The sequence below is a fragment of the Pseudomonas fluorescens genome (assembly GCF_902497895.1).
In the GTDB taxonomy this organism is placed as follows: Bacteria; Pseudomonadota; Gammaproteobacteria; order Pseudomonadales; family Pseudomonadaceae; genus Aquipseudomonas; species Aquipseudomonas fluorescens_BP.
The window spans coordinates 1-44145 of record NZ_CABVHQ010000049.1 but is presented as its reverse complement, the minus strand read 5'-3'; the positions used below and the strand labels follow the sequence as shown (position 1 = coordinate 44145).

At 57.4% G+C, this 44145-nt stretch carries 42 protein-coding genes and 2 pseudogenes; 34 read left to right on the top strand and 10 right to left on the bottom strand.

The genetic code is table 11. The features are described 5' to 3' along the window. Positions 1-518 (bottom strand): annotated as a pseudogene (locus F8N21_RS21795) (NAD(P)(+) transhydrogenase (Re/Si-specific) subunit alpha); the annotation flags it as partial. A 244-nt stretch (positions 519-762) separates the two neighbouring features. Between F8N21_RS21795 and F8N21_RS21790 the strand changes: the two are divergent. Then, positions 763-1656, top strand: a complete 894-nt coding sequence (locus F8N21_RS21790; protein WP_150644075.1) for a LysR family transcriptional regulator — start codon at positions 763-765, stop codon at positions 1654-1656. 51 nt (positions 1657-1707) lie between these two features. Here the strand turns inward: F8N21_RS21790 and F8N21_RS21785 are convergent. Beyond that, positions 1708-1835 (bottom strand): annotated as a pseudogene (locus F8N21_RS21785) (enoyl-CoA hydratase/isomerase family protein); the annotation flags it as partial. Between the two features lie 64 nt (positions 1836-1899). Beyond that, positions 1900-2673 (bottom strand): enoyl-CoA hydratase, encoded by a 774-nt coding sequence (locus F8N21_RS21780; protein WP_150644074.1) that lies wholly within the window; start codon positions 2671-2673, stop codon positions 1900-1902. Between the two features lie 613 nt (positions 2674-3286). Here F8N21_RS21780 and F8N21_RS21775 point away from each other — a divergent pair. From F8N21_RS21775 to F8N21_RS21615, 33 genes are all read left to right on the top strand, one after another. Beyond that, positions 3287-4936 carry a DUF1302 domain-containing protein gene (locus F8N21_RS21775; protein WP_224788267.1) on the top strand — a complete coding sequence of 550 codons (1650 nt, stop codon included), beginning with the start codon at positions 3287-3289 and terminating at the stop codon, positions 4934-4936. Between the two features lie 26 nt (positions 4937-4962). After that, positions 4963-6333, top strand: a complete 1371-nt coding sequence (locus F8N21_RS21770) for a DUF1329 domain-containing protein (RefSeq protein WP_150644073.1) — start codon at positions 4963-4965, stop codon at positions 6331-6333. A gap of 149 nt (positions 6334-6482) precedes the next feature. After that, positions 6483-7646, top strand: coding sequence for a YCF48-related protein (locus F8N21_RS21765; protein WP_150644072.1), 1164 nt, complete (start codon positions 6483-6485; stop codon positions 7644-7646). Continuing rightward, complete coding sequence (locus F8N21_RS21760) at positions 7630-10092, top strand: efflux RND transporter permease subunit (protein ID WP_150644071.1); 2463 nt, start codon at positions 7630-7632, stop codon at positions 10090-10092. The genes F8N21_RS21765 and F8N21_RS21760 overlap by 17 nt, the downstream gene beginning before the upstream one ends. After that, positions 10092-10892 (top strand): SDR family NAD(P)-dependent oxidoreductase, encoded by an 801-nt coding sequence (locus tag F8N21_RS21755; protein WP_150644070.1) that lies wholly within the window; start codon positions 10092-10094, stop codon positions 10890-10892. Before F8N21_RS21760 ends, F8N21_RS21755 begins: the two co-directional genes overlap by 1 nt. Before the next feature lie 9 nt (positions 10893-10901). Next, positions 10902-11684 (top strand): ThuA domain-containing protein, encoded by a 783-nt coding sequence (locus F8N21_RS21750; RefSeq protein ID WP_150644069.1) that lies wholly within the window; start codon positions 10902-10904, stop codon positions 11682-11684. Between the two features lie 63 nt (positions 11685-11747). Beyond that, positions 11748-12506, top strand: coding sequence for an SDR family NAD(P)-dependent oxidoreductase (locus F8N21_RS21745; RefSeq protein ID WP_150644068.1), 759 nt, complete (start codon positions 11748-11750; stop codon positions 12504-12506). A 25-nt stretch (positions 12507-12531) separates the two neighbouring features. After that, the gene (locus F8N21_RS21740) at positions 12532-13146 is read left to right on the top strand and encodes a glutathione S-transferase family protein (protein ID WP_150644067.1); all 615 of its coding nucleotides are present in this window, start codon (positions 12532-12534) and stop codon (positions 13144-13146) included. Positions 13147-13157: 11 nt separating this feature from the next. After that, on the top strand, positions 13158-13391 hold the full coding sequence (locus F8N21_RS21735; RefSeq protein WP_150644066.1) for an SDR family NAD(P)-dependent oxidoreductase: 234 nt from the start codon (positions 13158-13160) through the stop codon (positions 13389-13391). A gap of 49 nt (positions 13392-13440) precedes the next feature. Continuing rightward, positions 13441-14514 carry an NADP-dependent oxidoreductase gene (locus F8N21_RS21730; RefSeq protein ID WP_224788266.1) on the top strand — a complete coding sequence of 358 codons (1074 nt, stop codon included), beginning with the start codon at positions 13441-13443 and terminating at the stop codon, positions 14512-14514. Between the two features lie 4 nt (positions 14515-14518). Then, entirely contained in the window at positions 14519-15286 is a 768-nt protein-coding gene (locus F8N21_RS21725; RefSeq protein WP_150644064.1) for an SDR family NAD(P)-dependent oxidoreductase, read from the top strand. A gap of 82 nt (positions 15287-15368) precedes the next feature. After that, positions 15369-16955 carry an SRPBCC family protein gene (locus F8N21_RS21720; protein ID WP_150644063.1) on the top strand — a complete coding sequence of 529 codons (1587 nt, stop codon included), beginning with the start codon at positions 15369-15371 and terminating at the stop codon, positions 16953-16955. 13 nt (positions 16956-16968) lie between these two features. Beyond that, positions 16969-17976: an NADP-dependent oxidoreductase gene (locus tag F8N21_RS21715; protein WP_150644062.1), complete on the top strand. Its 1008-nt coding sequence runs from the start codon at positions 16969-16971 to the stop codon at positions 17974-17976. Positions 17977-18007: 31 nt separating this feature from the next. Continuing rightward, on the top strand, positions 18008-19459 hold the full coding sequence (locus F8N21_RS21710) for an FAD-dependent oxidoreductase (RefSeq protein ID WP_150644061.1): 1452 nt from the start codon (positions 18008-18010) through the stop codon (positions 19457-19459). Between the two features lie 142 nt (positions 19460-19601). Then, a complete protein-coding gene (locus F8N21_RS21705) occupies positions 19602-20129 on the top strand; it encodes a nuclear transport factor 2 family protein (protein ID WP_150644060.1) in 528 nt (175 codons plus the stop codon). Between the two features lie 2 nt (positions 20130-20131). Next, positions 20132-20659, top strand: coding sequence for a nuclear transport factor 2 family protein (locus tag F8N21_RS21700; RefSeq protein ID WP_150644059.1), 528 nt, complete (start codon positions 20132-20134; stop codon positions 20657-20659). A gap of 85 nt (positions 20660-20744) precedes the next feature. Further along, the gene (locus F8N21_RS21695) at positions 20745-22058 is read left to right on the top strand and encodes an aromatic ring-hydroxylating oxygenase subunit alpha (RefSeq protein WP_150644058.1); all 1314 of its coding nucleotides are present in this window, start codon (positions 20745-20747) and stop codon (positions 22056-22058) included. Between the two features lie 72 nt (positions 22059-22130). After that, the gene (locus F8N21_RS21690; RefSeq protein ID WP_150644057.1) at positions 22131-22457 is read left to right on the top strand and encodes a putative quinol monooxygenase; all 327 of its coding nucleotides are present in this window, start codon (positions 22131-22133) and stop codon (positions 22455-22457) included. A 73-nt stretch (positions 22458-22530) separates the two neighbouring features. After that, positions 22531-23277 carry an SDR family oxidoreductase gene (locus tag F8N21_RS21685; RefSeq protein ID WP_150644056.1) on the top strand — a complete coding sequence of 249 codons (747 nt, stop codon included), beginning with the start codon at positions 22531-22533 and terminating at the stop codon, positions 23275-23277. 51 nt (positions 23278-23328) lie between these two features. Continuing rightward, positions 23329-23766: a VOC family protein gene (locus tag F8N21_RS21680; RefSeq protein ID WP_150644055.1), complete on the top strand. Its 438-nt coding sequence runs from the start codon at positions 23329-23331 to the stop codon at positions 23764-23766. 184 nt (positions 23767-23950) lie between these two features. Further along, a complete protein-coding gene (locus tag F8N21_RS21675) occupies positions 23951-24937 on the top strand; it encodes a thiamine pyrophosphate-dependent dehydrogenase E1 component subunit alpha (protein ID WP_150644054.1) in 987 nt (328 codons plus the stop codon). Beyond that, complete coding sequence (locus F8N21_RS21670) at positions 24934-25929, top strand: alpha-ketoacid dehydrogenase subunit beta (RefSeq protein WP_224788265.1); 996 nt, start codon at positions 24934-24936, stop codon at positions 25927-25929. Before F8N21_RS21675 ends, F8N21_RS21670 begins: the two co-directional genes overlap by 4 nt. Before the next feature lie 19 nt (positions 25930-25948). Then, entirely contained in the window at positions 25949-26179 is a 231-nt protein-coding gene (locus F8N21_RS21665) for a biotin/lipoyl-containing protein (RefSeq protein ID WP_150644053.1), read from the top strand. Continuing rightward, entirely contained in the window at positions 26179-26943 is a 765-nt protein-coding gene (locus F8N21_RS21660; protein WP_150644052.1) for a 2-oxo acid dehydrogenase subunit E2, read from the top strand. The genes F8N21_RS21665 and F8N21_RS21660 overlap by 1 nt, the downstream gene beginning before the upstream one ends. Positions 26944-26964: 21 nt before the next feature. Continuing rightward, positions 26965-27762 carry an SDR family NAD(P)-dependent oxidoreductase gene (locus tag F8N21_RS21655; RefSeq protein ID WP_150644051.1) on the top strand — a complete coding sequence of 266 codons (798 nt, stop codon included), beginning with the start codon at positions 26965-26967 and terminating at the stop codon, positions 27760-27762. 125 nt (positions 27763-27887) lie between these two features. After that, a complete protein-coding gene (locus tag F8N21_RS21650) occupies positions 27888-28598 on the top strand; it encodes a TetR/AcrR family transcriptional regulator (RefSeq protein ID WP_150644050.1) in 711 nt (236 codons plus the stop codon). Between the two features lie 100 nt (positions 28599-28698). After that, entirely contained in the window at positions 28699-29151 is a 453-nt protein-coding gene (locus F8N21_RS21645; RefSeq protein WP_150644049.1) for a Zn-ribbon domain-containing OB-fold protein, read from the top strand. Further along, on the top strand, positions 29151-30299 hold the full coding sequence (locus tag F8N21_RS21640) for a thiolase family protein (RefSeq protein WP_191624372.1): 1149 nt from the start codon (positions 29151-29153) through the stop codon (positions 30297-30299). The genes F8N21_RS21645 and F8N21_RS21640 overlap by 1 nt, the downstream gene beginning before the upstream one ends. 44 nt (positions 30300-30343) lie before the next feature. Next, positions 30344-31738, top strand: a complete 1395-nt coding sequence (locus F8N21_RS21635) for an aromatic ring-hydroxylating oxygenase subunit alpha (RefSeq protein WP_150644047.1) — start codon at positions 30344-30346, stop codon at positions 31736-31738. Positions 31739-31797: 59 nt separating this feature from the next. After that, entirely contained in the window at positions 31798-32991 is a 1194-nt protein-coding gene (locus F8N21_RS21630) for an acyl-CoA dehydrogenase family protein (RefSeq protein ID WP_150644046.1), read from the top strand. After that, positions 32988-34079 (top strand): acyl-CoA dehydrogenase family protein, encoded by a 1092-nt coding sequence (locus F8N21_RS21625; RefSeq protein WP_150644045.1) that lies wholly within the window; start codon positions 32988-32990, stop codon positions 34077-34079. Before F8N21_RS21630 ends, F8N21_RS21625 begins: the two co-directional genes overlap by 4 nt. 13 nt (positions 34080-34092) lie before the next feature. Then, positions 34093-35727, top strand: a complete 1635-nt coding sequence (locus F8N21_RS21620) for an AMP-binding protein (RefSeq protein ID WP_150644044.1) — start codon at positions 34093-34095, stop codon at positions 35725-35727. A 23-nt stretch (positions 35728-35750) separates the two neighbouring features. Next, positions 35751-36713, top strand: coding sequence for a PDR/VanB family oxidoreductase (locus F8N21_RS21615; RefSeq protein ID WP_150644043.1), 963 nt, complete (start codon positions 35751-35753; stop codon positions 36711-36713). Positions 36714-36862: 149 nt separating this feature from the next. Here F8N21_RS21615 and F8N21_RS21610 read toward each other — a convergent pair whose 3' ends face one another. From F8N21_RS21610 to F8N21_RS21580, 7 genes are read right to left on the bottom strand one after another with little or no spacing between them, the layout of a single operon-like run. Next, the gene (locus tag F8N21_RS21610; protein WP_150644042.1) at positions 36863-37642 is read right to left on the bottom strand and encodes an enoyl-CoA hydratase/isomerase family protein; all 780 of its coding nucleotides are present in this window, start codon (positions 37640-37642) and stop codon (positions 36863-36865) included. A 5-nt stretch (positions 37643-37647) separates the two neighbouring features. Continuing rightward, positions 37648-38379 (bottom strand): histidine phosphatase family protein, encoded by a 732-nt coding sequence (locus tag F8N21_RS21605; protein WP_150644041.1) that lies wholly within the window; start codon positions 38377-38379, stop codon positions 37648-37650. Next, on the bottom strand, positions 38379-38780 hold the full coding sequence (locus tag F8N21_RS21600; protein ID WP_150644040.1) for a DUF6285 domain-containing protein: 402 nt from the start codon (positions 38778-38780) through the stop codon (positions 38379-38381). Before F8N21_RS21600 ends, F8N21_RS21605 begins: the two co-directional genes overlap by 1 nt. Further along, the gene (locus tag F8N21_RS21595) at positions 38780-39793 is read right to left on the bottom strand and encodes a phosphotransferase family protein (RefSeq protein WP_150644039.1); all 1014 of its coding nucleotides are present in this window, start codon (positions 39791-39793) and stop codon (positions 38780-38782) included. Before F8N21_RS21595 ends, F8N21_RS21600 begins: the two co-directional genes overlap by 1 nt. After that, complete coding sequence (locus tag F8N21_RS21590; RefSeq protein ID WP_150644038.1) at positions 39790-40956, bottom strand: acyl-CoA dehydrogenase family protein; 1167 nt, start codon at positions 40954-40956, stop codon at positions 39790-39792. Before F8N21_RS21590 ends, F8N21_RS21595 begins: the two co-directional genes overlap by 4 nt. Positions 40957-40986: 30 nt before the next feature. Then, complete coding sequence (locus F8N21_RS21585; RefSeq protein ID WP_150644037.1) at positions 40987-41838, bottom strand: 3-hydroxybutyryl-CoA dehydrogenase; 852 nt, start codon at positions 41836-41838, stop codon at positions 40987-40989. A 40-nt stretch (positions 41839-41878) separates the two neighbouring features. After that, a complete protein-coding gene (locus F8N21_RS21580; protein WP_150644036.1) occupies positions 41879-43066 on the bottom strand; it encodes an acetyl-CoA C-acyltransferase family protein in 1188 nt (395 codons plus the stop codon). Between the last annotated feature and the right edge of the window lie 1079 nt (positions 43067-44145).

The following is a 44145-nucleotide window of genomic DNA, read 5'->3' as shown; positions in this document are numbered from 1 at the left end:
CCGGCGCCGAGAATCAGCACCCGTGCAGCTTTCACGGTACCCGCAGCGGTCATCAGCATCGGCATGAAGCGCGGATAGTGGAAAGCGGCTACCAACACGGCTTTATAGCCGGCAATGTTGGCCTGGGACGACAGCACATCAAGGCTCTGTGCACGGGAGGTGCGCGGCGCGGCTTCGAGGGCGAAGGCGGTGATGCCACACTCAGCCAGTTTGGCAATGGTTTCATTGCTGAACGGATTGAGCATGCCCACCACGACAGTGCCGCCTTTGATCAGAGCCCGCTCGCTGTCGCTGGGAGCGACGACCTTGAGAATCAGCTCTGCGCCGAACGCATCGATGGCGCTGCCAATGGTCGCACCTACTGCCTCATAGGCACTGTCGACAACGCTGGCGCTAATGCCGGCGCCGCTTTGCACAGTGACTTTATGACCCTGGCCGATCAGCTTCTTGATGGTTTCAGGGGTTGCAGCAACCCGCGTTTCACCCGTCTGGGTTTCGAGAGGAACACCAATGCGCACTTGAAATCTCCTGTGTGGCCGCGTGGTTGACGCTGTAGGCAGTAAGCCGAAAAGATAGCGGTACTGGTTTAAGTTATTGGCAGATACCTGATGCTGAATGCCAACGGATTTCGGGCATATTGAGCTGTTTTTTGTTTATTAGAAACAAATAAATTTGTTTGTTTTTTGGTTTTGTCTGTGGAAAGCTTATTGCAATGCAATAGCGCACATAACGTGTGTATTTTTGCACTGGGAGAGATCAGGAATGGACTGGGACAATCTTCGCTACTTCCTCGATTTGTCGCGTGCGGGCAAGTTGACTGTGGCGGCTCGTCGGCTGGGCGTCGATCACACCACTGTCGCGCGACGGGTGCATGCGCTTGAGAAAAGTCTGGGCCAACCACTGTTTATCCGCAGTGGTGCCGGTTATGGCCTGACGGAGGCCGGACGCAGATTGCTATCGCAGGTAGAAGCGATGGAAAGTTCTTACCTGTCGATCGAGCGGGATGAGGGCGAGGGAGGTGCGGAAGGTGTCTGCGGTTTGGTGCGCATCGGCGCCACTGAGGGGTATGGGGTTGCGCTCTTGGCCGGACAGCTGGCGGCTTTATCGAAGCGCCATCCCAACCTGAATATCGATCTGCTGGCTGTGCCACGAATGGTGCGCCTGGCGCGTAACGAAGCCGACATAGTGATCACGTTGGAGAGGCCCGAACGCGGCCCCTATATCATCACCAAACTGACCGATTACACCCTGCGGCTCTACGCCTCAACGGATTATCTTGATACGCATCCGCTGATACACGGCCGTGATGACCTGCGCGACCATACGTTTGTCAGCTATATCGAGGATCTGCTGTACAGCAAGGAATTGCATTACCTCGACGAGATCGGCAAACCCGGGAAAATAGCGCTGCGTAGCACCAGTATTATGGCTCAGCAGAACGCTGCGATTGCGGGGCTCGGCATTGCCATCCTCCCCAGTTTCAGTGCGCGCAAGGAGCCACAACTCAAGGAGATCCTTGCCGAACAGATAGAGTTTGTTCGTACCTTCTGGATGCTCATGCCGACAGAGGGCAAAGACCTCGCGCGCATCCGGGTAACATGGGACTTTCTGCGTGAAATGGCTCAGCTCAACCAGGATCTGATGATGGGGCGCTAGCAGCAGGGTGCACGCAACGTATTAAGTCGTGCGCACCATTTGCTGGTCGGCCATCCTTGTTCGCTTGGTAATTACACGCAACGCAGCACCTTGAACCACCCCATACCGCCACCCAGGACAAAACCGTCCATCAGTGCCAGGGTCGGCTTCGGATACCCGTGCATGTACTGATCGAGCGCCTATTCTTTCCCAAAGAAAATTCGCTGCAGGTGGTTACCCGCTAGATAGCCAAGTTGGCTGGGGTCAGCAGTGTTTGAACCGAGCAGCACGTTTCTCGACGAAGGCAGCCATACCTTCCTTTTGATCGGCTGTGGCAAATGTCGAATGAAATATCCTGCGTTCGAAGCGCACGCCTTCGCTGAGGCTGCTCTCGAATGCGCGGTTGATGCTTTCTTTTATGAACATGGCGGTTGGCAGGGATTTCTCGGCGATGCTGTGGGCTGTCTTGAGTGTTTCCAACAGCAGCGTATCGGTCGGAAAAATGCGTGCAACCAAGCCCGCGCGTTCAGCTTCCTCGGCATCCATCTGACGGCCCGTCAGGCACATTTCCATGGCCTTGGCCTTGCCTATCGCGCGGGGCAAGCGCTGGGTGCCGCCGATCCCGGGCAGTACGCCCAAGGTGATTTCCGGCAGACCAAAACGTGCATTGTCGCCAGCGTAGATGAAGTCGCACATCAATGCCAGTTCGCAACCACCGCCCAAGGCATAACCAGCCACTGCTGCAATCAGGGGTTTGCGTCGGCTGGCGATGCGGTCTGCGATGGAGAAGAAGTCATCGAGGAACACCTGTGGGTAGGTCAGATCAACCATTTCCTTGATGTCTGCTCCGGCTGCGAAGGCCTTGGCCGAGCCGGTGATGACCATGCAGCCGATCGCCGGGTCTTGTTCCAGGTGATCCAGGGCCTGGTTGAGCTCGGCGAGCAATTGAGTATTGAGGGCGTTCAGCACCTTCGGGCGATTCAGGGTGATCAGTCCAACACGTTCGTGGACTTCCAGCAGTAGGGTTTCAAATTGCATGGTGAAGGCTCTTCATGAGGTTAAGGCTCGGTCACGGAGCCAGAGTGGCAACAGACTAACAGTGCATATTTGCTTTTTTAAATGGGTGGTCGCGCAGATCTGCTGTGCGTATCTGCACAGTTATGGGAAGTGTCCTTCATCGGCCTGCGTGGGTCAGCAGGCATCTATCGGGAATCTGCGTTGCCTGGCTTTACCACCCACTGCTGAGCTTTGAAGGGCATTTCGTTCAGGCTTTTCCGTCGAGAGGGCTTTGTAAATTTGTAGGTTGGGTGGCTTGTGCATCTGCAGGTACGGGTGTAGCTTAATAAAAACGTTCACGTTCGTTTTTAATTTTGGCAGAGACTTTCTTCGTCATGTTATGGATTTGGGCAGATCAGAAAATCAGCACACACCTGAAGCAGAAGCACGCATCCGCTGCGGTGAAAGCGCAGCTCAGTGACGCAAGCAGCTCTGCAGTTATGGCTGCAGGCTTAAAGGGGAGGGGTCGGTTTTCATCTGGCTTTGGTTCAGGCAAGCAGAAGGGCGGAAGACCTGTAAACAAAACGATCTTGATGGTTTTTAATATGCGGGTACACTCGGTCTACTGCCGACTCGATTCAGTTCGGAGAATCAAATGAGTAAAAATAAAAATAAAAAGATGAAAGTGGACAGGTTTGTAATGGCACGCATGGCAACAGCCGTCAGCGCTGCGGCTATAGTGCTTTGCGCACAACCCGCCGGTGCATTCAGTTTCGATACAGGTAACCCGGATATCGCTGTCCGCTTGGACAACACCCTTAAATACAACGTCGGCTGGCGACTTGAGGGGCGCGACGACAGTATCGGCGACAGTCCGTCTTACCACAACTCCGACTATTCCCATGACCGCGGTGACACCGTTACCAATCGCGTTGATGTGTTCAGTGAGTTTGATTTTGTGTACAAGGAAAATCACGGCTTTCGGGTTTCTGCTGCCGGCTGGAAAGACTTTGCCTACGACAATGATGTGAAAGCTAACCCGCTGATTGGCGGCTCACTGTACCCGAACGACAAGTTCAACTCGGGTGTCAGGCGGTATTACGATCAATCCGGCGAAATTCTGGATGCCTTCGTTTTCACCCGCCTGGATCTGGGTGAGGTTCCGCTCAACATCCGCGCAGGTCGTCACAACATTTATTGGGGGGAAGCGCTTTTCACTATTGGCGATGGCATTTCCTATGGCCAAGGTCCGCTTGACCTGCGTAAGGCCACTTCGACCCCGGGTATCGAGGCCAAGGAACTGTTCCTGCCACAGAATCAGATTTCTGCTTCAGCACAATTGACCGATAAGGTCAGCGTTGCGGCAAACTATTTGCTCGAATGGGATCCGCACCGTTTTCCAGATGGTGGTACTTACCTCGGGGCGAGTGGGGTGAGTCTGCTGGGTGACCAGAATCTGGGTATTCCCTACTTCGGCGATTTAGACCACGGACCCGACAAGACGCCAGACGATAGAGGCAGTTTTGGCCTGAATATGCAGGTTCAGTCCGATACCTTGGGCGGCAACGTCGGTGTCTACTACCGCAAGTTTGATGATCGCATGCCCAACCTTGTGGCGGACTCCAGCGGCACTTTCTTGTTCAACGACTATGCCAGAGACGTGAAACTCTACGGTCTCAGTTATAACCGCCTGATAGGCGCTGTTTCGATTGGCGCTGAATTGTCGCGACGTGAGGATACGGCGCTGGCGGGTAACGCCCGTGGTGATACCTGGCACGGCCTGATCAACATGATTGCCTATATAGGCCAGACCCCTTTATTCGATTCAGCACCCCTGCAAGCGGAGCTGACGTATTCGAAACTGGACTCGGTGAACAATGCTACCAAGGCTCAGTTCGAAGCTAACCATGAAGACCATGGTTGCACGGGGGGCACCAAAGGAGGCTGTGTTTCTGACTCAGCCATCGGCATGAACCTTAGTTTTACGCCAACTTGGTACCAAGTATTTCCGGGTATCGACATGACCCTTCCTCTTAACTATGGCATGGGCCTTAAAGGGAACTCACCGGCTGCGTTAGGGGCCAACGAAGATTCGGGCTCCTGGAGCGTGGGCGTAGGTATGGATATCTACTCGCAATACAAGATCAACCTGGCCTACAACGATTACTTTGGTGAGGGCGTCAAGGTCACTAACCCATTGGCCGGTACGCCAGGGTTGGCAAACAGTGTGATTGGCCCGTTCAGTGGTAGTGAAACCCTTAGTGACCGCGGATGGCTGTCGTTGACACTGAAAACTACCTTCTGATGACTATAATAAAAGAGGCAAAAAAGATGCAGATCACTACCAAATTGCTCTCCGCAGTCGTCGGTATGGCGATTAGCAGTTCATTGCTAGCTGCCGTTTCTCCGGAAGAAGCCAAGCAGTTAGGCACAACCCTGACGCCGTGGGGGGCGGAAATTGCCGGCAACGCTAGCGGCACAATCCCGGCCTACACGGGGGGCATTAAACCTCCCGCCAGTTACGACCCGAGTAAGCCCGGCATTCGCCCGGACCCGTTTGCCAATGAGCCTGCACTGCTGACTATTACCTCTGCCAACCTGGCGGCCAATAGTTCCAAATTGACCGAGGGCACCAAGGCGCTGTTTGCCAAGTATCCGAATTTCCGCATGGAAATTTACCCAACCCACCGTACTGCGCGCTACCCGGATTTCTATCTGGCAAATAGCAAGAAAAACGCCACCGAGTGTCAATTGAACCCGGAAGGTCTTTCGGTAAACAATTGCTGGGCGGGCGCCCCGTTTGCGATCCCAAAGACCGGCCAGGAGGTTATGTGGAATCGAATCTTCAAGTTTGAGCAATCGGCGTTCCGTGCTGATGATTTGATGGCCACCGTGGTAGACAGCAATGGCACTGTGATTGATACCGCCGGTTGGAAGCAGTGGAACCAATATCCATTGTGGGTCGGTAATCACGACCAGAAGTTGGTGGGTAACGAAATCAATGAAATGCTCCGGGCTGACTACAACGCGCCAGCGCGTAAAGCCGGTGAGAAGCTGGTGCTGCAGGATGGCATTGACATGACGAACAATGCTCGCAGGGCATGGAGTTATGTTGTGGGTCAGCGTCGGGTGAAACTGTCACCGGACGTCGCTTACGATACGCCATCGCCAACCGGTGCCGGCATCGGTACGGTGGATGACTCTTCAGTATTCTACGGCGCCTTCGACCGGTACGACTTCACCCTGGTCGGTAAAAAGGAAATGTACATCCCGTATAACATGTTCAAGATCCAGGACCAGACCAAGTGCAGTCATGACGTGGTGCATACACCCAACTTTATCAACCCTGATTGTGTGCGCTGGGAGCTGCACCGTGTATGGGTAGTCGACGCCAAGCTGAAACCTGGTAAGCGTCATATCTATCCGCGTCGCACACTGTACTGGGATGAAGACTACCTCGGCGTAGGCATGGCTGACTCCTACGACAGCACTGGCAAGGTCTACCGTGTGGTGCAGTCCGAGTCCTTCCCGTTCTACGAATCGGCAGGTCACGTCAGTGGTCAATTCGCGGTGTATGACTTGGCCAGTGGTGCCTACACACGCCAGGCTTACTCCACCGGGAAAACCGGTTGGTACACCACTGAACCCGTGCCGACGAATACCTTTTCAGCCTCGGCGCTGACGGGCGGCGGTATTCGCTAAGCCACAGTGGAGTGGCAGAGTCCTTCTGCCGCTCCACTCGCTGAGCTGTGGTGAAGTCTGTTTAAGTAGCAATCGTTGGACATCTACGCGAGCTTTCAGGATCGGATCGATGATCTGAGCCTGGGGTGCTGCGTGTAAGGAGAGTTTCGATGCGAGTCTTTAGTGTTTCTGGTTGCAGGACCTTCTTGCTGATTAACCTGCTATTGATGTGCGGGAATGGCCAGGCGTTTGAAGACCCGACGCAGGTGCCAGCGGCAATGAGCGAGAAAATGCTCACCACCCCGTTTGCAGCCGTGAGTTCGGCCGGTGAGCATACGGTGGTGGTTGGTCAGCGCGGCCATATCGCCGTTTCTGATGATGGTGGGCACAGTTGGAAGCAGGCTCAAGTGCCTGTGAGCAGTGATTTAGTAGCAGTCTCTTTTCCTACTGCGCAGCAAGGCTGGGCCGTGGGCCATGGCGGTATTGTCCTGCATAGCCGAGACGGAGGTTTAAGCTGGGAACGTCAGTTGGATGGACATCAGACCTCTCGCCTGATTCTGGACTACTACACGGATAAGACCCGCGGTGGCGCACTGGAAAATGCGCAGTTATTTATCGATCGGGAGCAGGCGCTCATTGGTTATGGCGGTACTCAAGCGCTAATGGCAGTGCACTTCATCGACGAGCAGAATGGGTTTGTGGCCGGACTGTTCAATCGAATTCTGAAAACCACCGATGGCGGCAAGACCTGGGAGCCTTGGTTACACCGGGTAGAAAATCCTGACGAGCTGCATTTTTATTCGATTAGCGCCGACGCGCAGGCTCTCTATATCACCGGTGAACAGGGCATGGTCTGGCGCATGGGGCGTGATCAGTCAGCGTTCGCGGCCATCCCCATCCACTATGCCGGAACATTGTTCGGCTTCGCCAGTAACGGCAAAGTGCTGGTCGCCTTCGGCATGCGTGGAAGTGTGTTCCGCTCCACCGACGCCGGTGCGAACTGGGTTCGTATTCCAATCAATACGCAGGCCGGGATTTCTGCCGGGACCTTTTTACCGACAGGTCATCTATTGCTGACTAGTCTGGCCGGTGAGCTGGAGTTGAGTGCTGATGAAGGCCTGACTTTCAAGCGATTCCCCCTTAAAAAATCGATGCCGATTTTTGGTCTGGTGGCGGGGCTTGATGGTCGCTTGACGTTGGTCGGCGCTGCGGGTGTGCAGCCTGAAGTGATGGCGTTGGCCGCTATCAAATCCCAGGAGCCGAGCGCCTTAGTCGGTAGTGCGGCTGATCAGATGTCTACGTTGTTTGGAGCTGGCTATGGCTACCATCATTAATGAACCGAAAATGGACGTCATCAAGGACCTGAAGGATTTTGATGGGCGTTCCGGCAGCTGGCTTGAGCGGATAGTCTTCAATCAACGGTTGCTGATCATTGGACTTTGCGCGCTGATCACGCTGTTTCTCGGGTTTCAACTTCGGGACCTGAAGATTGCTGCCAGCTACGAAAAAATGTTGCCGCATGGCCAGGAGTACATCAAAAACTTCCTGGAAAACCGCAGTGAGCTAAGGGGACTGGGTGATTCGGTTCGCATCGTGGTGGAGGCCAGGGACGGCGATATTTTCAATGCCGAGTATCTGGCCGAGTTGGCCAAGATCAATGATGAAGTCTTCATTCTGCAGGGCGTTGATCGGCCGTGGATGAAGTCGATCTTCACTTCGGTGGTTCGCTGGACTGAAGTCACTGAAGAGGGTTTCACCGGCGGACCGGTGCTGCCCAATGATTACGATGGTTCCGCGCGCTCGATCGAGGATCTACGGATCAACATCGGTCGTGCGGATGCAGTGGGCAGCCTGGTCGCGCATGACTACCGCTCAAGCATGATTATCGTGCCTTTAATGGCAAAGGATGCAGAAGGCAAGCCAGTCAATTATCAAGAACTGTCTAAATCGATTGAGGAGATTCGTCAACGTTATGGCGAGGGTGACCAGGCAAAGGTCAACATCTATGTGATCGGTTTTGCCAAGATGATCGGTGATCTGATCGTTGGTCTGGAAAAGGTGATGCTGTTTTTCATGGCCGCGGTGCTGATCGCTTTTGCCATTATCTACGCTTACACCCGATGCATGCGCAGCACGCTGCTGGTGTTGAGTTGCTCGATGATTGCGGTGATCTGGCAGCTTGGACTGATTGCCTTGTTGGGCTATAACCTCGATCCGTTTTCCATGCTGGTTCCATTTCTGGTGTTTGCCATCGGCGTTAGCCACGGCGCGCAGAAAATGAATGGCATCATGCAGGACATCGGTCGCGGCACCCATCGTCTGGTGGCTGCGCGCTACACGTTCCGTCGTTTGTTTCTCGCCGGGGTGACCGCATTGTTGGCCGACGTGGTCGGATTTGCGGTGCTGACGATCATTGATATTCCAGTGATTCGCGAGCTGGCATTGACCGCTAGTATTGGGGTAGGGGTGTTGATTTTAACCAACCTGATCCTCATTCCCGTACTGCTGTCCTATTTTGGCGTCTCACCGAAGGCTGCGCAGCGCAGCCTGGCCGTGGAGCAGGCGGATTACCTGCACTATTCCGGCTTTGGCCATGTATGGGCGGCGCTTGAGCGTTTTACCGAGCGGCGCTGGGCTATCGCAGCCCTGGTGATCGGCCTGGCCTTGGGTGCCTGGGGTTTCATGACTTCGTTGCAACTGCAGGTTGGCGACCTGGATGCCGGGGCGCCCGAGTTGCGTGCTGATTCGCGCTACAACCTGGACAATGGGTTCATCACTTCCCACTACAGCATCTCCAGCGATGTGTTCGCGGTGATGGTGAAAACGGGTGAGGACGGTTGCCGCTCTTACGAGACGCTGGTCGAGGTCGACCGCTTGGGTTGGGAACTATCGCAGATCCCAGGTGTTCAGCGAACCGCTTCGCTTGCCGATACGGTGCGTGGTTACACCGCAGGCATGTTCGAGGGTAATCCGAAATGGTCCTCCATTAGCGACAATCAAGGCATCATTGATGCCCAGATCGGCAACGCGGTGTCCTGGAACTCGGAGTACCTCAATACACGCTGCACACTCACGCCAGTGGTGGCTTATCTGGCTGATCACAAGGCAGCAACTCTGGAACGCGTGGTCAAGGTCGCCAGTGATTTTGCCGCGAAAAACGATACCGCGGATCGTAAGTTCTTGCTCGCCGCCGGTAACTCTGGCGTGGATGCCGCCACCAACATCGTGGTCAAGGAAGCCAATCGGCAGATGTTGCTCTATGTCTATGCCGCCGTTGCGTTGCTGTGCCTGATTACTTTCCGCAGCTGGCGTGCAGTAATCGTGGCCCTGGTTCCGCTGATTCTCACGTCCATTCTTGCCGAAGCGCTGATGGTCCATCTCGGCATTGGTATCAAGGTTGCGACCCTGCCAGTGGTTGCGCTTGGGGTGGGCATCGGCATTGATTACGCGATCTATCTGTTGAGTATTCAGCTGGGGTTTCAGCGTGCCGGAATGCCAGTGGCAGCTGCCTATAAAAAGGCACTTGCAACCACTGGCAAGGTGGTCGCGTTGGTCGGCGTGACGCTGGCTGCAGGCGTGGTTACCTGGGTCTGGTCACCGATCAAGTTCCAGGCCGATATGGGCATTCTGCTGACCTTCATGTTTATTTGGAACATGCTCGGCGCCCTGATTCTAGTGCCGGCACTTTCACACTTCCTGCTTCAGGGTGAGTCCGAGCGCGCCCAGCGCAGAACTAGTGATTCATCCAGCGCTAACCTGGTTAACGAGGAGGCTGTCTGATGAAAAGACTTCAAGATAAGGTTGCACTGATTGTCGGTGCCGATAATCGAGACAATATGGGGCAGGAGATTGCTCGCCGTTTTGTCAGTGAAGGTGCCCGTGTGGTGATTGCTGGGCGTGATGTCGAGGAAATGTCACGGTTTGCTGAAGAGATCAAAGGTACTTTTCGCCAGTGCGACATCACGTGCAAAGCCGATTTGGCCGCTCTTACCGCGCATACCCTGGCATGGGGTGGTGCGCTGGATGTGGCGGTTAACACCGCAGGTTGGGGCCTCACCAAAGGTTTTCTGGAGACCACTGAAGACGAACTGGAAAAAATCACCGCCTTGCAGTTCAAGGGACCTTTCCTGTTCTTTCAGGCTGTGATCGAAGCGATGCAGCGCGGCGGCTCGATCATCCAGATCAGCTCAGCCACCACTCAGGCGGTGATTGAAAACTATGCGGCTTATATCGGAACTAAAGCCGGTATTGATCATGTGGTGCGCTGTGTCGCCAATGAATTCGGCAGTCGCGGTATCCGTGCCAACTCGATTTCCCCGGGCCTGACCGAAACGCCGATGACCGCCGAGGCAATGGCCACGCCAGGGGTGCGCGAGTGTTTCGTTGGCCGCTACCCGCTTGGGCGCATTGGTACCAAAGGTGATATTGCTGCTGGCGCAGTCTGGCTGGCCAGTGACGAATGCTTTATGAGTGGTGAAAACCTGCAAATCAATGGCGGGCTGTTACTGCGCGGTAATCCGACCAGTGTTGATGTGGGCGCAGCAATAGAGAAAGCTCTGGCTGCAAAAGCCACGGACTGAGGATGACTCATGGATCAAATAGACGCACTGGCGAGCAAACAAACAGGAAGAATTGATTGTATTTTAATAGCTGCTGGTAAGTACCACGACATCGACTTCGCTCGCTTGGAGCTGCTCAAGCTGCTGGCCGAGAATCAGCGTATTCGCGTGCGGGTATTTGAGGATTACTCGAACCTGGAGGCTATCTGTGCCGCAGATTGCCTGGTGACCTATACCTGCGAAGTTATTCCCAGCCTCGAGCAGCAAGTTGCTTTGCGTTCCTGGCTGGAGCAGGGCGGGCGCTGGTATGCGCTGCACGGCAGCAACTCGATCCTGCGTTTCCTCGATAACGGTCAGGTGGATACCCCGAACTGGGCGCCGCACTTCATGCAGACCTTGGGTTCGCAGTTTGCCGCGCATCCGCCCATCGCGCCATTTCGGGTCGAAGTGGCCAAGCCCGAGCATCCGCTGGTGCAGGGTATCGAGCCGTTCGAGGTGAACGACGAGCAATACCTGATGGACATGACGGCCGATGTCGAAGTGCTCCTGGAAACCCGCTTCGAGGGAGAGACGCCCGGTTTCGTGCGTGACCAGTGGCTAGCCGAACGGCACCCGGTGCTCTACCTGCGCCGTCATGGCGAAGGCGCTGTGCTCTACCTGACATTGGGGCACTGCCGTGGGCATTACGACTTGCGTCCGTTGATGGACTTCTGGCCGCAGGTCGATCGCTGCGCCTGGGAGCATCCAACTTTTTACCAATTGCTGCGCCGCGGCCTGCACTGGGCCGCGCGCCTCGATCAACCAGCTAACTAAAGAACCGCGGGGCGTCGCTGAGCGTGCTCCGATTCGACTTATGAAGATGAGGAATAGAAGATTATGGAACTCGGACTGCGCGGTAAAAAAGTCATCATCAATGGCGGCAGCCGCGGTATCGGCCGCGCCGCTCTGGAGCTTTATGCCCAGGAAGGTTGCGACATCGCATTCTTCTCCCGTGATGCCGGGCGTGTCGCTGACACAGTCAAGATGCTCGAGACCTACGGCGGCAGGGTCTACGCAGACGCCTTTGACATGAACGATGGCGCGGCTTACGAGGCTTGGTTGAAATCGGCGGTAGAGCGTCTGGGTGGTTGCGACATCTTCATCCACAACGCGAGTTCTTCGGGTGCCCAAGGCACAATGGATTGGGAAATGAGCTTTCGCCTGGACATGATGGGGGCGGTGACCGGTTGTCAGGCACTGGAGGAGGCTCTGACAGCCAGCCAGGCAGGTTCGGTGATCTTGATGTCGAGCACCGCTGCAGTGGAAACTTTCATCTACCCGCAGGCTTTCAATGCCATTAAAGCGGCGATCATTACCTATGGTAAGCAGCTATCGCAGCTGTGGGCGGCGAAGAACATTCGGGTCAATATGATCTGCCCTGGCCCGGTCGAGTATCCGGGTGGCAACTGGACTGCAATCAAAGAAGCCATGCCTGAGCTGTACGACAAAACCCTGGCGGAAATGCCTCTGGGCCGTTTCGGCAGGGTAGAGGACATCGCGCGTTCAATGGTCTTTTTGTCCAGCCCCATGGCGTCCTACATCACTGGCAGCAACCTGATCATTGATGGTGGCTACACCAAACGCGTGCAGTTCTGAGTGAGTCAGCGAGGGAGTCGACGAGATGAAACTCTATAGTTCGATCGGGCCCAACCCGCGGCTGGTGCGGATGTTCGCGGCGGAAAAGGGGTTGCAACTGCCGTTAGTGAATATTGACATCATTGCCGGTGATAACCGACAGGAGGCTTTCCTCGCGCTCAACCCCACCGGCACCACGCCCGCCCTGGAGATAGACGCTGGTCATGTGCTGTCCGAGACCACCGCAATCTGCGAGTACCTGGAGGAGTGCTTCCCTCAGCCCGCTCTGATTGGTACCACATTCGAGCTGCGTGCGCAGACGCGAATGTGGTGGCGGCGTGTCGACCAGGCCGTGGTGCAGCCTATGACCGCAGGGTTTCGGGGGGCCGAAGGTTTGGCATTGTTCGGCCAACGCGTGCGCTGTTACCCCGCGTCTGCGGAGGAATTCAAACTGGCCACTCAGGAAGGGTTGTCGTGGCTGGACGCTCAGTTGGGTGCTCAAGCCTTTATCTGTGGTGAACGCCTGACGGTTGTCGACCTGTTGCTGTTCTGCTTCCTGGAGTTTGGTGCGCAGGTTGGGCAGTCACTCGATGCGGGACGTTGTGCCAATTTAGCTCGCTGGCAAGCTGCCATGGAGTCGCGTGTAAGCGCAAAAAGCTAAGGAAGCGGATCATGCAGTTCAAAGACAAAGTGGTGCTGGTAACAGGTGCCGCGTCAGGCATCGGCGAAGCCACAGCGCAGGCTTTCGCTCGCGCAGGGGCTTGCGTGATGCTCGCGGATATTAGTGCCGAGCAGGGCCAGCGTAGCTTAGCGCTGATCGAGGCTGAAGGGGCCGGGCAGCGTTCAGGGCGGTCGTTTATGCATGGCAGCCTGGTCACCGTTGACGGCGGCTGGACCGCCCAATAGGTCTGCTCTTAATGGGCGCTTGCGCCACGATAATAAAAAAGGATTCGCTGTGAACACATTGCGCAATCGCCAGCTGTACCTGCATGCTCGACCGTCGGGCATTCCGACCTCTGACCATATTCACCAACGCGAAGTGCCCGTCCGCTGCCCTGCGCAGGGCCAGGTGCTTATAGAGAACCTCTACCTGTCAATGGACCCGGCCATTCGTGGCTGGATGAGCGAGAAGGCCAACTACTTTGTTCCGATTGCTCTGGGCGAGGCCATTCGTGGCTCGACCTTGGGGCGGATCATCGAGAGTCGCCACCCGGATTTTCGGGTGGGCGATCATGTGGTGGGGATTGCCTGCAATGCCTGGGAAGATTTCAGCGTGGTGGGGGCAGAGCAGATTTATAAGGTCAGCACCGATAATGGCTTTCCACTGAACTATCACGTGAGTATTTTCAGCGCTGTGGGCCTGACACCTTATTTTGGCGTGCTGGAAATCGGTAAGCCGCAACCCGGTGAAACTGCGTTGATCAGTGCCGCTGCCGGTGCCTGCGGTTCGTTGGCCGGGCAGATCGCCAGGATCAAGGGCTGTCGGGTGGTCGGCATGGCCGGTACTGACGAGAAGTGCCGCTGGATCGTCGAGGAACTCGGTTTTGACGCCGCAATCAATTACAAAACCTGCGGCGATCTCAGTGCTGCAATCGGCAAGACTTGCCCTCAAGGCGTTGACATCTTCTTTGATAACGTAGGAGGCGAGATCCTCGATGCGACGCTACTCAATCTGAACAAGTTCGCTCGGGTGATCTTCTGTGGGGCCATTGCCAACTACAACACCGAGACAGCGATACCTGGTCCTTACAATTATTGGCAGATCCTTGCCAAGAGCGCCACGGTGCGCGGCTTCCTGTCGATCGACTTCCTTGACCAGTTTCCCCAGGCGCTGGAGCAGATCAGTGCCTGGCTGCGCGATGGTCAGCTAACGTTTGCCGAAGACATAGTCGAAGGTCTTGAACATACCGTCGAAGCGTTTTCCCGGTTATTTACCGGTGAGAACAAGGGGAAGCTGATGGTCAGGTTACGTGATGAACGCAACCCTGCCCCCCTATTCAGCGATTTATGTCTCGAAGCCGAGGAGTGAACTGATGAATATTCAAGTTATCCCGGTTGCCGTTATTACCGGCGCCGCAGGCGGCATTGGAGCGGCTTTGGCCAAACGCCTGAATGCGCGTGGCTGTCGCGTGGTACTGGTTGATCGCGACCACGCTGCACTGCGACGCCTGGCACAGGATCTGGGGCTGACAGCGAGTGATTCGTTGCTGGTGACAGCCGATGTTTCTCAGGAAGCCGATGTGCGCAATTACGTCGAACAAGCTGTAGCGCGTTTCGGCCGTATCGATTACTTCGGCAATAATGCCGGCATAGAGGGTTCGCCAGCACTGATCGAAGATCAGTCGGTGGAGATGTTTGACAAGGTCTATGCGGTGAATGTGCGCGGCGTGTTCATGGGGCTCAAATACGTGCTGCCGGTGATGAAACGCCAAGGTAAGGGCTCAATCGTCAACATGTCTTCGCTGGCCGGGATCTCCTCGGGACCTACACTTTCGCCGTACATCATGTCCAAGCATGCGGTCATAGGCTTGACCCGCACGGCTGCAGCCGAGGCAGCCACGGCGGGCGTTCGCGTCAATGCGGTGCTGCCCGGAACGATCAACACCGAGATGATGCGACGCATCGAGAGCGACTCGGGTCAGGCCGCTACCGTGCACTCGGCCAATACTGACGCGACCCCGCTCGGGCGCTATGGCGAGCCGGAAGAAGTGGCGGCGTTGATCAACTTCCTGTTTTCCGATGAGGCCTCCTATGTCACCAGTTCGCTCTATACCATCGACGGCGGGATGAGTGTTTTTTGACGCTAGGTAAAAACATTCAAATCTGTTTATATTGAAGCCTGGCCGGTTTGCTGCGCCTTCTCCGGCCTCAGGGAGAAAAAACATGGACCAACAAAAAGAAATCCATAACCGTATTGCAGCCCGCTTGCTCAATCATGTCCAGGCCCGTAGTACCGACGAGGCCGAAGACATACATCGTGTGTCGGCGGCTTCTTACACCGACCCGCAGCAGTGGGAGCGGGAGATGGAACTGATTTTCAAGCGCCTGCCGATCCTGGCCGCCGTATCGGGTGAAATTGCCCTGCCGGGGCAGTACAAAGCGCTGGATTTGTTGGGTGTACCGCTGTTGCTGACCCGTTTGAAGGACGGCAGTGTGCGGGCGATGCTCAATGTCTGTGCTCATCGCGCCATGAAGATCGCCGAGGGCAGCGGTAAGTGCGACAAGTTCGCCTGCCCCTATCACGCCTGGGTTTATGGTAATGACGGCAGCCTGTTGCGCATCGCCGCCCAGGACACTTACGGCGACGTCGACAAGAGCAGCATGGGCTTGATCCAACTGCCGGTGTACGAGCGTGCCGGGTTGATCTTCGTGGTGCTTACCCCAGGGCTTGAGGTCGACTTTGCGGGTTTTCTCGGCGGTATGATCGAGGATCTTGAGCAGCTGGGCTTTGCCGACTGGCATTACTGCGGCAATCGCGAAATTTTCGGGGCTAACTGGAAGGTTGCGTACGACGGCTATCTGGAGGGTTACCACTTTGCCGCAGCCCATGCGCAGACCATCCATCAGCGTACCTTTTCCAACATGGCGGCCTATCACTTCTACGGCCCGCACCAACTGATCGGTTTCCCGCAAAAGGACATGCAGGCCAAGCTGGGCGACCTGAATCCTGAACAACTGCACCTGCACGAGAACAATGGGTATGACTACGTGCGCACCCTGTTCCCCAATGTGTCGATCTTCGTCGCTCCGGAAATTACCCAGATCGCCCAGCTGATTCCGGGGCCAACGGTCGGTGAGAACCGCACCGTATTGCACTTTATCAAACGTCAGGCGCCGCAGAGCGATGAACAGCGGGAGAGTAACGAGACCATGATGGACTGGCTCAAGGAGGTGGTCGATACCGAAGACTACAGTCTGGGTCTGAAGATTCAGAAGGGGTTGGCCAGCGGTGCTTTCAAACACGTCACCTTTGGCCGCAACGAGGTGGGTAACCAGGAGTTCCACCGCTGGATTGACCATTACCTGAATCAGGCTCCGGTGCCAGAGGTTATCGCCAGCGACGAAGCCGAAATCGAAGCCTTGCTGCAGCAGTACGCCTGCGCCATTGACCACCGCAACCTGGCACTGCTCGAGCAGGTATTCGAGCCAGACTCGCGGGCACTCTATCCCGGTATTGGCGAATTTCAGGGCGCGCAGGCGATTGCCACGATGATTGAGACGGTCCTTGCGCGCTGCGCCACCACCCAGCACATGCTCAGTAATGTTCGGGTCAAAATCAGTGGCCAGCAGGCCACGGCGCGCAGCTATTTGCAGGCCATCCATGTGGGCATCGGTGAGCACGCGGGCGAGCTGCAGACCCTCTGGGGCGAATACCGCGATCAGCTGGAAAAACGTCCGGCGGGCTGGCGGATCATCCGCCGCGAACTGCTGACCCTGCACAATCAGGGCGATATCGGTCTGCTGTCTTGAACAGGGAAACTCCATGAGCACCATGAACCGCCGCCTGATCTTGCGCAGCCGCCCCTGTGGAATGGCGACCCAGCAGGATGTCCCGCTTGAGCTGCAGCCTTTGCCGTTGCTGGCTGAAGGGCAGGTGCTGTTGCGCAATCGCTATCTGTCGATTGATCCAGCCATTCGCGATTGGATGTCGGATCGCCTCAGCTACCTGCCACCGATCACCCTCGGTGAGGTGGTACGCAGCACCACGCTGGGTGAAGTGGTGGAGAGCCGCCATCCGTCATTTAAAGCAGGTGACCTGGCCCTGGGGCTCAATGGTTGGGAAGACTACTCGTTGGCCGATGGCGCTGCTCTGGGCCGAGTCGAGCTGGTCGCAGGCGATGCAGAACAGCACTATTTGAGCATTTTCGGCGCCGTCGGCCTGACCGCCTATTTTGCGCTGCTCGAAGTTGGCCTGCCGCAGAGAGGTGAGACGGTGCTGGTCAGCGCCGCGGCTGGCGCGGTCGGCTCGCTCGTCGGGCAGATCGCGAGGATAAAGGGCTGCCGGGTGGTGGGCATTGCCGGCAGCGACGACAAGTGCCGCTGGATTGTCGACGAGTTAGGCTTTGATGCCGCGATCAATTACCGCAGTACCGACAACCTGCTCGAGTCAATTCGTGAGGCTTGCCCGGCTGGTGTAGACATTTATTTCGACAACGTCGGTGGAGAGATGCTGGATGCGGCGCTGCTGACCATCAACGACCGTGCCCGCATTGTTTTCTGCGGGGCGATTGCCAGCTACAACAGCCAAATGCCAGTGCCGGGGCCTTACAACCTGTGGCAGATACTTGCCCGCAGCGCTCGCTTCGAGGGTTTTCTGATCCGCGATTATCTAGGGCGTTTCCCCGAAGGAATAGCGCAGATGCGCGAGTGGCTGCAGTCCGGGCAGATCAGCTTTCGTGAGCAGATTGTTGACGGGCTTGAGAACAGCCTGGATGCCTTTAACTATCTATTCGACGGGCGCAACACCGGCAAGTTGCTGGTGCGCGTGTAGTCGTTTTCAACGCTATTGAGAAGGTATCCATATGAAACTGTCTGAGCATACGGGTCAGTGGGATCACCAGGCTGATGTGGTTATCGTCGGCTACGGCATTGCCGGTGCCTGCGCGGCACTGGAGGCCACACGGGCAGGTGCTGGCGTGCTGGTGCTGGAGCGCGCCAGCGGTGGTGGCGGTGCCAGTGCGACATCCTCGGGTATTTTTTATCTGGGTGGCGGTACGCAGGTGCAGCAGGCCTGCGGTTATGAAGATGACGCCGACGAAATGTACAAGTTTCTCTCTGCTTCCACCGAGTGCGAGGATAAGCGCGCGGTACGCGATTTCTGCGACGGTAGCGTTGAGCATTTCGATTGGCTGGAATCACTGGGCGTGCCTTTTGAACGCACCAGCTTTAAGGGCAAGGCGGTGTTTCTCAATACCACCGAATGTCTGTTCAGTACCGGTAATGAGAAGGTTTGGCCCTATAACGTGATTGCACGGCCGGCCCCTCGCGGACACAAAGTGGCGGGTATCGGCGAGAACGCCGGAGCCGAAGCGATGAAAGCGATTCTTGCACGCTGCGAGGATGAAGGTGTTCCTGCTTTGAATGACTGCGCTGTGCGCGAGCTGATTCAGGATGACGATGGGCGGGTTGTCGGTGTCATCGCTCGGCACGACGGCCGGCAGGTCAGTGTGCGGGCGCGTAAGGGCGTAGTGATCGCCTCGGGTGGTTTTAACCTCAACCATGAAATGGTGCAGCGCAATGTGCCGCTGATGAGTGAGACGGCCATGCCACTTGGTATTCCAAGCAATGACGGGGCTGGTATCGAGCTAGGTCTGGGGGCAGGGGCAGCGACCCTGGCGATGGGAGGGATCATTGCTACCGCGTCCATTTACCCGCCGGGGCAGCTCATCAAGGGCATCCTGGTGAACCGCAATGGCGAGCGTTTTGTCGCCGAGGACTCGTACCACGGCCGTACCGCTTCTTACGTGATGGAGCAGCCGGATCAGACGGCCTACCTGATCCTTGACGCTGAAATCTTTGCCTATCCGGAGATTACGTCGGCACAGCACGCATTGATTGATGGCTGGGACAGCGTCGAAGAGATGGAGGTCGGCCTCAACTTGCCCAAGGGTGCTTTGGTGAGCACGGTGGAGCAATACAACAGCGACGCCCAAGCGGGTGAGGACCGTTTATTTCACAAACATCCAGACTGGCTGAAACCGCTCGATCAGGGGCCATTTGCAGCTTTCGATATCTCGTTCAACAAGTCGATCTACCTGTTCATGACGCTCGGCGGGTTGCAAACCAACCGCCACGCCCAGGTCATTAATACTCATGGCCGGGTGATCCCCGGGCTTTACGCGGCGGGAGCCTGCAGCGCTCATATTCCGCAGAGTGGCAAGACCTATGCCAGCGGTATGAGTCTGGGACCTGGATCGTTCTTTGGTCGTGTGGCGGGGCGTCACGCCAGTCAGGGTCAATTGCCGGATCTATGAAATAAAAACAGTTTGACTTGTTTTGTTACTGAAGGTAGCTTTCCCCTTACCCAGAAAATGGTTATTTCGCCACGGATTTTTGCTGCTTAAGTCCGGCAGGCGTCTGCAAAGCCCACATAAATCCAAAAATAAGGTTGGCAAAATGAACTCTAAGTCTGATCAGGAAATTCTCGAGCAGGTCGAGGCGAAGCAGGCCCTGCATTCGCTTAATGCTCGCTTTGCCCGTGCGCTTGACCGCATGGATCGCTGCTTGATGGTGTCTTTGTGGACCGATGATGCAAGGGTTGACTGTGGCGCGCACCAAGGCTCGGCCAAGGGCTTCGTAGTTGCCGTGACTACCCCGGATGAGGCGTTGGAACGCAGCTTTACTTCCATTTCCAATGAGTACTTCGAGGTGACTGGCAGCACCGCCATTGGCGAGGTTTACATGATCAACATCAGCACGGTGATCGAAGAGGGCAAGAAGGTCGATCGCCTGATTGGGGGTCGCTACCTTGATAGCTATCGCCAGGAAGATGGGCAATGGAAAATTGCCAAACGTGTATTCGTCCACGACTGGAACATGACGCAACCTACCACCACGGTCTGGGATGAAGGTTTGTTCGGCTTGATTACCTTGCGCGGCAAACGTGACCAGTCTGACCCGGTTTACGCACTGCTGGGGCAATAAACATGAGCCTTAGCCAACGGATTCATGCAGTTGCAGACCATCAGCAAATTCTGGATCAGATGGCACGATACTGCCAGGCCGTGGATCGTTGCGACTTGGCGTTGCTGAAGTCGACCTTCCATCAAGATGGCGTGGTCAAGTTTGGCATCTTTGATGGTAACGCCTGGGAGTTCTGTGATTACGACATCCCCTTTATCGAGGAAAACCTGGTGATGGGCTGGCACCGTGTTGCCACCATCGATATCCAGCTGTTAGACGAAAACCGCGCCCTGGCCGAGTCCTACATGCTCGGCAATGCCGCCGCGCGGATGCCGGACGGCACGTTGATCAATTGCCCGGACAACATGCGCTATTTGGATGTATGGGAAAAACGCGACGGTGTATGGCGTATGTACTCGCGTGATCTGGTGATGGATTGGAATGCCTGCTGGCCCTACAGCGGTAGAACCGATGGGGTGTTTGCCGCCTACCAGCAGCGGGGCTGCCGTGGTCGCGAAGACCTGGCGTATCAACTCAAGTTAGTGCCGTGAACTGACGTGCTTCCGGCACTCGATCAGCTCTGCGCCAAGCAACAAGAAGAGCCGCGGCTGTCGCGGTAATAGACAGGAGAAATACATGAAATCCTCTCTGGTTGAGCTCACTCAGCAAGCCTTGGTAGACGATGATTTTTTGCGCGGTGATCCGATTACCGGAGACCGCTACTACTCAAAAGAATTCATGCAAAAGGAGTGGGACCAGATGTGGTCCCGCACGTGGCATGTCGGCGGTACGTTGGCCCAGTTGCCCGAACCGGGCTGCGTGATCACCGCGCAAATCGGCACCGAATCAATCCTCATGTTGCGCGATGATGAAGGCAACATCCGTGCTTATTACAATGTCTGCCAGCACCGTGGCAATCGCTTGGTCAACTGCGAAGAGACGAAGGTCAAGCGGCTGGTGTGCGGTTACCACAGTTGGTGTTATGGCCTTAACGGCAGCCTGTTGATTGCCAAGGACTCGGAAAACTTTCCCCAGGGAAACCCGGTCGGCAAGTTGCATTTGAAAGAGCTGCGCTGTGAAACCTTTGGTGGCCTGGTGTGGTTCAACATGTTCCCGAATGCTCCAGCGTTACGCGACTCACTGGGTGTGGTTGCCGATCAGCTGGAAGTTTACGAGATGGACAAAACGGTTCGGGTGATGCACCTCACCAGTGAAGTGAACTGCAACTGGAAGGTCATCCAGGACAACTTCAGCGAGGCTTATCATGTCACGGCGCTGCACCGTGAGCTGGCCACCCACATTGATGATTCCTACCACAACACCACCTTCGAGGTGTATCGCAACGGCCACAGCCGAATGCTGATGAAGGGCTCGCTGCCTTCTGGCAGCGGCAAGGCGAAGAAGGTGCAGGCACCGCTGGACGACATCATGCGCAGCTGGGGGCTCAAGCCTGAGGAGTTCGATGGCCGTGCGGGCGATGTCCGTCTGGCGATGCAAAAGCAGAAGCGCGCCCTGGGCAAGGAGCGTGGCTATAGCCAGTACGACAACCTGACGGATGATCAGCTGAGCGATTATCACCACTACACCCTGTTCCCCAATATGTCCTTCACCATGGCTGCCGAGTCCTACCAGATTTTGCGGCCGATGCCGCACCCGACCGATCCAGAGAAATGCCTGTTCGATCACTGGTATTTCGTGCGCCCTGCCACTGGCGAGACAGAAGTCGGCACGCCAATTGGCATGCTACCGCTCAAGCCGGCAGCGCATGAGGTGTTCAAGCACGGCGAAAGATCCATGGGTTTTGTCGCTGATCAGGACCTGAGCGTGGCGATTGCTCAGCAGCGTGGCCTCCATTCGCGTGGCTATAGCGACTCTTACCTGGCCGAGCAGGAATCGCGTGTGCGGCGCTACCACGAAGTGATCAACGATTACATTGCTGGCCGCATCTGAGACTCGTTATGGCGACCGCTCATGGCGGTCGTCGCGCAGTTCCTAAAACAATAACCCGTAAGGAATTTCTGCATGACCATCATCGCCATTACTGCGCGCCTCGAAATCGAGCCTTCGCGCATCGAGGAATACCTGCAAGCCGCCGAGGTCGCCATCATTGGGACGCGTGCCGAGCCCGGCTGCCGTCTGTATGCCTTTGCCCGCGACATCCAGATCCCTAACGTTGTGTGGATCAGCGAGGAGTGGCAATCGGATGCCGCGCTCTCACGGCATCTGCAATCGAAGCACATCACCGCGTTCCTGAGGACGACCGCAGACATCAAGCTGCTCGACCTGGATGTGCGCAAGTATTCAGTGTCCGCGATCGGCACTGTCGAGCCGCCAGTAATCAGCGCCTGAGTCACGGCGATCTATGCACAATTGCGGCCCCTCAATGCCAAGGGCAAGGGCGCTGCATTCAGGAGAAAAAGCGATGGGACGTGTGGCTGGTAAGGTCGTTTTAATTACGGGTGCTGCTTCTGGTCTGGGGGCTGCCGATGCCCGATTGTTGGCGGCAGAGGGTGCTCATGTGGTGCTCACTGATATCAACGAGGCGCTGGGTAGGGATGTTGCAGCCGGTATTCCGGGCGCGCTGTTTCTAGTGCATGACGTGCGTGACGAGCAGCGCTGGCAGGAAGTGATCGCCGAGACGGTCAAGCATTTCGGTCGTCTCGATGTACTGGTCAATAATGCCGGCGTAGTGGTGTTTGCTGACGTCGAACAGACCAGTCTGGAGAAGTACCGCTTCGTCAACTCGATTATGTCCGAGGGCACCTTTCTCGGCTGCAAGTATGCAATTGCGGCGATGAAAACCAGTGGCGCAGGCTCGATTATCAACATCTCCTCGATCGGTGCGATCAAGGGCATCGGCGAGATCGTCGCTTATTCAGCCGCCAAGGGCGCGATCCTTTCTCTGACCCGCAGTGTCGCCATCCACTGCCGTGATAAAGGCTACAACATCCGCTGCAACGCGATCCTGCCCGGGGCGCACGAAACGCCAATGACAGCTGCGGCAGTTAGCGAGATTGACCAGGGGAGCGGGGCGCTCATGCAGGTGCAGAGCAATGGCCAGGGCCAACCGATTGATGTGGCCAATATGGTGCTGTTCCTTGCCTCGGACGAGTCACGCTACGTCAACGGCTCGCAGTTGGTTATCGATAACGCGGAAACCATCAAGTAAGCCCGTATGCCCCAGAACTCGGTTTTTGGGGCTTTTATCAGGACGCCTCCCATGATTCAAGGTTTGCATCACGTCGCTATTTCGACGCCTGATCTGTCACGCCTGCTGAGCTTCTACCGTGATTTACTGGGTTTTGAAGAGCTGAGCCGTACGTCCTGGCCCGCTGGCACCGGCATGATCAATCGAGTGCTGGGGTTGGATGACAGCGCCGCCACCACGGTAATGCTCAAGGGGCCAAATCTCTGTTTGGAACTGTTCGAGTTCAGCTTGCCCAAGGCTGAGCCTTTGACCACCGAGCGCCCGGTGCATAAGTACGGCTTCACTCACATATGCATCGATGTACAAGGCATCGATAAGGTCTATCAGCGGCTGCTGGCAGCGGGAGTGCGGTTCCATTGCCCGCCCCAGGACTTTGGTGTGTCCAGGGCGACCTATGGCCGTGATCCCGATGGCAACGTCTTCGAGTTGCAGGAAATTTTAAACCCCTGAGCCGGCTGTACTGTTTTCCGGATCCAGCGTGATTGCACGGATAGTTTCGGTTCGTGAATAATTTAATTTAATAAAAACAAACTTCCCTGTTGGTTTTTTTATAGTTTTGTTTTAGATTGTCCCCCATGGCCTATTTGCGGGCCGGCTTTCCACTACAACAAGTCACGACTAATAAGAGGTCACTATGGCTGAGGCCAAATCTCCGGATTGCGCGGTGTTGCTGGATATCTACCGCAGAGCCAACTTGATCAAGACGGCTGACGATCGCTTTATCGAGTTGATCAAGGCCGGGCAGATTGCCTCGCCTTATTACTCCACTCGCGGTCAGGAAATCATTCCGTCGGCCATTTCGGTGAACCTGAACGCCGACGACTACGTGATTACCACCTACCGCGGTATTCATGACCAGCTGGCCAAGGGCATTCCGTTGCGGCCCTTCGTTGCCGAGTTCATGGGACGTGCCACGGGTACTTGTAAAGGTAAGGGTGGGCCGATGCATATCACTCACCTGGCCTCCGGCTTGCCAGTGACTACGGGTGTGGTGGGGTCGGGTTTGCCGATCGCCAATGGCCTGGCCTGGGCTTCGCAACTGAAGAAGAGCGGCCAGGTTACGGTGTGCAACTTCGGTGATGGCGCGACAAATATTGGTGCTTTCCACGAGGCGCTGAATCTGGCTTCGGTGTGGAAGTTGCCAGTGGTATTCGTCTGCCAGAACAACGGCTATGCCGAGCACACCAAATATGAATACGGCACCGGTGCACGCGCCATTGTCGACCGCGCCATCGCCTACGGCATGCACGGCATCCAGTGCAACGGTAACAACGCGCTGGAGATGTGGGGGGCGGCACGTGAGGCCATCGACCGGGCGCGCTCAGGGTTGGGCCCGACGTTGCTGGAGGCCAAGACTTTCCGTTTTCGTGGCCACCTGCTGGGTGACGACAGCCATTATATCGATAAGGCCGAAATGGCGGCGGCCATCGCCGCCGATCCAATGCCGGCCTATCGCTCTTGGCTGATCGAGCAGGGGCATGCCAGCGATGCGCAACTCAGCACTATTGAAAAGACCAATGCCGACGACTTCGAAGATGCAGTCGAGTTCGGTCTGGCCAGTCCCTATCCCGACGTGTCCGAATTGAGCCGGGACGTCTATGCCGAGGAGGTCCGCCCATGACTGCCGTTAAAGCCAAGCGCATGAATATGTCCCAAGCCATTGCAATGGCCCTGCACCATGCAATGGAAATCGATACATCGGTGGTGGTACTCGGTGAGGATGTAGCCGACCCGCAGGGCGGCGGCGTGTTCAAGTGCACTGCCGGGCTGTCCGACGCCTTTGGCACCGAGCGGGTGCGTTCCACGCCGATCGCCGAACAGGCGATCATGGGCGCTGCCGTTGGTGCCGCGCTTGGCGGAATGCGTCCGGTGGCGGAGATCATGTTGATGAACTTCATGACCGTCGCCATGGATCAGGTGGTCAACCATGCGGCCAAACTGCGCTTTATGACGGGAGGTCAGACTCACGTGCCGTTGACCATCCGAACCGCTACCGGCGCCGGGTTCGGTACGGGTGGTCAGCACGCTGATTATCTGGAGGCCTGGTTTGCCCATACCGCCGGGATGAAGGTGGTAGCGCCGTCCAATCCAGCGGATGCCTACGGTTTGCTGTTGTCCTGCATCTTTGACGATGACCCTTGTCTATTCATCGAGAGCCTGCCGCTGTACTTCACCCAGGGTGAAGCACCTGTACCGGGTGAGAGGGTGCCGCTGGGCAAGGCCAAGGTCGTGCGCGAAGGTACCGACGTCACCGTCATCAGTTACAGCCGCACCATGGTTGAAGTGCAGGCCGTGGCCAGGGATCTGGAAAAGCAGGGCATTTCGGTGGAGGTCATCGATTTGCGCACTATCTCCCCGTTGGATATGCCAACACTGCTCGAATCGGTACGCAAGACTGGCCGAGCGGTGATTGCCCACGAGGCTCAGGTCGACTTCGGTGTAGGGGCTGAGATTGCCACTCGCCTGCATGCGGATTTGTTCCACGAGTTGAAGGCTCCGGTCGGTCGGGTCGGTGCGGCGCGCTCGCCGGTACCGTTCTCCAAGGCGTTGGAAGACGCCTTCATTCCGACCAAAGAACGAATCACCGCCGCCATTCTCAACGTACTCAAATAAAAAAGGACGGGCTCCGATAATGACGACTCAAATTATTCTGCCAAAACTAGGTTTTTCCGTTAACGAAGCCGTACTGGTCGAGTGGATGGTTGATGATGGTGCCGAGGTGAATAAAGGCGACCCGCTGTACTGCATTGAAAGCGAAAAGTCGCTGCAGGAAATTGAGGCGCCCGCCAACGGGGTACTGCGCATCCTCAAGGAAGCCGGGGAAAGTTACGACGTGGGTACTGTGATCGGGGAGTTGGGCTGATGACTGATCAGACTAAATCCTTGGCGCCTGCATGGCCGGCGAACTTGCCGCCCATGCCGGTGATCGATTTCAGCCAGTTTGGCGCGGTAGAAAGTCTGGACTTGTCACGTAATCAGCTCTATGCCGGGGCTTTTCTCGGCCGTAACTGGGCGCAGATCCCTCACGTGACGCATCACGATGAGGCCTTTGTCGACGCTCTGCATGAACATCGCCGACAACAGGCTGAGGCGCTTGGCCGCAAGCTGACACCGTTGCCTTTCCTTATCAAGGCGCTGGTCAATGCGTTGAAGGCATTTCCGCAGTTCAACGCGTCCCTGGCACCGAGCGGCAAGCAATTGGTGCTGAAAAAGTATTTCCACATCGGTGTTGCCGTTGAAACGCCTCAGGGCTTGCTGGTGCCGGTGATCCGCGATGCCGACCGCAAGTCCATCGCTGAGCTGGCCGCCGAATTGGCGGATAAGGCTCAGCGTGCTCGCGACAAGGGTTTGCCCATCAGTGAAATGTCCGGTGGCAGCATGACCATCAGTTCCCTGGGGGCGATCGGAGGTACGGGCTTTACGCCGATTATCAACGCACCCGAACTGGCGATTTTGGGCATTACCAGTGAGTTTGAGCGACTGGTGATGGTCGCAGGTCGGGTTGAGGTCAAGCACCTGCTGCCTCTGTCGTTGAGTTATGACCATCGGGTTATCAATGGTGCAGATGCCGCGCGTTTCTGCCGTTTTCTTGCGGCGCAACTTGCCGATCCTACACAGTTGGTATGAGCAGGCGTCTGGAGTAAGACCATGACAACAAACAACAATAATAGCCGAAGTGTTCAGTCGCGCTTTTCTCTCCAGGGCCGAGTGGCACTGGTCACGGGTGCCGGTTCGGGGCTGGGCGCGCATTTCGCGGCAGTGCTGTCGGAAGCTGGCGCTAAAGTAGTCTGTGTGGCCCGTCGCCTTGATCGGGTTGAAGCAGTAGCTGGCGCTATTCGCGAGAAGGGTGGCGAGGCCGTAGCCTGCGTCATGGATGTCACCGATTGCGCCTCGATCAAGCTTGCCTACGATGTGGCCGAGCGGCATTTCGGCAAGATTGATGTGTTGATCAATAATGCCGGTTTGTCCGACCCGGCGCCCTTCGAGGAGATGACCCGCAACCAGTGGACATCATTGCTGGACGCCAACTTGTCGGGGCCTTTTTTCGTCGCTCAAGAAATGGCCAGGCGCCTGATAGCGGCGGGGCAGCCAGGCACTATCATTAATATCGCCTCGATTTTGGGGCATTTGGCCAGACACTGTTTCCTCAATTATGGTACGACCAAGGCAGCGCTGATTCACATGACGCAGTACATGGCTTTGGATCTGATGCAACACTCGATTCGGGTCAATGCCATCGCCCCGGGTTTTTTCCCCAGCGAGATGACCAATCCCTTCTATGAGTCAGAGGATGGCAAACGGGAAATCGCCGGTTTGCCACCCAAGCGCCTCGGCCGCCACGAAGAACTGGATGGTCCGTTGCTGTTGTTGGCGAGCGAGGCGTCTTCTTACATGAGCGGCTCGGTGGTGACGGTGGACAGCGGGCATTCAATTCGTTTGTCTTGAGTGATACTCGATAGAGTTTGATTAAAAAATTGTTTGTTTGTTTGTTTTGCGTGATGCGAAAGCATAAAATCAACCAATATCTACGGTTTACGTCGCTTTGGTAGATAAAACCAAAAGGTGAGTATATGTCCGTTGATGAGAGAGTGAGCAAACTGGCCCGACCCGCGCGGCGGTTCAAGGCTGAAAATGGTGGCTGGCAAGCGGAAAAAAGCCACCTGATGCGCCTGCATATTCTCGATGCAGCGCTACGCTGCCTGGTGGATATTGGTTACACCCAAACCACCACTGAAAAGATTGCCAAGCAGGCGGGTGTTTCGCGCGGAGCAATGACTCATCACTTCAAGTCGCGCGCGGATGTGTTCGCGGCTGCAGCAGCGCACATCACCGATATCCGTGTGTTGGAATACGATGCGGCGATCCAGGATGTGACGATGTCGGCCGGCAGTTTTCCGACCCCTGCGAGCATGCTGCAGACCCTCAAGGTGCTGCAGGACTATTTCATGCAGCCGTCTTTTCTGGCTTTTCACGAATTGCTTCGCGGTGCCCGTACAGATGCCGAACTGTATCAGGTGATGGCGCCACTGGAGCAGTCTCTTGATGAGCGTATCTCCGTCAGTATGGTGACCCGCTTCCCTGTGTGGGCGGAAGTCGAACTGCGTGAAACTGGCGAGGTCCTGCGCGACCTGATCATGCACACGCTGCAGAGCGTAGCGCTTAATCCATCACCGTACCTGGTGGGTGATCGACTGGACCGGTTGCATGAACTGCTTGCCAAAACCGCGATAAATGAGTTCCGCGAAGCCTACAACATCCTGGGCAGCAGGATCGAAACCTGAGTCACCGCAAAAGCCATGCAGAATGTGAGTGTGCCGCTTGTTGAGTGCTTTTTTTAGGTGTATAAAAAACAATCTCGTTGGTTTGAAATAGGCTTGAATAATGACCGCTCCCACTGATCTTGCCCCTCATCTGCCAGTGGCTCACCTGCTGAGGCAGGATGAGTCTTCCCTCAGCCTATTGGGCAGCCAATGCCGAGAGTGCGGCGAGGTGTACTTTCCCAAGGCCGTTAGTTGCACCGCCTGTTGCTGCACCGAGCTTGCCTCGTTCGATATTGGCAACAAGGGACACCTATGGTCCTGGACGGTGCAGGCTTTTATGCCGAAGTCGCCGTACAACAGTGGTGAGCGAGAAGGTGACTTCCAACCTTATGGCGTCGGTTACGTCGAGATGCCCAGTGGGGTCAAGGTCGAGAGCCGATTGACCACGGCCGATCCGGCGGAGCTGGCGATTGGCATGCCAATGTCACTATGCCTGGTCCGCTATGGCCAGCAGGCCGACGGGCGAGCGTTGCATACCTTTGCTTTTACCCCTGTAACGACGGGAGCTTTGTGATGGAAGATATTGCGATCATCGGCATCGGCATGCACCCCTTCGGTCGCACCGATGGCCTGTCCGGCCAAGCGCAGGGTGCCTTTGCCGTGCGTGAGGCGCTGCGCGATGCCGGCATTGGCTGGGAGCAGGTCGGCGTGGCTTACGGCGGCAGCCAGGATGCTGGCAATGCCGATGCACTGGCCAATCATCTGGGACTGAGCGCGATTCCCTTCGTTAATGTGGCCAACGGCTGCGCCACCGGCGGCAGCGCCTTGGCGAGTGTGGTCGCGGCGATTGGCTCTGGCATGGCCGAAATCGGTGTAGCCGTTGGTTTTGACAAGCACCCTCGCGGTGCCTTTAATCCGCAGCCCGCCGAATGGGGGCTGGAGGACTGGTACGGTGAAACAGGCCTGATGCTGACGACTCAGTTTTTTGCCCTGAAAACCCAGCGCTACATGCACGATCACAACATCCCCGAGGAGTCGCTGGTGCTTACAGCGCAGCGAGCCTTCCGTAATGGCGCACTTAATCCACAAGCCTGGCGCCGTCGCGAGCTGAGCTACGCAGAAATTGCCGAGTCGATGCCGGTTAATTTGCCATTGCGCAAATACATGTTCTGCAACCCCGCAGAGGGCGGTGCAGCGCTAGTGCTATGCCGTGCAAGCGAAGCGCACAAGTACAGCAATCGGCCAATCATCGTCCGTGCGGCGGTTATGCGTACACGCCACCATGGTTCGTTTGAGGTATTCAGCCCAGGACTTGCCACGCGCCAGGCGCCGGCACCCACGGTCACTGCCTCGCAGGCCGCTTACGAGATGGCAGGTGTGGGGCCTGAAGATATCGACGTGATCCAGCTACAGGACACTGACAGTGGCTCGGAGATTATTCACCTTGCCGAAAACGGGTTTTGCGAACACGGCGAGCAGGTGCTGCTCTTGCGCAACGGCGCCACTGATATCGGCGGTCGCCTGCCGGTCAATACCGATGGCGGTTGCCTGGCCAATGGCGAACCGGTCGGCGCTTCTGGTCTGCGTCAGGTCATTGAAGTCTGTACCCAGCTACGTCAGCAGGCCGGCGCGCGTCAGGTACCAGGTAAACCACGTTTGGGTTACACCCATGTCTACGGAGCACCTGGCGTAAGTGCGGTGACCATTCTCGAAGCGCCGTAGGCGCTCCGGTACACAGTCTGAATAAGAATAAGAGGGACGCTACCATGAACAATCCCACGCACGCCAAATTCACTTTACTGCCACCGGAAGAGGTGGGTGACCCGAACTTGTTTCAGCAGCTATTGGAACAGGAAACGGTGCCGGTGCCGGAGTTTCTCAAACCGAATCCACCTGTTTTCAGCGACGTCAATCTGTCGGTCGAGCGTTACAGTGCGCGCTGGTTCCATGAACTGGAAGCGGAAAAACTCTGGCCCAAGGCCTGGCAGATGGTCTGCCGTGAAGAAGACATCCAGAAGCCCGGCGATCATCTGGTGTATGACATCGTCAACACCTCCATCATCGTCATGCGCGGCCAGGATGGCGCTATTCGTGGCTTTTACAATTCATGCCTGCACCGTGGCCGCGCTCTGCGCATGGGCGGCGGTGCGGTCAGCCAGCTCAAGTGCCCCTACCATGGCTTCACTTGGGATCTGCAGGGCGAGTTCAAGAGCATGCCCACCACCTGGGACTTCAAACACCTTGAGCCCTGCCAGTTGAAACTGCCGCAAGTGCAAGTGGATACCTGGGGTGGCTTCGTCTTTATCAACCAGGACATCGAGGCGCCGCCACTGCTGGAACATCTAGGCGTACTGCCGGAGCACTTCAAGGATTACAGCCTTGATCGTTCGGTCTCCATAGCTCACGTGCAGCGGCGTATGGCCTGTAACTGGAAGGTGGCGCAGGAAGCCTTTATGGAGTCCATGCACACCCGCGCCACTCACCCGCAGATCATGACCTTCACCGGCGATGTCGACAGCCAGTATGACATCTACGGCGATAACATCAGCCGGAGCATCACCCCCATGGCGGTGACCAGTTCCAACCTCAAGAATGTCGACGAGGCGCTGGTCTTGCATGACATCCTCGAAGAGTCCGGGCGCATGGCTGATTCCGACAGTAGCAAGCATGTGCTGCCGGAAGGCATGACTACCCGTGAATACATCGGTGAGCTGAACCGAGGCATCTACGCCGAGGCGTCGGGTGTCGATCTCACGCACGCCACGCACGCCGAGTTGCTGGACGCGATTCTCTATTCGGTTTTCCCCAACACCCAGGTTTGGGCCGGTTACTTCGGGAACATTGTCTATCGCGCCATCCCCGACGGCGATAACCATGAGGCCTGCCTGTTTGACGTCTGGTTGCTCGGCCGCTACCAGGCTGGCAGCGCCTGCCCTCCCGGCGCCACGTTGAATCGCCTGCCGGATGATCAGGAGTTCTGCAACGCCAAGGAACTCGGGGCCTTGGGCGCGGTGTTCGACCAGGACATGAACAATCTGGACGCCATGACCAAAGGCTTGAAGACTTCGAAGAAAGGTGCAGTCAGCCTGGCCAGCTACCAGGAGAGCCGTATCCGTCACCATCATCTGACCCTGGATAAGTACCTGGGATTGGCCAAGTAAACGGCCCGGGCAGGCGCACCGTGCCTGCCCTCGATTGTCCCGGCATAAAGAGAATGGCTATGAACACGAACTTACACGAGCGGGCCCAGCGTCTGCGCCAGGAAGTACGGCATTTTTGTGCCTATGAGATGCCCGCCGAGCTGCTGGACAAGGCGCACCGTCATCAGGTGCTGGACAAGGCGGACTATGTGCAGTGGATGCGTCTGTTGCAGGCCAAGGGTTGGGTCGCCGGTCACTGGCCCGAAGCCTACGGCGGTCAGGCCTGGTCGCTGCTGGAGCGGTTTATATTCGAGGATGAACTGGCCCGCCAGGGCTGCCCATGGATTATTCCCTTCGGCGTCAAATACGTCGGCCCGGTGATTTACACCTTTGGCAGCGAAGAGCAAAAGCGCCATTTTCTACCCGGTATCCTCAGCACCGACGACTTCTGGGCTCAGGGTTACTCTGAGCCGGGTGCTGGCTCTGACCTGGTGGCGTTGCGTACCCAGGCGGTGCGTGATGGCGAGCACTATGTAGTCAACGGTCAGAAAGTCTGGACCACCTATGCCCAGTGGGCCGACTGGCTGTTCTGTCTGGTACGGACCGGCACCGAGGGCAAGCCGCAAAGCAATATTTCCTTTCTGTTGATCGACATGCGCAGTCCCGGCGTTACGGTCAAACCTATTCACACCATGGACGGCTTTGTGCACGTCAACGAGGTGTGGTTGGAAAACGTTCGCGTACCGGTGGAAAACCTGGTGGGTGAGGAGGGCAGTGGTTGGGGTTACGCCAAGTTCCTTCTAAAGAATGAGCGTACCGCTGGCGCTATCGTCGGTCAGGCCTGGCATGTGCTGAATCGCCTGAAGAGCCTGGCGCGTGATTCCCGCAGCGGCGGCCAGCGGTTGATCGAGCAGCCACTCATGCGCCAGCGCATCGGCGAGTTTGAACTGCGGTTTATGGCCTTGGAGGAAGTCGCTTATCAGGCGGTGGAGGCCATGGTCGCGGGTACCGACAACGGCGGAGAGGCCTCGCTGATCAAGATTCGCGGTACGGAGTTGTATCAGGAAGTGGCTCAAGCCCTGGTCGAGGCCCTGGGCCTGGCAGGCATCGCATTCGACCCTGAAGCGCTACACCGTGGTGGGCTGCCGCCGCTTGCGCCGGACGATGCCGGCGGCATCCTCAAAGAGCATTTCTACAACCGCGCGGCGACCATCTTCGGTGGATCGTCGGAAATTCAGCGCAATATAGTGGCCAAGATGGTGCTGGGATTATGACTACGGACCTGGAAACAATCGCCATGCTGCGCGACAGCCTGGAGCGCTACACAGCAGATCATTACGATTTTCTGCAACGCTGGCCCAGGCTTGAACAGGCCGGCGGTTACGACCCTGCGACCTGGCAGACCTTTGCCGAGTTCGGCTGGCTGTCCCTGCGCCTGCCAGAAGAACTTGGCGGCCTGGACGCCGATGCCGTAGCCATCGGTGCGGTGATGGAAGTGGTCGGCAGTCGCCTGCTGCTGGAACCGCTGCTGGCCAGTGCGGTGGTTGCGACAGGGCTTCTACTCAAGCAAGGCTCAGTCAGTCAACAGACTGAATTGCTGCCTGCGCTGGCAGCGGGCCTGCTGAAACTGGTGTTTGCCCATGACGAGCCCGAACAACAGGCTTGTCGTTATGAGGCTGGTACGCTGTCCGGTACCAAACTGGCGGTGTTGCATGGCGACACGGCCGAACAGTTTCTGGTTTCGGCGCGCGATGCCCAGGGGCAGCGGGTATTCTGTCTGGTCGATGCCAATGCTGCCGGGCTCACCCGTCAGAGCTTCCTTCTGGTGGACGGGCGCGGTGCGGCAACCCTGCACTTTGCCGAAGTGGTAGCGCCTCTCTTGCAGCCTGAGGCCAATGCGATGTCCGCGGACGCGGCGTTGGCCGAGCTGCAGGATGAGGCCAGTGTCGCTCTCTGTGCCGAGAGCCTGGGCGTGGCCACTAGTTTGCTCCGGATCACCAACGACTACCTCAAGATGCGTCAGCAGTTCGGCAAGCCGCTGGCCAGCAATCAGGCGCTGCAACACCGCATGGCGGATCTCTATCTGCTGACTGAAGAGATTCGTGCGCTGACCCGCGCCGCGCAGCAGGCCATGACCCTTCCCTTGGCCGAACGGGCGCGCACCCTCAGTGGTGCGCGTGCCTATATCGCTCAGGCGGCGCGGCATATTGGCAACGAAGCGATTCAATTGCACGGTGGCGTAGGCATTACAGATGAGCTGGAGGTCAGCCACTATTTCCGCCGATTGATGGTGATCAGCGCCTTGTTTGGTAACCGCGACGCGCACTTTTCGCGCTTCGTCGAGTTGTCACTGGCCGAGTGAAAAGAGCGTGAATATGCAGAGCGAAATCAGCAGCACTCAGGCTCGCCTCGATGCGGCCGCCAGTCAGCGTTATGCCCACAGCAGTGAGTGGCAGGGTCGGACCATCGCCGAGGCCGCGATCGCGATGGTCTCCCAGGATCCCGCGCGTATTACCCATGTTTTCGAAGGGCAGAATTGTCGGGTCGACGCGCTGTTGGATGATGCCCTGTTGCTGGCTGGCGCTCTGCAGCGCCGAGGCCTGCAACGCGGCGATGTGATCGCTTTCCAGCTGCCCAACTGGCGCGAAACGGCGGTTATTGACCTGGCAGCCAGCCTGTTGGGTCTGGTCATTGCGCCAATAGTGCCTATCTACCGAGATGCCGAGGTGGCCTTTATGCTGGCCGACTGCGGCGCCAAGGCGATGTTCTTTCCGGGTAATTACCGCGGTTTTGATTTCGCCGCCATGTTGCAGCGCCTGGCACCTGGCCTGCCAGCCCTGAGTCTGCTCGTCAGTGTGCGCGCCGAAGTCGCTCAAGTTGACGCTTATGAGCAGCTGCTGGCCGAGAACACGGTGCTGAAAAACCCCGCAAAGGTAGATGCTCACGCCGTCAAACTGATTCTCTACACTTCCGGCACCACGGGACGACCAAAGGCAGTACTGCACTCGCACAATACGGGGCCGACCCGGCTCAAACGCGCCTTTGAGTACTGGTCAGATGGTTCGCCTCAGGTATTGCTGATGGCATCGCCGGTCACCCATGTGACCGGGCTGAGTGCCTTGGAGCTGCCATTCTATCTGGACGCACGGAGCGTGTTCATGGAACGCTGGAACGCCGCCGAGGCACTCGACATCATCGAGCGTGAAGGCGTGACTATCAGCTTGGGGGCGACGCCGTTTCTGCACGAGCTGATTACTGCGGCCGAGCAGCAGGGCCGTCGTCTACCTAGCCTCCAACGCTTCGCCTGCGGTGGTGCCGAAGTACCGCCCGCGCTGATCTACAAGGCCTGCGAGGTGTTTGAAAACTGCCATGCGTTTCGCGTTTTTGGCTCCAGCGAGGTGCCGTTGGTGACCCTTGGCTTTGTCGGTGCCGATCAGTTGCAGCAAGCAGCCAGCACTGACGGGGAAATCGTTGATTACCAAGTGCGTCTGCTGGATGACGCTGGACAAGAGGTCGCCGCTGGCGAGGAAGGCGAGATCTGTGTGCGCGGCGCTGCGATGTTCCTGGGCTATGCAGACGCCGAGCAGACGGCGCAGAGCTTTGATGCAGATGGCTTCTTCGCAACCGGCGATCTCGGACGGATCACCGCTGACAATGCCATCGTTATCACCGGGCGCAAGAAAGACTTGATCAACCGCGGCGGCGAGAAGATCAGCGCCAAGGAGGTGGAGGATATCCTGCATCAACATCCGGCTATTGATGAAGCCGCGGTGGTGGCCATGCCCCACGAACGTCTCGGCGAAACCCTGTGTGCCTATGTGATTTTGCGCAGTGGTCAAAGCCTGACCCTGGAACAGTTGCTTGAGCAAGTTGGGCAGGCTGGCGTAGCGCGGCAGAAATTTCCTGAGCAGTTGGTGGTAGTGGTCGATTTTCCGCGCACCGCCTCCGGCAAAATCCGTAAAGATCGGCTGCGCGCCGATATACGGCAGCGCCTGTTGACGCTGTCCTGAGTAACTGTGAGGAGCTACCCGTAATGGACGCTAACTATCTTGATGTACGCATCGCCGTCAAGGCGGACGAAGCGCTGGATATTGTCACCCTGGAACTGGAGCCCTTGGCCGGGCATAGCTTGCCGGTGTTCAGTGCGGGCTCGCATATCGACGTAGAAATTCAACCGGGTTTGGTGCGCCAGTATTCCCTCTGCAATGACCCCACCGAGCAGCATCGCTATGTGATCGGCGTGTTGCGCGACCCGAACTCGCGTGGCGGTTCGATTGCGGTGCATGACCAATTGCAGGAAGGGCAGACCCTGCGCATCAGTCCACCGCGCAATCATTTTGCCTTGGTGCCAGCCAAGCGCTCGTTGCTGTTTGCTGGCGGCATCGGCGTGACGCCGATTCTGTGCATGGCCGAACGTCTGGCCAGCAGCGGTGCTGACTTTACGATGCACTATTCGTCGCGTGGTCCCGAGCGCATGGCGTTTTTAGCGCGTATTGGTGCGTCCGCCTTCGCTGATAATGTGCACCTGCATTTCGATGACGGTCCGGCTGTTCAGGCACTTGACCTTGCCACCGTACTGGCAGCCGAAGGCCCGGACACGCACTTGTATGTGTGTGGGCCGGGGGGCTTTATCGACTTTGTGGCCAATACGGCCAAAGCCCAGGGTTGGGACAGTCAGCGTATCCACTTCGAGTACTTTGCCGCCAAGCTCATTGATACCTCCGAAGACAACAGTTTTGAGGTGCAAGTAGCTAGCAGCAGTAAGGTCTATGTGATCGGCGAGGACGAATCCATCATCTCGGTACTGGCCGCTGATGGTGTGGAAATTTCGGTGTCCTGTCAGCAGGGTATCTGTGGTTCCTGTATCACCCGGGTGCTGGATGGCAAGGTTGATCATCGGGACCAGGTCCTGAGTGACAAAGAGCGCAATGATGAGGGCTGGTTCACGCCTTGTTGTTCGCGGGCGCTGAGCAAACGCCTGGTACTGGATATCTGATTCGTTGCGGGGCGCTGGCGATGTTACTCGTCAGCGCCTGGATCCCTTGGGGGAGGCGGCCTGGCTCGTTATGGGTCGCCGCCGCTGCTCTTGCGGGCCTGGTAATTTGCCAGTGCTGACTGCTCAGCTGATCACGAAGATTACAGGCTTCAACGGCCACTGAAGCGCGCAGGGCGTTTCTCCAGAAAGGCACTGACCGCTTCGCTGAAATCGGCTGTGGCGATGCAGCGGTCAAAGGCCTGCTGTTCCGCCGCCAGTTGGCTGGAAAAGTCATGGTCGAAAGACTGGCGCATCAATTGCTTGAGCAAGCCTTGGGCAAGCGGTGCAGAGCCTGCCATGCGCTCGGCCAAGGCTTGGGTAGCGCTGGCCAACTGGTCTCGAGGCACCACTTGGTTGATCAAGCCCAGCTTCAGGGCGTGTTCGGCATCCAGTGGTTCGCTGAGCAGGGCAATTTCCAGTGCCCTGCGTAGCCCAACCACGCGCGGAAGGTGCCATGAGGCACCGAGGTCGCAACTAGCGCCGAGGTTCAGGTAAGCGAAGTTGAAACGACAGTTATCCGCGGCGATCACCAGATCGCAGGCCAGCGCAATGCTCATGCCGGCGCCAGCTACTGGGCCATGCAGGCTGCCGATGACGGGGGCATGCAAACGAGTCAGCAGTTGCAGCGCCTGATTCATTGGCTCGATCAAACTGGCGGATACCGTGTCGGGCGCATCGCGAAACTGAGCGATATCGCCACCGGCCATGAAGCCGCGGCCTTCGCCACTGAGGACCACCACGCGGGTGGCGGGGTTGTTCGCCACCGATTGGCAGGCCTCGAGAAAGGCACTGGCCAGCGCACTGTCGATGGCGTTCAGTGCCTGCGGGCGATTGAAGCGGATGTTGCATATCGGACCGTGATTTTCCAGCAATACGGGGGCGTGCGACATGGGGATCATTCCTCTGCGGGGACAGGTGGTTGCGCTGCGTTCGGCTGAAAGTGGTTCCAGACTTGTTCCATCACTGTCTGGCGCTGCTGCTGGCGAATCGGGTCGTAGGCCGCCAGATTGATACAACGGATCAGGCAGCGGGATTCGCCCTCGGGGCCGTGGTCGGTTTCGATAATATTGATGCAGGCCGGATCCTGTTCGAAGGCCTTGAGACCCCCCAGGCCACTTCCGCCTATATGGCCGAGGATCACGCGATTGACCGCATCGTGGGCCACCATCAGCAGGTTCGACCACTCAGGGCGGGTCAGCCATTCGTGCCAGGCGAGGATGACCCGGGCGTTGAAGTCGCTCCAGGTTTCGCCTCCAATAAAACATGCCCCCGGTTGGTCTGCATCATCGTAGGCGTAGGCAATGGTCCGTTCGCGCTGCTCTGCGGGCACCTCCCGCAGACGGCCAGCGCGGATTTCCTTGAGCCTCTCATCGCAATGCAGGGTAATTGCCTGGCCGCCATTGAGGACCATCCTGGCGGTTTGCTCGGTTCGCGGCAGTCCTGAGCAAACGGCCAGATCAAAGGGCACCGGCGCCAGCATGTGGGCGGCGGCGGCGGCCTGCTCGAGGCCATTGGCGTTCAGCGGTACCCCGCGAGGATCGAGTGGATGACCCTGCTCATCGAAATAGCTGACTGCAGCATGGCGCAGCAAATAGATACGCCGACGCACTGATGGTGTGGAGCTCATCAGGCTTGGCTCTTTAATACGCGCGGATTACTGAGCGCCAACTGCTGTCGGTTGGCTCGCTTGAGCTGGGCCATGACGTTACGACGTTGTTCGCCGCTATCGGCTTGGCCGCTGCGGATCAGTCGGCAGAGTTGAAGGTTGGCAACCCGTAGATTGGTGCGCACGGCGGCAATCGGTTGCTCGCTGGCAATCGGCGGCCACGCGAGCAGGTGTGCAAGCTCGGCAAGCTCTTCGCGTTCGCAGTGTTCGCCCTGGCGCAGTTGGCGCGCAGCAATCGCCATAGCCCTTGCGATCATCAGTGCGGCTTGACGTTGGCTGGCTGGCAGTGTTGGCAGAAGCAGCTCGCGCAGCAATTTATCGGCGCTGTCGAGCAGTTGTTCAGCGGTCGGTTGCGTGCGCATCAGTCATTCTCCGTCATCTGCAAAATGGTGTATTCCAGCTCGGGAAGCATATGCCCGGTCAAGGCCAGCAACAGCGAGTCCTCCTCGCCACAGAGATGGCGCTGAGCTTGCTGAAGAGCAATGGCGGCCCAATTCATATGCGCCATTATTTCCCAGTAGGCGACTTGGTCACGTTCGATCGGCTGGTCGCTGACGCTTTCGTAACCGGCGTAGAAGTCCTCGCGCTGGCCGATGCCGCCTGCTTCCAGCTGATCTTTGCCGAAGCGCCAGCAGCGTGCGCAGAACCAGCCGATGTCTTCCAGCCGATCGCTCCAGCCCGCGAACTCCCAGTCCAGGATGGCGGTCAGTCCCTGTTCGTCAACCATGTAGTTGCCAGTGCGGTAGTCTCGGTGGCTTAACACAAGCGCAGTCCTGGCTGGGGCGTGCCGTTCCAGCCAGCGCAGGCCCCACTCCAGGGCAGGGTGGCTGCTGGACTGTTGGTCGAGAATGGCACGCAGGCGCTTGATCGAGTGCAGCGCCGCTGCCTCTTCATACAGCGGCAGAAAATCCAGATCGGTGCGCGGCGGTCGGATCGAATGAATACGCGCCAGTTCGGCACCGAGGCGCCGAGCAAGGGCAACGCGATCACCGCCCAGCTTTTGGTCCTTGACCAACATGTGGCCGGCGGCTTGGCCGTCGACCCGGCGCATGGCAAAGAACGGTCGGCCGATGACCGCCACGTCCATGCATAACCAGAGCGGCTCGGGCACTGACACGCCAGCGGCGAAGGCGGCCTTGAGCAGGGCGAACTCCTGTGCGCGGCCATGGCTGACTGACACCCCGGTAGGTGCGTCGGCACGGATCACTAGCTCCAGCAGACCTGCAAACGGGCCACCGGTAACTTGTGCAAGCGCCAGCCAGTTTTCTTGGATGGCACCGCCGGAGAGCAGTTTCAGCTCACTGAATTCGACTGTTTTGGCTTCGGTCTGCCTGGCGATAAACCCCTGCAGGGCTTCACGGGTTGAGGGCTTCATACGCTGAACTTCTTGAAGATGCGATTTCCCAGGCTCCAACGGTGGACTTCCGATGGGCCGTCATAAATGCGGAAGGCACGCATGTCGGAGAAGATCCGCGCGACGATGGTTTCGTCGGTCACGCCCTGGCCGCCGAGGATCTGCACGCAACGGTCTGTAACGCGCCAAGTGGCCTCGGAAACCATGACTTTGGCCATGCTCGACTCGGTGGTTCCCAGGTTACCTTGATCCAGCACCCAGGCCGTGTGCCAGATGGCCAGTCGCGAGCTATGCATATCCATTTCGTTGTCGGCGAGCATAAAGCTCACGCCTTCGTGTTTACCAAGGGCCTTGCCGAACGCTTGGCGGCGTGCCGCATAACGGGCCGCGACGTCGTGGCAACGACGGGCCTGACCTAGCCAGCGCATGCAGTGCGTCAGGCGCGCAGGGGAGAGGCGTACTTGAGCATATTTGAAGCCTTCGCCCAGCTCGCCGAGGATGGCACTGGAGGGCACGCGCAGGTTTTCGAACGCGACAACGCAGTGGCCGCCAGGAAAACAGGAATCCATCGACCCCATGCTGCGCTCGATGCTGATACCGGGGGCGTGCATGTCGGCGAGGAACATGGTGGCGCGGCCATCCTCCAGCTTGGCCATGATGATCGCCAGACTGGCGCCCTCGGCTCCGGTGATGAACCACTTGCGGCCGTTGATGATGAAATCGTCGCCATCGCGTACCGCCAGGGTCTGCAGCATCGATGGGTCTGAGCCAGCGCCTGGGTCAGGCTCGGTCATGCAGAAGCAGGAACGGATCTGCCCAGCAGCCAGCGGCCGCAGCCAACGCTGCTTCTGTGCGTCGGTGGCTACCGCTTCCAGCAGATGCATGTTGCCTTCGTCCGGTGCGGCGATGTTCAGCGCTACCGGTCCGAGTGTGGAATAGCCGGCCTCTTCAAAGAACACCGCCTTGCTGCGATGATCCAGACCCAAACCGCCGTATTCAGTCGAGACGTGGGCTGAGAGCAGGCCCGCGGCAGCGGCGGCAGCGATTAACTCGGCGCGTAGCTCCTCACTGGGGCCATGGGCGCCACAGCGTGAGTCCTTTTCGAAGGGGATGATCTGGGTGACGATGAAGTCGCGCACCCGTGCTTGCAGTGCAGTCAGTTCAGTCGAAATCGTGAAGTCCATGGCAGCTCTCGCGTGGCAGTGCGTCGAAAATCAGGCGTAACGGAAGAATCCGCGGCCACTCTTGCGGCCCAGATAGCCCGCCTCGACCATTTCCCGCAGTAGCGGGGCAGGGCGGTACTTGGAATCCTTGAAATTGTTGTAGAACACCTCCATTACCGCGAGGAGGGTGTCCAGGCCAATCAGGTCGGCCAAGGCCAATGGCCCAATGGGGTGATTGCAGCCAAGGCGCATGCCTTCGTCGATGTGCTCGGCGCTGGCCAGGCCCTCCTGGAGGACGAAGACAGCCTCGTTGATCATGGGAACCAGAATCCGGTTGACGGCAAACCCCGGGCTGTTTTTCGCGCTGATCGCCGTCTTGTGGATCCGCGAAACAAACTCTTCGGCGGCGGTCTGGGTGCTGTCACTGGTTTGCAGGCCGCGAATCAACTCGACCAACGCCATGACCGGTACCGGGTTGAAGAAGTGCATGCCGATAAAACGATCCGGGCGTGTGGTGGCTGCCGCCAATTTGGTGATAGAGATCGATGAGGTGTTGCTGGCGATCACTGTCTTGGGGCCGACTATTGCATCGATATCCCTGAGAATCGCCAGCTTCAGCGATTCAGCCTCGGTCGCCGCCTCGATCACGAGATCGGCGTCCACCAGCTCATTTTTGTCAGTGCTGTAGCGCAGATGGCCCAGTACGTCGCGCTTGCCCGACTCGTCCAGGCTGCCCTTGCGCAACAGCTTGTCCAGGCTGCTGCCGATGCTCTGTTCGGCGCGCAATAGTGCAGCAGTGGAAATGTCCACCATGATCACATTGAGCCCTGTCATGGCACAGATCTGGGCTATACCGTTGCCCATGGTTCCTGCGCCGACCACGCCTACCGTATTTATCTGCATCTAACTACTCCAGGTGTGCTGCTGGTACGTGCCAGCGGTTTTAAAGGCGTTCGAAAATGGCGGCAATACCTTGACCGCCACCGATGCACATGGTCACCAGGCCATAGCGTCCTTGAGTGCGGTGCAGTTCGTAGATCGCCTTGGTGGTGATGATTGCGCCTGTGGCGCCGACGGGGTGGCCGAGGGAAATGCCCGATCCATTTGGATTGACCTTCAGCGGGTCCAGTCCCAGTTCTTGTGTGACAGCGCAGGCCTGAGCGGCAAAGGCTTCATTGGACTCAATGACATCCATCTGCTCAATACGCAGGCCGCAACGCTTCAGCACCAGGCGAACCGCCGGCACCGGGCCCATGCCCATATACGCGGGATCAACCCCTGCATGGGCATAACCGACCAGGCGTGCCAGTGGTTCCAGTCCCAGTGCGTGTGCCCGTTGCTCTTCCGCCAGTACCACGGCAGCAGCACCATCGTTGAGGCCTGATGCATTGCCAGCAGTTACAGTGCCGTTTTCCTTGAGAAAGATGGCCTTCATGTCGGCAAGTTGCTGCAAGGTCAGTTCTGGGCGGATATGTTCGTCGCAGTCGAAACTGATAAGACCTCGACGGGTCTTGATCTCGACCGGAACTATCTGGGTTTTGAAATAACCCTTGGACGATGCCAGAGTTGCGCGGCGTTGGCTTTCGAGTGCTAGCTCATCCTGCATTTCGCGGCTGATGCCATAGCGGCTGGCTATGTTTTCCGCTGTGACGCCCATATGGATACGTTCCCAAGGGTCATGCAGGATGCCGTTCATGTAGTCGATTACTGGGTTGTCACCCAGGCGTGCTCCCCAGCGCATGCTCGGTAGCATGAATGGGCCGCGGCTCATATTTTCGGCACCCGCGCCAATAGCGATATCGGTATCGCCCAGCATAATGGCCTGGGCCGCAGAAATAATCGCTTGCAGTCCCGAACCGCATAGGCGGTTGACATTGAAGGCAGGGGTTTCCTGGGGGATGCCCGAATCCATGGCAGCGACTCTGCTCAGGTAGGCGTCGCGTGGTTCGGTTGGAATCACATTGCCCATCACCACATGACCGACTTCGGCCGGGTCGACACCCGAGCGGGTGAGCGCCGCCGAGCAAGCGGTCGTTGCAAGTGTGGTAAGCGGAGTGTCCTTCAGCGTTCCGCCGAAAGTGCCAATGGGGGTGCGCGCGGCACTTAACACGAGAATCTGACGTTGAGCCATAAAATGTCCTTTGGCCGGAGCCTGTGGAATGCCCGAGGCTTGAGAATATTTCGCTCAAGGCTTTTGGAAAACCGTAGATCAAGGCTGCAAAAGCGCCGCTTTGAACCTGTAGGCAATTAAAAAACATTTATGTCGGTTTGTAAATGCTTGCGTCTTTTTGAGTTCACGCATAGAGTGAAATTGTTGAATGGATGGCCATAAGGCAGTACCGCAAAACTGCCGATGTGTGTCCGCTCCGAGATCTTGCGGGGCAAGGTGTGTGACGTCGATGAATGCCCTCATTGAGGGCTCGTCAGGCGAGGAAATGCATCGATCCAAATCGGTAAAAGATTGGATAAACCAAGTCCTGAGCGCTGCATGGCAAATGCTTGGGGGTGAAAGAGTCTTTCCTTGAGTAAAAAACGATGAAAATAAAAACAATGTTCATCTTCGTTTTCATTTGCGCTGCTTTTACATTGCTATCGATTTTGCTGTTATCAAAGCCGGATTATGCTGAAGTGGTTTCCCTCCCGAGCTGTCACCAATTGGCTTATAGCTGTACGTTTTCAGCTGATTTCAGGGGATGGCATCCATGACCACTGGTTTACGTGCGCTTATCGCTTTGGCCTGCGTACGGCAAAGGCCTCCTGGCGTAGTCCGGGTCGTTACCCACTAGTGATCTACTGAAAACGGACACGAGTCTCGTTTCCCGTTCCAAATACACAAAAACGCCGCTCATTGAGCCACTGCTGTTCACTTAAGCTCGGGTATCAGGCACACACACAGGCGTAGCGAGGGGGCGGTGGATCAAGAGCCGGTCGGCTTGTATTTTGTTGATTGGGTACATATCCGTTGCTGCGGTCACGGCGACTCAGGGTTCCGCCCTTACGGCGGGGCACTTGGAAAAGCCCCAAGTAACCAAGGGCTCTTGCCCCTTTCGTTCGGTGCCTCGCCTAGGCTCGGCATGCCCTCGCTCCGGTCCTGCTCCGTGGGCCCGCCGCCATCGGCCATCCATGGCCGGGGGCGGCTAACCCGGCATCCATGCCGGGTTGCCCACTGCGCAGAACCTGCGCTCGGCCTCTCGAGGGGGCGTGCACCGC

Coding starts and splice junctions, on each gene's coding strand:
- F8N21_RS21615 (WP_150644043.1), top strand. CDS start 35,751: ATGGACGCTAACTATCTTGATGTACGCATCGCCGTCAAGGCGGACGAA.
- F8N21_RS21755 (WP_150644070.1), top strand. CDS start 10,092: ATGAAAAGACTTCAAGATAAGGTTGCACTGATTGTCGGTGCCGATAAT.
- F8N21_RS21580 (WP_150644036.1), bottom strand. CDS start 43,066: ATGGCTCAACGTCAGATTCTCGTGTTAAGTGCCGCGCGCACCCCCATT.
- F8N21_RS21690 (WP_150644057.1), top strand. CDS start 22,131: ATGACCATCATCGCCATTACTGCGCGCCTCGAAATCGAGCCTTCGCGC.
- F8N21_RS21780 (WP_150644074.1), bottom strand. CDS start 2,673: ATGCAATTTGAAACCCTACTGCTGGAAGTCCACGAACGTGTTGGACTG.
- F8N21_RS21605 (WP_150644041.1), bottom strand. CDS start 38,379: ATGAGCTCCACACCATCAGTGCGTCGGCGTATCTATTTGCTGCGCCAT.
- F8N21_RS21670 (WP_224788265.1), top strand. CDS start 24,934: ATGACTGCCGTTAAAGCCAAGCGCATGAATATGTCCCAAGCCATTGCA.
- F8N21_RS21750 (WP_150644069.1), top strand. CDS start 10,902: ATGGATCAAATAGACGCACTGGCGAGCAAACAAACAGGAAGAATTGAT.
- F8N21_RS21630 (WP_150644046.1), top strand. CDS start 31,798: ATGAACACGAACTTACACGAGCGGGCCCAGCGTCTGCGCCAGGAAGTA.
- F8N21_RS21760 (WP_150644071.1), top strand. CDS start 7,630: ATGGCTACCATCATTAATGAACCGAAAATGGACGTCATCAAGGACCTG.
- F8N21_RS21610 (WP_150644042.1), bottom strand. CDS start 37,642: ATGTCGCACGCCCCCGTATTGCTGGAAAATCACGGTCCGATATGCAAC.
- F8N21_RS21620 (WP_150644044.1), top strand. CDS start 34,093: ATGCAGAGCGAAATCAGCAGCACTCAGGCTCGCCTCGATGCGGCCGCC.
- F8N21_RS21720 (WP_150644063.1), top strand. CDS start 15,369: ATGGACCAACAAAAAGAAATCCATAACCGTATTGCAGCCCGCTTGCTC.
- F8N21_RS21775 (WP_224788267.1), top strand. CDS start 3,287: ATGAGTAAAAATAAAAATAAAAAGATGAAAGTGGACAGGTTTGTAATG.
- F8N21_RS21710 (WP_150644061.1), top strand. CDS start 18,008: ATGAAACTGTCTGAGCATACGGGTCAGTGGGATCACCAGGCTGATGTG.
- F8N21_RS21725 (WP_150644064.1), top strand. CDS start 14,519: ATGAATATTCAAGTTATCCCGGTTGCCGTTATTACCGGCGCCGCAGGC.
- F8N21_RS21585 (WP_150644037.1), bottom strand. CDS start 41,838: ATGCAGATAAATACGGTAGGCGTGGTCGGCGCAGGAACCATGGGCAAC.
- F8N21_RS21675 (WP_150644054.1), top strand. CDS start 23,951: ATGGCTGAGGCCAAATCTCCGGATTGCGCGGTGTTGCTGGATATCTAC.
- F8N21_RS21765 (WP_150644072.1), top strand. CDS start 6,483: ATGCGAGTCTTTAGTGTTTCTGGTTGCAGGACCTTCTTGCTGATTAAC.
- F8N21_RS21590 (WP_150644038.1), bottom strand. CDS start 40,956: ATGGACTTCACGATTTCGACTGAACTGACTGCACTGCAAGCACGGGTG.
- F8N21_RS21685 (WP_150644056.1), top strand. CDS start 22,531: ATGGGACGTGTGGCTGGTAAGGTCGTTTTAATTACGGGTGCTGCTTCT.
- F8N21_RS21735 (WP_150644066.1), top strand. CDS start 13,158: ATGCAGTTCAAAGACAAAGTGGTGCTGGTAACAGGTGCCGCGTCAGGC.
- F8N21_RS21695 (WP_150644058.1), top strand. CDS start 20,745: ATGAAATCCTCTCTGGTTGAGCTCACTCAGCAAGCCTTGGTAGACGAT.
- F8N21_RS21745 (WP_150644068.1), top strand. CDS start 11,748: ATGGAACTCGGACTGCGCGGTAAAAAAGTCATCATCAATGGCGGCAGC.
- F8N21_RS21705 (WP_150644060.1), top strand. CDS start 19,602: ATGAACTCTAAGTCTGATCAGGAAATTCTCGAGCAGGTCGAGGCGAAG.
- F8N21_RS21665 (WP_150644053.1), top strand. CDS start 25,949: ATGACGACTCAAATTATTCTGCCAAAACTAGGTTTTTCCGTTAACGAA.
- F8N21_RS21660 (WP_150644052.1), top strand. CDS start 26,179: ATGACTGATCAGACTAAATCCTTGGCGCCTGCATGGCCGGCGAACTTG.
- F8N21_RS21635 (WP_150644047.1), top strand. CDS start 30,344: ATGAACAATCCCACGCACGCCAAATTCACTTTACTGCCACCGGAAGAG.
- F8N21_RS21600 (WP_150644040.1), bottom strand. CDS start 38,780: ATGCGCACGCAACCGACCGCTGAACAACTGCTCGACAGCGCCGATAAA.
- F8N21_RS21715 (WP_150644062.1), top strand. CDS start 16,969: ATGAGCACCATGAACCGCCGCCTGATCTTGCGCAGCCGCCCCTGTGGA.
- F8N21_RS21680 (WP_150644055.1), top strand. CDS start 23,329: ATGATTCAAGGTTTGCATCACGTCGCTATTTCGACGCCTGATCTGTCA.
- F8N21_RS21740 (WP_150644067.1), top strand. CDS start 12,532: ATGAAACTCTATAGTTCGATCGGGCCCAACCCGCGGCTGGTGCGGATG.
- F8N21_RS21645 (WP_150644049.1), top strand. CDS start 28,699: ATGACCGCTCCCACTGATCTTGCCCCTCATCTGCCAGTGGCTCACCTG.
- F8N21_RS21700 (WP_150644059.1), top strand. CDS start 20,132: ATGAGCCTTAGCCAACGGATTCATGCAGTTGCAGACCATCAGCAAATT.
- F8N21_RS21770 (WP_150644073.1), top strand. CDS start 4,963: ATGCAGATCACTACCAAATTGCTCTCCGCAGTCGTCGGTATGGCGATT.
- F8N21_RS21790 (WP_150644075.1), top strand. CDS start 763: ATGGACTGGGACAATCTTCGCTACTTCCTCGATTTGTCGCGTGCGGGC.
- F8N21_RS21595 (WP_150644039.1), bottom strand. CDS start 39,793: ATGAAGCCCTCAACCCGTGAAGCCCTGCAGGGGTTTATCGCCAGGCAG.
- F8N21_RS21655 (WP_150644051.1), top strand. CDS start 26,965: ATGACAACAAACAACAATAATAGCCGAAGTGTTCAGTCGCGCTTTTCT.
- F8N21_RS21640 (WP_191624372.1), top strand. CDS start 29,151: ATGGAAGATATTGCGATCATCGGCATCGGCATGCACCCCTTCGGTCGC.
- F8N21_RS21625 (WP_150644045.1), top strand. CDS start 32,988: ATGACTACGGACCTGGAAACAATCGCCATGCTGCGCGACAGCCTGGAG.
- F8N21_RS21650 (WP_150644050.1), top strand. CDS start 27,888: ATGTCCGTTGATGAGAGAGTGAGCAAACTGGCCCGACCCGCGCGGCGG.